We start from the raw sequence: 56,753 nt of genomic DNA, 5'->3' as shown, positions 1-56,753 counted from the left end.
ACGCAATGCTGCGTGCGATTGCCGCCGGCAAATAAACCTTGCCGTCTCCGACTTCCCGAATGGCTTCGACGAGGTCGCATGGGTCCCCGGACTTCGAGACATAGCCCTTGGCGCCGATCTCGATTGCGCGCGCAGCGAATACCGGATCGTCATTCATGCTGAACATGATGATGCGCGCGGAAGCGGTATGCGCGAGAATACGCCGCGCCAGTTCAAATCCCGAGACGGTCGGCAGGTTGATGTCGAGCACACAGACATCCGGCCGTTCGGCGATAAATACGCGCTCGCCGCTCTCCGCGTCGGAGGCCTCCAGTATCGTCATATCGGCATCGCCCGCGAACAAAGCGCGGCAACCGGAAGCCACGATAGGATGATCGTCAACGATCAGAACACGCATCGGCGTTGGTCCAAATCCTTGGGGCAACCTCTATTGCTGCATCGCATCAGACTGAATGACCGCGTCGCGCCCGCTGCGGACCGCGTTGTGCATCTCGGGTGCAATTGCTGTACGGTTCAATTAGATAGCCGGCTTTTTTGCCTGTCAACGCTCCTCTGGACAGGAATCTGCGCGGCGCGGGTCCCGGACGAATGCTATGTGGCAGAAATTATCTTTGCGAGCCCGGCTCAACGTGCTTCTCGCGCTCGTTCTCATGCTCGGTCTCGCCGTCAATATCACGCGGCTGGTGCTGGAGGCCGGGCCTCGGGTTCAGGCCGAAGACCAGAGCGTCATACGATTGGCTCGCGAATTTATCGAAACATTGGTCGTAAGTTTGAATGAAACCCCGGATCCTGATGCGCGGCTAAGTCGGACCATTCAAGACCTCAACCGGCTACGCCACGTCAGTATTACGCGGCAGGGCGATGCGGTAGAGACCAAGCCCTCAATCACCGACGATACCGGCGACGATAGCGGGTCATCTCCGGCGCCGGCGTGGTTCGTCACGCTCGTTCATCCGGAAAAGACCGCCGTGAACGTGCCGATTTCGATTCATGGCAAGCCCGGATCGCTCGTGATCACGTCGCATCCGAACGACGAAATAAACGAGATTTGGGACGGCATCGTCACCCAGCTCCAGGTCGGGTCGGCGATCGCTGTCGCGCTTTTCCTGATGACGATGATGGTGGTGAGCCGGGCACTTGCGCCAATTCAGTCGCTTTCGGAGGCGATGACGAACATCGAAGCCGGCCGCTACGACACGCGCGTGAAACCCGGCGGATCGCCCGAACTGGCGGCGATCTGCGGCAAGCTTAATCATCTTGCGGCAACCTTAGGAGACGCCGTCGAAGAGAAGCGGCGGCTCGCCGAAAGCGCCGTTTCGCTGCAGGATGCCGAGCGCAAGGAGATCGCCCGAGAGCTGCATGATGAATTTGGGCCTTATCTCTTCGCGCTACGAGCCCACGCCAGCTCGCTCATGCGGATTGCGGACGCGCGTGAGATGAACACGGACACCCTGCGAAAGCACGGCAGTGCCCTACTGGAGCAGGTAAATGCCTTGCAGCAGTTCAACCGGCGGGTCCTTGAAAGGCTACGTCCGGTCGGATTGGCGGAGTTTGGCCTGTGTGAGGCCATCGGCGCTCTCGTGCGTCTGTGGCGTGAGTCTCATCCAGGAGTAGTCGTTGAGACGGCAATCTCGCGGTCGCTTGGCGAGACCGGAGAGACAGCCGATCTGACGATCTACCGCATCGTTCAGGAGGCGCTGACGAATGTGTTCCGTCACGCAAGCGCGACCTCGGTCAACGTGACCATCGAACCCGCCGACCAGGTCGCGGGCATCAAACGCGAGTGCGCCTTGGTGCGCGTGCGCGACAATGGCAGCGGGATGAGGTCCGATCACAGGCTCGGCCTCGGCCTGACCGGAATGCGCGAGCGGGTATTGGCATTGGGTGGTGCTCTGACGGTGGCTTCGAGCGACAGTGGGGTAATTGTCGAGGCCATCGTTCCCACCAGCAAGCGCTCTTAAGCGAAGAGAGTAGGGAATACGCGCATGTATATTACGCACATGTATATAATGACTCGTGTCCAGATCGACGTTGGCCCAAACCATTGCGATGCGCCAATTCGGGAATTATTCCCGAATATATCGGGAATAAATAGCCGCCATTTTCGGACGTTTTGAAGCTAGCGTGTCTCCATCGGCACATTAATAATGTGTAATGCGCAACCGGCGGAAAAACAGCCGGGGCGGAACAGGAGGGGGCGATGCTTTGGCGATATCCGCTTGTTGTATCGATATCGATGTGCCTGTTTCCCAAGATTGAAGCGGCATACGCGCAAAGCACAACCAGCGATCCACAAGTATTGCCGCCCGTCGTGATAACTGGAACGAAGCCCAGCACCAAACCCGGACGCGAGCGCACTGCGACGCCGAGGGTTCGGTCCAAACCGACTGTCGCGGTATATCCGACCACGCCCATAGCCGGCTCCGGCATCGAATCCGACAAGGTAGCGGCGAGCGTCTACACCATCGACGCCAATCAGCTCTCGCAAACGGAATCGCTGAACATCAGCGATTCCCTCGTGAAATATGTGCCGGGCATTACTGTCAATGAAGTTAACGGCAACCCGTTCACGCCCGATATCCAGTTTCGTGGCTTCACTGCATCGCCCGTTTCGGGCACGCCGCAAGGACTTGCCGTTTACCAGAACGGCGTGCGCATCAACGAGGCATTCGGCGACACCGTCAACTGGGATCTGATTCCGACAGCCGCAATCAAGTCTGTCGATATCGTGACCAACAATCCTGCATTCGGTCTGAACGCGCTGGGCGGGGCAGTCGTTGTGCAGATGAAGGATGGCTTCAACTACCATGGGGCCGAAATCGACACGATGGGAGGCTCGTTCGGGCGCATCCAAAGCTCGGCACAATGGGGCAAACAGATCGATAATTTTGCCGTCTACGGCGCGCTCGAAGGATTGCACGAGGACGGATTTCGAAATTTCCAGACCTCCAACGTTCGGCGCTTCTATGGCGACGTCGGCGCCAAAAACGATGACGCTGAATTTCATATCAATATGGGCGTCGCCGACAATGATTTCGGCGCAGCCGCAACGACACCAGTCGAGCTGCTCCAGCAATTTTGGGGCGCCACCTACACCACGCCGCAAACTTCGACCAATAAAGTTGGTTACGTCAATTTGACCGGGAAGGTCGAGGTCTCACCAACCTGGACGGTCGAAGGCATCGGGCATGTCAGGGTCTTCAACCAGAATACCCAGGACGGCAATCCGACCGGAACCCAGCCTTGTGACGCCGATGCGACACTGCTTTGCTTCGGCGACGGCAGCACGCCGGCCAACGGCTTGAACGGAGCTCAGCTTTCCAATCCGTTCGACCCCAGCGCCACGCTTGGGGAGAACGACCGTACTTCGACGCAGACGACGACGACAGGCTTCTCGCTGCAGGCGACCAATACCGACCAATTGTTCGGGCACAACAATCACTTCGTGGTCGGAACCAGCTTCGACTATAGCGTCACCCACTTCACGGCCAGCGCGGAACTGGGCACGATCGGCCCTGACTATGTCGTCAGCGGCTCTGGAATCTTCCTTGGTCAGTCCGGCAATCCGGTTTCCGATGGCCCGGTCGACCTTCGCACCACCAATCAGTACACCGGCCTGTACGCGCTCGATACCTTCGACGTCACCAACAGGTTCTCGATCACAGGCGGCGGCCGCTTCAATGTCGCCAACATCAACTTGCAGGACCAGCTTGGCACCGCGCTGAATGGCAGCGACAATTACACCCGTTTCAATCCCGTCATCGGCGGCACCTACAAGATCACGTCGGGCTTGACGGCCTATGCCGGCTATTCCGAAGCAAATCGGGCGCCGACCCCGCTGGAGCTGGGATGCGCCGATCCAGCGCATCCCTGCATCATCGCTTCATTCCTGGTCTCCGATCCGCCCCTGAAACAGGTTGTGTCCCATACCGTGGAAGCAGGATTGCGCGACACGGAGAATCTCAGTCTCGGCACGCTGAGCTGGAAATTCGGGGCGTTTCGCACGGAGAATTCGGACGACATTCTCAACATTCCCAGTCCAGTTCTGCAGGGGTTCGGCTATTTCCAGAATGTCGGTTCGACCCGTCGCCAGGGCTTCGAGGCCGAAGCCACGCTCAAATCAGACAAGCTGCTGGTCAGCGCCAGTTATACGTTTTTGGACGCACGCTTCCTCAACGCGCTGCAGGTGGGTTCCAACAGCCCGTTTGCCGATGACAATGGCAATATCCAGATTATGCCGGGCAACCAAATCCCGGCAGTTCCCCGAAACGTGCTCAAGGCCAGGGTGGACTATTCAGTGACCGACGCGTTCAAGGTTGGAGGCGATGCGCTTTTCGTCGGCAGTCAATATTTTGTCGGCGACGGATCCAATCAGTTCATGAAGCTGCCGTCTTACGCCGTTTTCAACCTGCATGCGTCCTATCAGATCAACAAGACGTTTCAGATTTACGCGCGCGCCGACAATATTTTCAATAATCAATATGCGAGCTATGGAACGTTCTTCGAGACCGACGCAGTGCCTAACTTCACCAATGGCGGCGCGCCGTTTACGGACCCGCGTTCGCTTAGCCCGGCGCGGCCGCGCGCTTTGTATGCGGGCCTGAAGGCGACATTCTGAAGTTTTGAGCTCCCGTCTCAGCCCGCCGGCGTGTTGCGGCGGGCGAGGAAGCCGCGGGCCGGATCGTAGGCCAATATCGCGCCAAACAGAAACGCGATGGTGCAACCGACAACGACAGCCAGCGAAACCCAAGCGACCTGTTCATAAAGCGCAAAGCGAATGAGCTCGGTCGCATGCGTGAAAGGATTGAGCTCGCATACGTAATATAGCAGCGGGCTCGATTCCTTGACCCGCCACAACGGGTAGAGCGCCGAGGAAGCAAAGAACATCGGAAAGATGACGAAGTTCATGACGCCGGCAAAATTCTCAAGCTGCTTGATCAGCGATGAAATCAGCATTCCCAACGCGCCCAGCATGAAACCGCTCAGCAGCAACGCCGGCAGCAGCGCCAGATAACCCAGGGGAGGCGGCTCGATTTCCCAGAACCAGGCGATCAGCAGGAAAGCATAGGCCTGCAGCACGGAGACCAGCGTGCCTGCCAAAAGCTTTGATGTCAGCAGCCACCAGCGCGGGAACGGGCTGACCAGAAGCGTGCGCATTCCGCCGGTTTCCCGGTCATACACCATCGTCAGCGACGATTGCATGCCGTTGAAGAGCTGTATCATCGCAATCAATCCCGGCGCGATATAGACTTCGTAAAGGACATACGTCTCATAGGGCGGGATGATCGAGACGCCGAGCACCTGTCGAAATCCGGCGGCAAAAATGAAAAGCCAGACCAGCGGGCGCACAAGCGCAGAAACGAAGCGTTCACGCTGATGGATAAAGCGCAGGGCTTCACGCCAGACGATGCCCCTGAGACAGATGAAGTACTGCGCCAGCGTGAAGTTGTGTTTGTCTGTCACGTCGACGGTCGTGGTCATCTGGCTGCTTCCAGTTCGCCCTGATCGGCAACCCCTGTCAGCCGATTGAATGCTTCTCGCAAATCGGCCCCTCCGGATTGTCCGACAACATCGCTGATTGCACCACGCGCAAGCACGCTGCCTTTGTGGAGCACCACTACGTCGTCGCCTGAACGGGCTTCGTCGATGAGATGTGTCGCCCAGAGCACGCCAATTCCCTCCGTCACGGACAACTGGCGAACGTGATCGAGAATGTCGGCGCGCGCCTTGATGTCGAGGCCGACCGTCGGCTCGTCCAGCAAAAGCAGGCGGGGTTGGTGGAGCAGGGCGCGGGCAATCTCGATCCGGCGCATCTGCCCGATGGAAAGATTCCCGACGCGGTCCCGGCTCCGATCGGTCATTGCCACGCGGTCCAGGACTTGTGCGATGCGTTCGTTGGCGCGCTTGCTGGCGATGCCGTGCAGTGCAGCGTGGTACATCAGGTTCTGCCGAACCGAAATATCGATATCGAGCGCGCGCGACTGAAAAACCACGCCGAGCTTGCTCAAGGCCGCGCCCGGCTCGTTCGCAACATCGTGGCCAAAAATGCGAATTTGGCCTGATCGGATCGCATAGAGGCGCGTGATCAACGAAAATAGCGTCGACTTTCCGGCGCCATTCAACCCCAATAGAACCGTAAAGGACGACTGCCGGACGGCAAAGCTTACATCATTCAACGCGACCCGTGCACCATAGCGATGGCTGACGCGGTCGATTTCAAGCGCAGGAGTTTGAGCAAGTTCGAATGGCTTCATGACCATTCCCAAAATCCCGGCATCCATCGACGGGACCGACAGGCAAATAGTGCAGAACCCTGTGAGTCGCGCCATCGGCTGCGGTTGCAATGCGTCATGCCGGTCATTTTAGACGCGCAGACTCCGGGGTTTCGATATTGGCCGTTTAACCTACCGCATTTTTTGCAGCAAGGTCCACGACAATACGCATCACGCTGCACGCTACGACGAAATGCTAGCTTCACCGCCGAAAGTACTGCCCGCGTGCGAGCTTGACCTCGATTGTTGATCCTGACAAATTATTCGAATGATGTTGCGTAACTTCGTCATTCCATTGAACACAATAACGGATGGGCCGGTGACAAATCCTCGGGTTTACGTTTTAGCTGCCTTTGCATTGTTGGGCCTGGCCTGGTCGGGTTCGATCGGTGCTGCAAGCGCTCAGGACGCCGCGCTTGGCGAGAAGGTTTTTCTCAAGTGCAGAGCTTGTCATCAGATAGGCGAGGGCGCGAAGAACGCGGTCGGGCCAGTGTTGAACGGCGTTGTGGGCCGCAAAGCCGGTACCTATCCGGATTACTCTTACAGCGACGCCAACAAGAATTCTGGCATCACCTGGGATGAGGCGACGCTGAAGGAATATCTCAAGAATCCCCGCGCCAAGGTTCCCGGAACCAAGATGATTTTCCCCGGTTTGACGAAGGATGACGACATCGACAATGTCATCGCCTATCTCAAGCAGTTTGGGGCCGACGGCAAGAAATCCTGAACGGCAGCGCGGCTAACCGACGGGCACGGGCCAAGGCTCCAGCAAGTCCAGCCTTCGCTCCCAACGTTGGGCAGAGGTAGTGAAAGGCGCTAACGATGGTTCGTATGCGCATCTTGTTCCGGTCGGGTGCTTTTTTGGTGAGCTTGATCGTCATGGTCTCCCATGCGCGGGCTGAGGACCTCAACGATTATCCAACGTCGGCGCGTGCGGATTATGTCTTCGGGTGCATGAAAGCCAACGGGGAGACCCAGGAAATTCTGCAAAAATGTTCCTGCTCGATTGACGTGATCGCGTCGATCATTCCTTACGACCATTACGTGACCGCCGAGACAATTCTGTCGATGTCCCAGGTGACGGGGCCGGTCGGTTCTGAGTTTCGATCGACCGAGCCTGCCAGGCTTGCAATACAGGATTTCAGGCGGGCCCAGGCGGAAGCCGAGATTCGCTGCTTCTGAGCGAATTCCCTTAAGGCCGGGCCGCTACAGCATCGATTTCTCGATCGTCCATTCGTCCCTGAAGATGTGCTTGCTGGTGTCGACAGCTTCGGTTCGAAAATTGGAGGCGCCGTTGGGCTTGTAGTTAAAGCGGATGTTCGGATCTTCGGCAATTGCGATCCCGCCGTCCATCGCCACGATGAGATCGTCACCCTGCCAGATCTTGAGGTTGTCGATAAAGAACGGCGGCACGTAAAGCCGCGTCAGCTGGTCCATCTGCAGGCCGGAATTCTGCGGGTGACGCACCATGAGCTGGGCTTCCGGTGGCGCGCCGGGCTCTGAGCGGAACGTACGGAATTTCATCTGACCCAGTACCGCATTGGCAGCGTCGGCATTCGAGGCCGCCGGCGCGGAGCAACCTCCGGACGCCTTCACATAGGCCTTGACGCCGTAGAGCTTGCCGTCGCTGAGTTCGGCAACGACGCGAACATAGGAATAGCTGTTGACCCTGATGCGCGTGGAAATCGAGGTCACGCCGGCACGAGGGCCGATCGTAAACGTTCCAGCGACAGGTGCGGGATTTTCGTCGATCACGAGCGTCAGCGATTGCAGCGTGCGCTTGTCGTCATCGGCGAACTTAACCCGCATGCCGATCGGCACCAGGGCGGCATCTTCGGCGCGTCGCGGCGCATCGAGTATGACAAGGCCCGAGCCATCGAGAATGGGGCGGTTTTTAAAGAGATCGCCCTTGATGCTGTTCCAGGTGTCTTCCGAAGGCTGCTCTGTGCCGGCCGATGCGGTTTGAGCGCGCGCAGCCTGAGGCCCCGCAAAGCAGAACGCCGCAATAAGGGCAGGGACGATCACTCTGGAAAAAATCGACATGGTCGAAGTCCGTTTCCATAATGAGGCGGTGACAAATCTATCTGAAATCGGAGCAAGCGGCAAGGCGCCATGGCTAAGCGAGGGTGAACCGTCACTCCCATTCGAGCTCGCCGAACGCTGCGATAACGTTGCGCGAACCGTATTCATCGAACAGCTTCCACCGCGACCGTTCGCCTCGTCCGGCTTCCCTTGCCGCGTTGGTGAGGGGTACTCCCTGGGCAATCAGGCCGCGGATCTCCTTGGCGAGGTTATCGAGGTAGCGCTGTTCGTCTTGAACGGCACCATGCCAATCGGCAACGATCGGGCCATGTCCGGGAACAACGCGCGCGGCGGAAGCGTGCTGAAGCTCGACGAGATCGGCGAGAAAGCCCCTGATGCTGCCGTCGATGACGGGCACATGCTCGACGAACAGGAGATCGCCCGCAAACAGCGTGGAACTTTTGTTGTCGAAGACGGTCAGGTCGTTGTCGGTATGCCCGGCCGGCCAGGCTTTCAGAGTCAGCACACGCTGACCGAGATCGATCTGCATTTCCCCGTCGACGAGCAATGTCGGTGGCACGATCTTTACCTCGTCAATGAGGGCATCGCCGAGTACGGCACGAAACGACTTGAGATAATAATCGCCCCGAGCGATCAGCGCGCGCGGCAGATTCTTGTGTCCGGCAAAAATGACGCCGCCTTGCACGAACGCCGCGTTCCCAAAGATGTGATCGGGGTGGACATGCGTGTTGATGACATAGCGCACCGGTTTCGGCGTTACGCCGTGGATCGCTGCGAGCAGGCGCGCGCCTTCGCGCGTGCTGCCGCCGGTGTCGACGACTGCGACCGCATCGTCGCCAACGATGAAGCCGGCATTGGCGGCGTCGCCTTGATTGGCCTGGCTCATCATGTCGATGTTGCCGATGTGAACGTAGACGCCGGGCGCGATTTCGGAGATTGGCAGCGGCGTGAGCGGATTTTGCTGCTGTGCACTGCAACCACCCGCAATCAGGATCAAAAGCGAAATGATCCCAAGTACATCGCGGACAAAATGCGGCACCGATTTCACCGTCCCGGTGGAATGCGCAATTCGACTAATCAGGCAAGGCAGGGAAGTCCGGTGAGCGGCTGGTTTGTCGCGCATCTCAGCTTCGATTCTTATGTTAGCACTGTTGCCATATGGAGCTAAGTCGTTGGTCGTGACGTGACTTTGCCGACCCCCGTGGTCGCGAGTTCCAAGGTTCCCGGCTACGTTGCACTGCAAAGAAAGCGCAGCGACGAGCCGTCGATCTCTCCCAAATCATAACTTGCTTATGTCATGGGAGTTACCTAAACTTTTTTTGCTTCTGCCTTCACAAGCAACTGCGAATAGGGAGCGGGTTGCTGAAGGCATAAGTGGGCACTGTTCGCTGCATCTTAATTAAAACCCGCGTTGTGACTCGTTTCACAGGCTGTGACACGGTGCCGAAATAATTCATCCAGAGAGGGCGAATGATGTCCCGCGGAGAATCTTTGCGGATCCAAGGAGCGTCAGCGACCCTCTAGGCAAAAAACCCCAGGGAGGAAGCGAATGAAAAAGATCTTAGTCGCTACGACGTCGATCTTCGGCCTTATGGCTTTGCAGGGATCGGCGTCGCGCGCCGACGAGGCGCTGGACAAGCTGGCCAAGGATCCCAAACAATGGGTTATGCAGCAGGGCGATGACGCCAACACCCGATTTTCCAAGCTCAATCAGATCAACGCCTCCAACGTCAAGAAGCTGCAGGTAGCCTGGACCTTCTCAACCGGCGTGCTGCGCGGTCACGAAGGCGGGCCGCTGGTGATTGGCGACGTGATGTATGTGCACACGCCGTTTCCGAACACGGTCTATGCGCTCGATCTGAATCACGATGGCAAGATCATCTGGAAATACGAGCCCAGACAAGATCCCAATGTGATTCCGATCATGTGTTGCGACACCGTCAACCGCGGCGTCGCCTATGCCGACGGCAAGATCTTCCTGCATCAGGCCGATACGACGCTGGTCGCGCTCGACGCCAAGACGGGAGAAAAAGTCTGGTCGGTGATGGACGGCGAAGCCGGCAAGGGCCAATCCGGCACCGACGCGCCGTTCGTCTACAAGGACAAGGTTCTGATCGGCGTTTCCGGTGGCGAATTTGGCGTTCGCGGCTGGGTCAGCGCCTACAACATCAAGGACGGCAAGCTGGCCTGGCGCGGCTTCTCGGAAGGGCCGGATTCCGACACCCTGATCGATCCCGCCAAGACGACCTCGCTCGGCAAACCGGTCGGGCCTGATTCATCGATCTCCACCTGGGAGGGCGATCAATGGAAGATCGGCGGCGGCGCCACCTGGGGCTGGTATTCCTACGACCCCGAACTGAACCTCGTCTATTACGGTTCAGGCAATCCCTCGACCTGGAACCCGGTGCAACGTCCCGGTGACAACCGCTGGTCGATGTCGATCTGGGCGCGCGACCTCGACACCGGCAAGGTCAAATGGATCTACCAGATGACCCCGCACGACGAATGGGACTTCGACGGCGTCAACGAAATGATCCTCTCCGATCAGAACATTGACGGCAAAGCACGCAAACTGCTGACGCACTTTGACCGTAACGGCTTTGGCTACACGCTGGATCGGGCGACCGGCGAATTGCTGGTTGCGGAAAAGTTCGATCCTGTCGTGAACTGGGCCACCAAGGTCGACATGGACAAGTCGTCCAAGACCTATGGCCGTCCGCTGGTGGTCGACGCCTATTCGACCCAGCACGGCGGCGAAGACCACAACTCGAAGGGCATCTGCCCGGCAGCACTTGGCACCAAGGACGAACAGCCCGCGGCCTATAGCCCGGAGACGCAGCTGTTCTACGTCCCGACCAACCATGTCTGCATGGACTACGAGCCCTACAAGGTGTCCTACACCGCCGGTCAGGCCTATGTCGGTGCCGCCGTGGCGATGTATCCGCCCAAGGGCGATACCAACATGGGCAATTTCATCGCCTGGGACGGCAAGACCGGCAAGATCGTGTGGTCCAACAAGGAGCAGTTCTCCGCCTGGGGCGGCGCATTGGCAACGGCCGGCAACGTGGTGTTCTACGGCACGCTGGAAGGCTATCTGAAGGCGGTCGATGCCAAGACGGGCAAGGAACTCTACAAGTTCAAGACCCCGTCGGGCATCATCGGCAACGTCATGACCTATGAACACGGTGGCAAGCAATACGTCGGCGTTCTCTCCGGCGTCGGCGGTTGGGCGGGTATCGGTCTTGCGGCCGGTCTGCTGCAGCCTGAAAACGCCGCCGCCTGGCATGGCGCCGTCGACCAGGGCAAGTTGCCGACCAAGGACAAGACCGTCGACACCGCGGGCCTTGGCGCCGTCGGTGGCTATGCCGGCCTGGCGTCCTACACCTCGCTGGGCGGAACGTTGACGGTGTTCGCGTTGCCGACCGAATAACGGGCGGCACCAGGCGGAGCCAACGACAAATCGGCGCGCTGCAATCGTGCTGCGCGCCGATTTTGTTTCAACGTTGCATGAGGACAGTCTTACGTGAAGATCAATCGCTGGAAGTTCGCGCTCGTGGTGTTCTTGGGCGTTTCTGCAAGTAGTGCTGCATTCGCCGACGGGTCGGGTGATCCGGCCGTCGCTTCGTCCGATAACGGCAAATACGCCGACAAGGACGGCAACCCGACCTATAAAATAAGCGCAGACGGGATGGTCGACTGGTACACGTTCTCCGGCTTTCGCCGCTACCATTCGGACTGCCATGTTTGCCATGGCCCCAATGGCGAGGGATCGAGCTACGCGCCGGCGCTGGCCGAGTCATTGAAGACGCTGAGCTACACCGATTTCGTCAATGTCGTCACCAACGGCCGCAAGCATGTCGATGCCGCCAACGACAAGGTCATGCCGTCGTTTGCCACCAACGTCAATGTGATGTGCTACATCGACGACATCTACGTGTATCTGCGCGCACGCGCCAACAACGCCATCCCGGGCGGCCGGCCGCCCACGCACGAAGACAAGCCGGAGGCGGCCAAGGAGGCCGAGACCAGTTGCACAGGTATCAAATGACTTTGGAGCGCATTGAAAAACTGGAAACGCCAGGACTTCATGTCCGAGGGCGGATCATCATGGCAGCCTTGGCGGGGGTGCTGGCGTGCGGTTTTGCCGTCACGCCGTCCGTCGAAGCTTACGCCCAAGCCAACGGCGACACTGGTTCACTCGAACTCGTCGATCCCAACGTGTTTCGTGCCTGTGGCGATCCGCGCAACCTGCCGTTCTCCGACGAGAAGGGCGAGGGTTTCGAAAACAAGCTTGCCGAATTGTTTGCCGCCAAGCTCGGCAAGAAACTCAGCTACACCTACTTCCCGCAAGCGACCGGCTTCGTCCGGATGACGTTGGGCTCGTTCCGCTGCGACGTGATCATCGGATTCCCGCAAGGCGACGAACAGGCGCAGGTGACGATTCCCTATTATCGAACCACCTATGCGCTGATCTTCAAGCCCGGAAGCGGTCTTGAGGATGTGACCACGATCAGCGATCCAAAATTGAAGGACAAGCGGATCGGGATTGTCGCGAAAACACCGCCGAGCACGAATATGGCGATGAACGGGCTTTTGGCCCATGCTAAATCTTACCCGCTTTTCATCGACACCCGCGCAGACTCTTCCGCCCAGGCCATGATCGACGACCTCGCCAAGGGCGATATTGACGTCGGCATCTTGTGGGGGCCGATGGCGGGCTATTACGCCAAGCAGGCGAACCCTCCGCTGAGCGTCGTGCCGCTGCTGAAGGAAACGACGGGTCCACAAATGACCTACCGTATTGGTATGGCGGTGCGTCCGGCGGACCAGGAATGGAAGCGCACGCTCAATCGGCTGATCACGGAAAACCAGGCGGAGATCAACAAGCTCCTGATCAGTTACAACATCCCGATCCTGGACGAGTCCAACGTCCCGATCACCGCCGAGACGCTTTCGAAGCGGCCATGATCAGGGCCGCCCTCTGTTTCGCGCTTGTGGCGATCGTATTTGCCGCTGAGGCTCGAGCGGGGGAGGTGCCTGAGCCGGAAGGCTATCGCCTCGAAAATTATCGGGCGCCGACGCCCGCCACGTTGCGCGGCGCCCGCGTCGTTGGAACGGAAGAAGCCGAAAAGATCTGGCGCAGCCATTCGGCATCCTTTGTCGATGTGCTGCCGCGGCCACCGCGGCCAAAGAATCTACCTGAAGGAACGCTTTGGCGCGACAAGCCGCGATCCAATATTCCCGGCAGCATCTGGCTGCCCGACACCGGATATGGCGAACTCGCGCCCAGCATGGCCGGCTATTTCTCGCGAGGCCTCGAGAAAGCGGCCAATGGCGATCACGACAGACTGCTGGTTTTGTATTGTCTGGCGGATTGCTGGATGTCGTGGAATGCCGCCAAGCGTGCGCGCTCACTCGGCTATCCGAACGTGGCGTGGTATCCCGAAGGGACCGATGGTTGGCTTGCCGCGGGTCTGCCGCTGCAAGATGCCACGCCGGAACCGCGTCCGGATGAATAAATCAATTCGTCGCGGCTGAAGGGCGTTTTGAAAACTTCATTTAACTTATTTCTTGGGCGAGTCGTCGTTCATGGCGTTCTGGATCGCGGTTCCCAAATCGAACAGCCGTTTCTCGATCAGGACCGGCACGTCACAGACATAGGATGTCGATTTCCGCCGATCCTCGAAAATGCGAGTTTGCCACGCAAGCCGGTTGCTGAGTTCCTCGCTCTGCGCTTGATCGGTTGCCTTGTCCTGCAGGTCTCGCAATTTCTGGGCTTCCTCGCGGATGTCCCCGGCCATGGCCTTCTGCTTGCGTGAGAAGCGTTCGATCCCATTCATTACCTCATCGCGCTGTCCATTGAGTGTCGAATATAATCCGGCGAACAAGGTCTTCGCCTTTTCCTGCTTTTCCTCCTGGGTTCCGACCACGAAGTCCGCGATGAGTTTCTTGGCTTCCTCGATTGGCGTGCGGCGTGCAGCCAGACGGGCTACGAGTTCTGCTTCTTTCGCGTCAGTCGGCTTTGTTGAGTCGATCGGCTCTATCGAGGGACCGGTCCAGACGCTTGCGATCGAAATCTCGGGCACCTTCAATTGCTGGCAAGGCCAGTCCGGATAACGAGGGTCTAGCGCAAGGGCCGACTGCGGCCCATACGCGGCCGCCGCAGCCACAAGGCATAACGCAAAATCACGCATCGATAAAAACACGCCGCGTCTCCTTGTGGATTTGCAATCGCTTTCCTGCTTCGCGACCCGCCGCCACGGTAGATGGCGGGAAGGTCGCACGGGAGCAGGCCTGCCGCAGATTATTCGATATGATCTGTCGGTCGCAAATCAAATTCGGGCATTCAATGATATCGTTTACCGAAACTGCGTGGCAACGAATTCAGCTCGCGTCGCCGACGGCGCACTGCTCATCCGAAGCCGGGGAGGTTTCCGCGTGTCCCATCGTATCGCCGCAGCGCTTTGCGGCTGCATCGCGTCCGTATGGCTGGCTGTTCCCGCCTTTTCCGCTACCTTCGCCGATCCGCCGCGCATCGACCCCGCAAACTTGCCGCGGGTCGGCACGATCGATGAACGATTCCAGTCCTACAACATCGAAATGGTCGAAATCACCGGCGGAAGATTTTGGAGACCCTATCGGTCAAGGCCGGATGCCGAGCCCACGCCGCCGCACCCCGGATCGAACACGCCGGAAGGCATGGACGCTCATTTGTTCCGATATCGGCCGCCGATCGATCTAACCAATACGCGATTGCGAATGCTCGCGGCCGCCTTGGGGCCTGCCTATGTTCGGGTCAGCGGCACCTGGGCCAATACCACCTATTTTGCAGATTCGGATGAACCGCCTTCGCTTTCGCCGCCCGGCTTCAAGGCAGTTCTAAGTCGCGAGCAATGGCTGCATGTCGTCAGGTTCTCGCAATCGGTGAATGCACAGATCGTGATGTCGTTCGCCATCGGTGCGGGAAACCGCGACGCAACGGGCGTCTGGACACCAGACCAGGCGCAGCGCTTGCTCGCCTATACGCATTCGATCGGAGGAAAGATCGCGGCTGCGGAATTCATGAACGAACCAAATCTCGCGGCGATGGGCGGTGCGCCCGCAGGATATGATGCAGCCGCTTACGGACGGGATTTCAAACTGTTTTATTCGTTCATGAAACGGGCAAGTCCCGATACCATGATCCTCGGTCCCGGAGCTGTCGGCGCGACCCCGGCCGCGTCAGATTTTCTCGCTGCGTCCGGGCACGACCTGGATGCACTTTCCTACCATTACTACAAGACGGTGTCGGAGCGATGCGGCGGTAAGAGCGTGCCGGAGACGACGCTATCAGAAGATTGGCTCTCCGGGACCGATCACGTGTTGTCTTTTTATCGAGCGCTTCGCGATCGGTTCGAACCCGGCAAGCCGATCTGGCTCACGGAAACGGCGGATGCGGCTTGCGGTGGAAATCCCTGGGCCGCAACCTTTCTGGACACGTTCCGCTATCTTGATCAACTCGGGCGGCTGGCACGGGCCGGCGTTCAAGTCGTGATGCACAACACGCTGGCGGCAAGCGATTACGGGCTGATCGACGAGAAGTCGCTGCAACCCCGGCCGAACTATTGGGGCGCGTTGTTGTGGCGCCGGCTGATGGGAACGATCGTGCTGGCCTCAGCTGTATCGTTTCAATCGAGCCTGCATGTCTATGCGCATTGTCTGAGGGGCGCACCCGGTGGGGTGTCGTTACTGGTCATCAACACCGATCGCAATGCGTCACACGCGCTGGTGCTTTCGACAGCGGCGGAGCGCTACAGTCTGGGGGCAACGGGCTTGGGCGACAGCGATGTTAAGCTCAACGGCAGCACGCTTAGGCTGAATGTGGGCGATGAATTGCCGAATATCGCAAGCGAGCCAGTGGCTGCCGGCATGGTGACGTTCGATCCCGGCACAATTACGTTCCTGGCCATTCCTGTGGCAGCCAACAATGCCTGTCGTTAGATTGGCGTTGAAACGGTGCTTTGTTGGCAAAGGATGGTCGGCGTGGCATTCTCATCGTAACGAAGAAGCGTGCCCTGGGAGGAGATCATCTTGTACCGTCACGCTGTTTTTCTATGGTCGGCTGTCGTCGCCTTGCTGGGTACAGCATCCATCGCTCACGCGGCGGATTCCGAGCGTTGCCGGGAATTGGGCCACAAATTTGAAATCAGAAAACCGCAAATCACGGCGATTGAAGTGTCGTTGACGCTGTTTTCCGCCGCCGATGGCAATTGTACCGACCTCGCGACTCAATTGCTCGACCAGGGTGCGTCGCTCGACGCCCGCGACCGGATGGGTGCCCGGCCGCTCAGCCATGCCGCGAAGTCCGGCCATCTTGAAATGGTGGACCTTCTGCTCGCGCGCGGCGCGCCGATCAATGCGCGTAACCTCGCCGGTGCGACGGCGCTTTATTATGCTGCCGAAGGCGGCCATGGCTCAGTCGTGCAACGGCTGATCGAGCGCGGCGCCGACGTCAATCTGAGGGGACCGAGCGGAGTTTCTCCGGTTGCAGCAGCCGCTTATGCCGGCAGGGACTCGATTGTCAAAACGCTGCTGGCGCAAGGGGCCGATGGACGCATGCCTGACGATACTGGTAAGCCGCCGGCCGTCTATGCGGCGGCCAGTGGCCGGCTTGATATCGTCAAGCAGTTGCTGGCTGGCAATACCGACATCAACGCGCGCTATGCCAACGATCTTACCCTGCTGATGTGGGCATCGGGCCCGGATGAGGGTATCCCCGAGGCGCAAGCGATAGAGGTCGTCTCATATTTGCTGGATTCCGGTGCCCGGACCGACGACCGGGATGCGCGAGGCCGTACGCCTTTGATGATCGCAGCCGAAGGCGGCCACGCCGAAATTGCCAATTTGTTGCTCTCGCATGGCGCCGACCCGTCGCTCAAGGACAAGGCCGGGAAACGCGCCGCGGACCTTACGGTGCTGTCGTCGCTGCGTGAACGCTTGATGCCGCATTAGATCATGATCTCCGCGCAAACGCTTCGCGGTTGTCGCAAGGGAAAGCCGGTTCTCACTTGGCGCTGAGCCGGCCCTTCGGGTCCGGACCATGCTCTAAAGACGTTCAGAGACCTGACAGATATTCCGACAGCGCCGCCAGATCGTCGGGCGCCGTGGCAATCATCAAGTCGGACATGCCGGGATTGTTGCCGCGCGCACGGGTGCGGAAGTCGCCCATTGTTTTTGTCAGGTACTCTTTGCTTTGGCCAGCCAGACGGGGAATGGTGCCGTCACCTTGGAATTGATCGAGATGGCAACCCGTGCAGCCTATCGAACGGTTGGCGTTCGAAGCCCGGTCCGAAATTTCCTTTGACGCACGAGGCTGGCCCAGATCAGGCCAGGACTTTTTCGAGAAATATTCGGCGATAGCCTGCATGTCGTCGCGCTCCATGGATGAAGCGATCGGTTGCATGATGTCGCTCTTGCGGTCGCCCCGCTTGAAATCGCGCAGCTCGATATAAATGTAACCCGCTTGTTGCCCCCAAATGACGGGAATTGTCTTGTCGGCCGGTTTGCCGTCCACGCCATGGCAGCCGGCGCAAACCTGGGTCTTTTCTTCGATGCTTTGTGCGTGCAGCGACGTTGTGCTGACGACCAATACAGCCGTCAGTGCGACGGCGCCAAAAAGGTCAAAATTGAACTTGCCGGTCATTCGTTTGATTCCATCAGACCATCAAAAGAAACGGGACCGTAACCGGTCCCGCTTCGCTGTTCGATGATCGCCTCTGCGTTCAATTGAGGGTGAAGGCGATAATGTTGTTGCCGCGGTGAAAGTCAACCTGGGTATTGCCGCCCGCGCCGACCACGACATATTGCTTGCCGCCCAGCATGTAGCTGGAGGGAGGCGCATTGACACCGGCACCGGCGTGGAAGCTCCACAGTTCCTTGCCGTTGGAGGAATTGTAGGCCGCGAACTTACCGTTGCCTTCACCCGTGAAAACAAGGCCGCCAGCGGTGGCCAGAATGCCGCCGATCATCGGCTCCGGCGTCTTGACCTGCCATTTGATCTTGCCAGTGTTGTAGTTGACGGCAGTAATGTTGCCCGCCTGTTTTTCACCCGGAATCGCCTTGAAGGCGCCGCCAAGCCACAACTTGCCGTTTGGATACGGCGAGTTCTCGACTTGATAGGTCATGGGCTGATGCAGGTTGATGGCATAGGCCAACCCCTGTCCCGGATCGGTGGCGATCGGCGACCATTCGACTCCGCCATTTGCACCCGGCAGCATGCGTGCGCCTTCTTTGGTGGGAAGCACCCACATGTTCTCCTGCGGGACCATGGCCTCGGAGAAGCGGATCAGGCTGCAATCCTTGCGATCGTGAACATAGATGTGACCGGTCTTGCCGGCATGGATCACACCCGGGACAGTCTTGCCATCCTTGCCCTTCACATCCACCAGCACCGTCGGACTTACCGCATCGAGGTCCCACAGGTCGTGGGCGATATACTGAAAGTGACAAACGTATTTTCCGGTATCGAGATCGAGCGAGACCAGCGAGTCGGTATAGAGATTGTCACCGGGACGGGTTGACCCGTCGAGATCGGGCGACGGATTGCCGACGACAAAATAAATCCGGTTGGTTGCCAGATCGACGGAAGGATTCTGCCACACGCCGCCGCCAAGCTTTGCGAAGGGGTCGCCGGTTTTGGCGAGTTGATCCTTCTCGGCCTGGATGTCGCGATGCATATCGCGGCCGGTAGCGTCTTTAGTCGCCCAAACGCCGACGGAATTCTCCGGGATGGTGTTGAACGTCCAGATCAGCTTGCCGGTCTTCGCATCATAGGCCTTCAGGAAGCCCCGGATGCCATATTCGCCGCCGTTGGTTCCGATCAGAACCTTGTCCTTGATGACGGTCGGCGCCATGGTTTCGCTGTATCCGAGCTCGGGATCGGCGATGTCGGTGGTCCAAACGACGTCGCCGGTTTTTGCATTCAGCGCGACAAGCTTGGCATCAAGCGTGGCCACGTAGACGAGGTCACCGAGAACCTGGACGCCACGATTGTTGGGGCCGCAGCAGTAGGTCGTTACCAGCCCCATCTTGTGATTGTAATGCCAGAGTTGCTGGCCGGTTTTGGCGTCAAGCGCATAGACGTGGCTGAACGACGTCGTCACATACATGACGCCATCGAACACGATCGGTGACGTCTCCAGCGATTCCTTGACGTCGGTCTGGAAGATCCAGGCAACGTGCAGGTTCTTGACATTGTCCCGGTCGATCTGCTTGGCCGGATAAAAGCGCGTCTGCGCATAATTGCCGTTGGTCAGCAGAAAATCCTTGGCATTCTTGTCGGCGGCGTTGAGTTGCGCCTGAGTAACCGGCGCAACCATCGCCGTGCCCAACGTCGACTTGTTTTCCTGTTTGGTTTCCTGCGCGCTGGAAGGCCCTGCGAGGTAGCCGGACACGCCGAGCAATGCGGCGCATACAATAGAAAATCTATTCATGTTTCTCGCCCCAACCGTTGTCGTTGATATCGACCGGCATCTTAAAAGCGCACCGGTTCCATTCAAATCTGACGTCATCCGGCAAGTTTTACAAGGAGAAAACGCCAAACGCAGGCGTTTGCGAAGGCTGCTGTACGCAGAGGCGTGCGTGACAAGGCTTGGGGTCACCGGTCTCGGGCGTAAAGTCCTGTAGATTCCAGCATGTAAAACGCGGATGGCGTCGCAGCGTCTTTAGCAATTCGCGAATAGTGCGTCGCAGCAATGTTAAGGCCGCGTGCGGGTGCCGACCGTGCCAGCGGCAGTGAACACCAAAGGTTTTCATGATTTTTTTGTCCAAGGCAGCGATCTTAATTTGGTTGCGCAGGTCCCTTAATCATCGGCGAATTGGATGATTTTATCGGGCTGCTCGAATTAGCCGCAGCCGCTGTATACCAAAAGCGTATCCCATCAAGCGCGCCTTCGAAGGGGGGATTGCAAGATGTGCCGGAACATCCGCCGTAACTTTGATCGGCAAAGGCTCGCGGCGCCGGCAGAACCTTCGATCACAGCCAACGCCTGCATGGAACTAAATTTATGCAACTCGCTCGGCAGCCGCGGCGCGGGATGCTTCGTACTTTCGTGTTGACGCTTTCGTGTTTCGGGAAGATTGTTAGCAGTAGCGTCAACAAATAGGCGCGCAAAGAAATTCATTTGGGAGGGAAGCCATGAAAGGTATCGCGCTGGCCGCTGGCCTTGCGATTCTCGTTCCGTATGGTGCGTGCGCTCAAACGACCGATCAATTGGTCAAGGGCGCGACCGATACATCGAACGTCCTCAATTACGGAATGGGCTACAATCTGCAGCGGTTCAGCCCGTTGACGCAGATCAACAAAGACAACGCCAAGAATCTTGTTCCCGTCTGGAACTACAGCCTCGCTGATGACCGCAGCGAAGAGTCGCAGCCGATCGTTTATCAGGGTGTCATCTACATCACGACCAACAATGCCACGATCGCCGTCGACGTAAAGACCGGAAAGCAGGTCTGGAAGACCAAGGTCGAATATCCCGCGGAAACGCCACGCATCGTATGTTGCGGTATCATCAATCGCGGCGCGGCGATTTACGAAGGCAAGCTCTTCCGCACCACGCTCGACGCCAATGTCATCGCACTCGATGCCAAGAGCGGCAAGGAACTCTGGCGTCAGAAGGCGGCTGACATCAAGGAAGGCTATTCGATGACGGTAGCGCCGCTGGTCGCCGACGGCGTCGTCCTGACCGGCATCTCCGGAGCGGAATTCGGTACCCGCGGTTTCATCGACGGATGGGAGCCGGAAACCGGCAAGCATCTGTGGCGCACCTATTCGATTCCCACGCCCGATGAGCCCGGCGGCGACACCTGGAAGGGCGACACCTGGAAGCTTGGTGGTGGATCGACCTGGATCACCGGCTCCTACGATCCCGATCTGAATACGGTTTATTGGGGCATCGGTAATCCCGGGCCATTCAACGCTGCCGTGCGCCCGGGCGACAATCTGTATACCTGCTCGGTGCTCGCGCTGGAGCCGAAGACCGGCAAGATCAAATGGCACTACCAGTTCTCGCCGAACAATCCGTTCGATTATGACTCGGTCGCGGAAATGGTGCTCGCCGATCTCAACGTCGAGGGCAAGCCGACCAAGGTCCTGATGGACGCCAATCGCAACGGCTTCTTCTATGTGCTCGACCGGACCAACGGGAAGCTGCTCGCCGCAAATCCCTATGTGAAGGTCAATTGGGCGACCGGCATCGACATGAAGACCGGAAGACCGATCGAGACAGACGTCACCAAGGATGCACGCGAAGGAAAGAAGGTCACGGTGTTTCCTTCAATCCTCGGCGGCAAGAACTGGGAGCCGATGTCGTTCAATCCGCAGACCGGTCTTGCCTATGCCAATACCCTGGCTTTCGGCGGCCACTACAAGACGGAGCCTGCAACGTACAAGGCCGGCGAGTGGTATCTCGGCATGGATCTGACGGATCTGTGGGAGTGGGGTGACGGGCCGCGTGGTCATCTCACGGCCATCGATCCCTTGACCGGTAAGGCAAAATGGGAAGTGCCAAGCGACATCCCGCGCTTCTCGGGCGTGTTGTCGACCGCCGGCGGAGTCGTGTTCTCCGGCCAGCTGACCGGTGAGTTCGAGGCGTTCGACGCGAACGACGGCAAGAAGCTATGGCAGTTCCAGACCGGCTCGGGCATCGAGGGGCAGCCGGTGACGTGGCAGCAGGACGGCGTCCAGTATGTCGCCGTCGCCAGCGGCTATGGCGGCGTCTACTCGCTGTTCTCAGGCGATGAACGTCTCGCCAAAGTCCCGACCGGCGGGTCACTGTGGGTCTTCGCGGTAAAAACCCAATAAGTGGTTTGCGGGTGATCATGGGACGTTTCCACTGGGCGGCGGCGCATGTCGCCGCCGCTGCGATGACCGCGAGCGTGCTGACCACGGCACATCCCGCCACGGCGCAACAAGATGCCGGCGCCGATCAGGCGCTGATCGACAAAGGTAAAGCGAATTACGCGGAGAAATGTTCGCACTGCCATGGTCCCGGCATGCTCAATGCCGGGACCATCACGCCAGATCTGCGAAAATTTTCGGGCGACAAGGAGCGTTTCTTCACCACGGTGAAGCAGGGCAAGAACGGCAAGATGCCACCTTGGGGCGATCTCTTGAACGACGATCAGATAGCGAGCCTTTGGGCCTATATTTCGAGCCAGAGGAAACCATGAGGACCTGGCTTAACGCGCTCCATATAGCGGTATTTCTCGTGGCGATCTCGGTCATGCCGGCGTCTGCGGCTGAGGAGACGTTGAAGGTTTGTCTCGATGAGGATCTGCCTCCGCTGTCGATGCATCATCGCGGCATCCCCGATAGCGGATTCGATGTCGCCCTGGCGCAAGCTGTGGCGGCGCGACTCGGCCGGCCGCTCAGGATTCAATGGTTCGAGAGCAAGCTGGACGAAGATTCAAGCCCGGCGCTTGAAGCCAATGCGTTGCTTTCGGACGGCCGCTGCTCGTTTGTCGGCAGTTATGCTCTGACAAGGGATTCCCTGGTTGTGCCGGGCGTCAAGACGGCGAAGCTGCCTGATTTCGAGGGAGCCACCGGCCCCGATCATCGGCGCCGCGTAGAGCTCGGCGTGCTCGCACCGAGCCAACCCTACATCTATTCACCGTTGACGATTGTCCTTGGACCGAAAGCGCGCGACCGCCACATTGCCGATGTCGGCGATGTCGCCGGGCTTCGCATCGGAATTGAAAGCGGAAGTCTTGCCGATGCGATTTTGATGACGTTCGGTAACGGACGGCTGATCGATGATATCACTCATCTGGTCCCCGGCCGTGACGATCTGCTGGGTACGCTCGATCGCGGCGACCTGGACGCGACCCTGCTCGATCTGCGTCGGTTCGATGCCTACCGCGCAGCACATCCCGGCACCAAGCTCACCGGCTCGGGTTACTTTTATCCGATTGGCGTCAATCGCGGCTATGCCGGCCTCGCCAGCGACCCGACTCTCCTCGTCGAGGTCAACAAAGCACTCTCTGATTTGCAAGCTGCAGGAACCATAGCCAACCTTGCTGAGGCGGCGGGCCTCACTTTTCTGCCGCCACGCGAGCCGATAATCCTTGGCGACGCGTTGATGAAGGTGCTCCAGAAGTAACGAGCAGAACTGCCTGCTCTTCTCCGAGTCCTTCTCTTTTTGTTTTCGCACGTCGTAAAGACAGTTGCCGCCGCCGATTTTTCCGGCGATATGCTGTGCCTCTTCGACAATATGGTTTTCCGCGCGTTAACCTTAGTTATGGCGGAGATCGTTGGTGATATAGGTTGATACCGATCTTGCTGCAGGCCAGCCGAACATAGTTACTCGTGTGTTGAGATCGCCGTTATCGGTGACAACGAAATAAACTGATGATTCAGGTTACCGGCCAGCGATTCAGGACGCATTAATTACGAGTCGGGCGCGGTTTGCTTCTAGTTCGAGTTGTACGGGGTGGTTTGACTCTTTGTTAGATTCTTTCGCCGGAGATACGCGGGTCAAGAATGGCTTGATGAAACCAGGAAGGATCTAAAATGTCCGGCATTGTTCTCTCGGCATCGGTTCGCCAGAACCTGCTCTCGCTGCAGTCGACCGCAGCCCTCCTCGCCACCACCCAAAACGATCTCGCCACGGGCAACGCCGTCAACTCGGCGCTCGATAACCCGACCAGCTATTTCACGGCGCAGTCCCTCAACAACCGCGCCAGCGACATCAACAGCCTGCTGGACGGTATCGGCAACGGCGTGCAGGTGCTGCAGGCCGCCAACACCGGCCTGACCTCGCTGCAGAGCCTGGTCTCAAACGCCCAGTCGATTGCCAACCAGGTGCTGCAGGCGCCCACCGGCTACACCACGAAGTCCAGTGTCACCTCCACCGCCATCAGCGGCGCCACCGCCGATAACCTGCTCGGCGCCAATGTGCCGACGGCTGGTTCGGTCACCGAGGGCGCCTTCACGACCCTCAACGTCTCGGGTGCGGGTAACGCGACGGCGGCTACTGTTACGGGCGGCACCTTCGCGAATCTCGACCTCAGCGGCGCGGGAGCCAGTGTTAGCTTCAAACTGAGTGTTAACGGCGGCACTGCGCAGACCGTTACCCTCAATGCCGCAAATGTCACTGCCTTCAAGACCGCCGGTGGCACTCTCAGCGGCACCAACGGTACCAGTCCCACCGCGCTCACCGCGACGGACGTCGCCAACCTCATCAATTACCAGCTCGCAGGTAGCCCTGCCACTGGCGCGGCCACTGTCACCGGCCCGGCGTCGGTGAACGGCAGCGGTGAGCTTCAGTTCACTTCCTCCACCACCGGTACGTCCTCGTCGGTAGCCATTACCAACTACGCAACCGCTGGTACTGTGACCGACACGACCGGTCTGCCCACCACCAACACCACCAAGAATGGTACTGACGGCTCGACGACGGCTGCTGATATTACGGGTACCGGCTTCGCGGCGCTTGATCTCAGCACGACCAACACCGCCTCCTTCACGCTGAACGTTGACGGCGTTTCGAAGACCATCACTCTCGATAAGGCCGAGGTTGACACATACAACACCAACACCAGCTCTTCGCTCACCGAAACCAGCCTGACCGCAGCTAACGTCGCCGCCCTCATCAATTACCAGTTCGGTGGTGATACGGGTACCACGACCCCCACCGGTCCGGTGACCGTGAGCGGTGGTCAGCTTCAGATCGCTTCCGCCGCCAGCCCCGGTGCGTCTTCGGAGGTGTCCATCACTGGCTATACAGGCACCTTGGGCACAGGCTCGCTCGGTCTGCCCACCACCGACACCACCAATCATGGTACTGCCGCGGTTGCCGCGGACGACGAGACCTTCACTGTCGCGGTCGACGGCGCTGCGGCCAAGACCATTTCGCTCAGCAAAGCAAGTGTCGACGCATACAACACGGCCCACACCACCGGTACGCCGCTCAACGCGGCCAGCCTGAGCGCCGCTGATGTCGCCAGCCTCGTCAACTACCAGTACGACAACACCGGTGCGACCACCATCGCTTCGGTCGCGAGCGGCAAGTTGGTGTTCACTTCGAATACAACGGGTACGACCTCCAGCATCGCAGTCACCGCCGTGACCGGCACGGCCACCGCCGGCTCGACCGGCGTCACAGCGACGACGACGGCCGCCACCGGCACGGCGGGTTCGGGACTGAGCGCCGAAACGCTGACGATCGCTGCGACCAACAGCAGCACGACAGCGACCTCCATCACCTTCGGCACCGGCGCCAACCAGGTTTCGACGCTCAACCAGCTCAATACGGCGTTGGCGGCGAATGACCTGCAGGCCAGCATCGACTCCAGCAGCGGTGCGATCACCATCACGACCACCAACAACGCGGCTTCGGGCACGGTCGGTGCGGTCGGCGGTACGGCCGTGACAACATCGGGGGCAGCCTTCGCCGCCGTGGCGGCCGGCGGCGCGGCTCCGGTCGCCGATCCGAACTCGCAGGCGACCCGCGCCAGCCTGGTGGCGCAGTACAACCAGGTGATGGCGCAGATCAACACCACCGCGCAGGATTCCTCGTTCAACGGCATCAACCTGCTGAACGGCGATACCCTGGACCTGACGTTCGACGAAACCGGCGCTTCGAAGCTGTCGATCTCCGGCGTGACCTTCAACGACGCCGGCCTCGGCCTTTCGAACCTCACCGCCGGCAAAGACTTCCTGGACAGCAACTCTGCCAATGCCGTGTTGTCGACGTTGACCCAGGCCAGCACCACGCTGCGCACGGAAGCTTCTTCGCTCGGTTCGAACCTGTCGGTCGTGCAGATCCGTCAGGACTTCAACAAGAACCTGATCAACGTGCTGCAGACCGGCGCCTCGAACCTGACGCTGGCCGATCCGAACGAGGAAGCGGCCAACAGCCAGGCGCTGTCGACCCGCCAGTCGATCGCGGTCTCCGCGCTGGCGCTCGCCAACCAGTCGCAGCAGAGCGTGCTCCAGCTGCTCCGTTGATCGCGCGCGAATAGCAAAACAAAAAAGACGGCAGGGATTTTCCCTGCCGTCTTATTATTTGAAAAGCCTTCTTCGGCGGCTGATACCGTCCATTGAAGTAGAGCAGGAAAAACCATCCGGGCCGGCTTCCGCCGCTCAGCGAGAGCAGCGCTTCGCTACTGCCCAAGCGGCGCACCAGACTTTGCCCGGGCTTGGCTCCGCAGCTTTATCGCTACTAAAGGCAACATTCTGCGGATCTGTTTGAATTGGGACTTTATGCTGACGCCGCGCCGTCGATCTTACAACGAGCATCAATGGCGTGGATCACATGCTGCGCCATGCTTGGCCACCTCATGCAGCTGCCTGCTCCGGCAAGTCTACCAATCGCTGCGGTACCTATGCCGTGTCCGGCGCTTTGCCGATTGGTATGCAAATCATCGCTCCGCCGTTTCGAAGACAACGACTTGCGCGTTGCCGCGACATCGGAGGCTTCAAGCTCTTTACCAAAAGCTGGAAAGCCAAGGTGAGGGCAGAGGCGCAGCGTGTCGGCTGGTGCGCCTCGTCGGCGCTTAGGCGGCCCTGACGTCCGAAAGGAAGCGATTGACCTCGTTGGTGAGGTCTTTCGACTGCTGCGAAAGTTGCTCGGCCGCGCTCAGCACCTGGCCTGAAGCGGCCCCGGTGTCGTTGGCGGCTTGCTGGACGGTGACGATATTCGAGGTCACCTGCTGGGTGCCATTCGCCGCCTGCTGGACGTTTCGGGCAATCTCCGACGTCGCCGACCCCTGTTCCCTGATGGCGCTGGCGATCGCAATACCGATCTGATCGATCTCTGCGATAACCTCGACGACGTTCCGGATGGCGCTGACCGTCTCATCGCTCGCGGCCTGGATGGCGGCGACTTGCTCGGAGATCTCGGTAGTTGCCTTGGCCGTCTGACCAGCCAGCGACTTCACCTCAGATGCAACCACAGCGAAACCCTTACCGGCTTCGCCAGCTCGAGCCGCCTCGATCGTCGCGTTGAGCGCCAGCAGATTCGTCTGCGCGGCAATACTCTGTATCAAAGTCACGACGTCGCCGATCTTCTGGGCGCCTGCGGCAAGCGACTGCGCGGTGTCGCCGGTCCGGCGCACGTTTTCTACGGCGCGCGCCGATATTTGGGCGGATTGCGCGACTTGCCGGCCGATCTCGGCGATCGAGGAGGTTAATTCCTCAGTGGCGCTGGCAACGGTCTGCACATTCGCTGACGTCTGCTCGGATGCTCCCGCCACGACGTTGGCCTGCCGGTTGGTGTCCGCGGCTGTCGATGACATCGATCGGGCGGCCTCTTCGAGCATCACCGATGCGGATGATAGACCATTGACCAATTCACTGACCTTGGCCTCGAATGAATGGGTGAGATCGGCAAGGAGCTGCCCGCGGCGCAATTTGGTGTCGCTCTCGACGGCTTGTTCGGCCGACAGGCGATCCGCGCGGATCATATTATCCTTGAATACACGGACGGCAGCCGCCATCGCGCCTATCTCGTCATCGCGACCGCTCGCGGGTATTTCGCCAGCAACGTCGCCGCCAGCGAGACGAGTCATCGAGGCCGTTATCTCGACGATCGGCCGGCAAATCCGGCGACGAACCATAATGACCAGGCCGATACCCGCAGCGGAAACTGCGACGAGACCTGCGAGCGCGGCAAGAAAGCTGAACCTTGCGTCCCCGTAAGAGGACACCAGCTGCGTCTCCGCATTATCGTAAAAGGCGTCCCTCACGGCGATAATCGATCCGAGCCCGCGCTGCGATTCCGCATAATACGTATCGACGTCATGCGCATATTGCCCGCTGGCTGCACCCGCCTTGGCCAACTTCAACTCCTCGCCAAAGCGCTCGGCATAAGCTTCCTGCATCTGATTGAGGGCAGTCGCGACATTGGCGGGAGTGGCTGGATTACCTCGCAATGCCTGCAGCGAAACCAGGATCTGGTCGGTCTTGCCTTGTGATCGGCTGAGTTCCATTCGCTCGGCATCGGTCGCGACGCGTTTTGCGCCGACCAGATTCTTGTGGAGGCTTGCGTTAAGACCGCCCATGTCGCGCAACAACCAGGCGATATTTGCGTAAGTTGCCTGGCGGTACGCACCGCCATGCGACGGAGCCATACGGCGCACTTGCTCTTCCAGCAATGCGGTGACGAGGCCGTTCAAGGCCGAATTTTCGGATACCAATTTCTTTGCTGCGTCTCGGCGAGCCTCGACTGGCCCATCGATTGCCCGGTCGGCATCTTGGCGCAACGTGGCGAGCTGCCTTTTGACATCGTCGATCGTTGCGGCGATGGCCGTTTGGTCATCCAATCCGGCTATCGAGCCATTTCGCACGTTGTCCATTACGGTCACGGCTGCGTCGGTGGACTTGCGGTAAGTGTCGAGCGCGGTTCTCTCTTTCGCGTCGACAACGGGTGGCCCGAACAGGATATTCGTAGCAAAACCCCGCTCGGGGTTGAGATATCGTGGAATGTCTCCCACGGCCCGCACGACTTCCAAACGTCGCTGCGCGACCGCAATACTATCCATCGTCCCGTATTTGGACACAGCCACATAGGCGGAGACAGCTCCGCCCACAGCCGCGAGCGAAATGACGGAGACCGTCAACAAGGTGCCAATTTTCATGTGAGGCTAAACCTGAGCAGGGTTAAGAGGTCTAGCCAGTTTACAGAGCGTGGATTAACTCTTCGTTGACGATTTGCCGAATCAGGTCCGGTCCGGCCCTTGGATAGCCCGCGGCGTCGAGCGCGCGCTCAAGCGGCCGATCATTCTGCCTTGCGGCGGGTCACTTCCGGGAAAATCCACATGGCGACGACCATGAACGGTGCCAGCAGCATGATTGCTATTTTAGGCCCATGCATCCCGATGGAGGCTTCGTAGTAATAGCCGGCGCAGGCGACCAGCAGGACGATCACCGACAAGGCTGTTTTGATCGGAAACGGCATCGGCAGGTTCCTTACAAGGCCGAAAAGATCTGCAGTGGCGACAGCAGAGCCGCCAGAGCGGTGAACTGAACGACGCCGAGAATAGCGAGGCCGCCGCGGCTGTCACGCCATTTGTTCGGTATCGCCTGAAAGACCGACGGGACGAAAAGAAAAATCAGTCCGCCAAAAACGACAACCGATGTCCAGCGCAGTGTCTCGTGAGCAAACGAGACGACGCTGAGCAGCAGCAGGATCAGCAAGACAGCATTGATGGCGACAAGCGCGATGCCTGGCGCACCGGAGAGCGACTGAGGTCGCGCATGAAGCGGAAACATGCCGATGATCGTAAAGAAACCAAGGCAGCAGGCGGCGAAGGTCGTGCCGAACATCAGAAGTGCCAGCCCATTGGGCTCTATGCCGGCCATGGTCGCGGTTACTCCGCGGGAACGCCGCTGGTCAAGGAATCCAGCCGTGGTGTCCGTGCTGTCTTGCGCATGTTGCGCTTGATGAAGCGCGTCTCATAGCCGTTGAACAAATGACCAAGCAAACCACGATCCAGATCGGAAGTACCGAACAGCCAGTCCATGACCGGAAAGGTCAGGTTCATATTCCGCTCCATCATGATTGACTGGTCATGATGCGCCGTGTGGTGGCGACGAATGGTGTTCACGAATGGTGCATTCCGAACGAACCAGTTTTCGTCCACATGGCAGCAAAAATGCATGAATTCGTAGATCAGATACATCGACGTCGTCGTCGAGATCAGGAGCCAGCCGACGTTCGGAGAAGCGACATAGGCTGCAATGATCGCCAGCGGAATCGACATCAACGTAAACGTTGCAAGAGCGTAGGGCGGAAAGAACGTCACGCGCCAATCATGGTGGTCGGCGAACCGCATCTCCTTTTCGGTGAAGAATTGATGATGCATCAAGGTGTGACGATTGTAGATCGCACGAAACGCCTTGATTTGCGAAGGGCGATGCATCACGAACCGATGGATCCACCACTCGAAGAAATTGGCGCCAAGGAAGGTCACGGGAATGATGACAAGCTCCCATGCCCTGACATCGTGCAGGTTGGAGAGATAAATGTAGAGGGCGGTGAAGCCGATCGTATAGATGATGAATACGTGGAGCCATCCGTTGTACCAGCCGGCGACACGCTCCCGATAGGTGTCGCGGTAACGGCGCTGGCGGTCCGACATCGGTGTTGAAGCTAGTTCCATCGTCGTCTCCGGGCGCCAGAAAAACGTGACTTATCCGCTGTCATCTAATATATCACTAATCTATCATGGTCGCAATCGCTTTATAAAGGCAGCGTTCGGGGAGGGAACAGGCAATGAAGACGTTTTGCGGGGACCGTACCATTGACGGCGTCAAAGTGACGGTCGACGGACAACCTCTCGATCAAAGATTGGATATTCATCGCTACACAGCGAACGGTTTTGAATGGAGCTACGAAGGCCCCGAACCCCGGCAGCTCGCGTTGGCGATCCTTGCCGCTCATCTAAGCGATAGCGCTGAGGCCAAAGCCCTTGTCGAACCCTTTATGAAAGCCGTCGTTGCCAATTTCGGCAATGAATGGGAGATGACCACTGCCGACATCGACGCTGTGTTGACGCAGCTCGGGAAAAGCCCTAGCGCACTGAGCGGCGGCAGGTAAGGGAGATTTCCGGTGGCGCTCAGCTACAAGGCGGCGGTTCTTCACGCGCCGAAATCTCCGCTCGTAATCGAGACGATCGAAGCGGGAGAGTTGGGGGCGGGTGACGCCCTGGTCCGCATCAAGGCGGTAGGGCTTTGCCATACCGACCTTGAAGTGATCGAAGGTGCCTTGCGCAATCCGATGCCGATTATTCTGGGACATGAGGCCTCGGGTGTCGTCGAGAAGGTCGGGACGGATGTGCGCGGTGTCGCGGCTGGCGACCACGTCGTTCTCTCCTGGAATCCCCATTGTGGGCACTGTTTCTATTGTGACCGCGATCTTCCGATTCTTTGCGATGACTACCTGCGGCAAGCGCCGCTCGCGCTACAGTTTGACGGCCGCAGCCGCGCGAAGCTGGTCGACGGCCGCGAACTCAAGCATTTGATGTATCTTGGTGCACTTGCGGAATATTGCATTGTGCCGGCGCAGCAGGCGATCGTTGTTCAAAAAGAGATTCCCTTCGACCATGCCTGCCTGATCGGCTGCGGAGTCATGACCGGCGTTGGCGCGGCACTCAACGTGGCCTCGATCCACTATGGCGATCACGTGATGGTGGTTGGATGTGGCGCTGTCGGTCTGTCGGCCGTGCAGGGAGCACGGATGGCGGGCGCCGGTGCGATCATCGCTGTCGATCTCGAGGACAGCAAGCTGGAGCTGGCACGGCGTCTGGGCGCCACGCACGCCATCAACGTCGGCAAAAGCGACGCGGTCGATCTGGCGCGCAAGATGACCGGCGGCCGGGGCGTCGATGTCATCCTGGAATCGGCGGGCAGCCCGCGCGGTTTTCGGATGAGCATGGAGGCGGTGCGTCCGGGCGGGCAGGTGATCTGGCTCGGCAAAGTCGATGTCGAAAACGATGTCTCGTTCCGGTGGGGTTCGCTGATGCAGGAAAAACGTATCAGGCGCTCAAGTTACGGCGGCGCTCGTCCGCTCCGCGATTTTCCGATGCTGGCGCAGGCCGCGGTGGACGGCCGTCTGCAGCTTGAGGAATTGATAACAGCGCGAATCTCGCTGGATCAGGTCAACGAAGGCTTCGAGGCGCTCAGGCGCGGCACGGCGATCCGCAGTGTTGTGGTTTTCTGATCATTATCGTTTTCCGACGATGCCTCGTTCGACTAGGTCTCGATGGTCTTGCGCGCGAAACTTTCGATATAGTCGATGAGAAGATCGGAAGCCTTGCCGGCGGCATCAGCATCGCGCCGGGCGATCGCGTCGGCCAGATCCGCGTGCAGACGTGCGGACAGAGGCAAGTCGCCTGCTTCCCGGTAGTGCTGATACCAGAATCGCCGCGACAGGCCATGCATCAGCCCCATCGCGCGAGCCGCGAATTCGTTTCGTGCCGCCTGGCTGACGAGGTCGTTGAGCGCGCGGTCGAGGCGCATGAAGGTCATATCGTCGGCCTGATCGGACGCCAGACGCATGTCTCGGGCGATGCCGGCAAACCGGGCTGTTTCCGCAGGGGTTGCGCGCTCCGCCGCGCCGCGTGCCATCAGCCGCTCAAGCTCACGGCGGACTTCGAGCAGACGCATTTGCGTCTTGAGATTGATTTGCGAAACCAGGATGCCGCGCCGGGGCAGGATCACGACCAGCCCGTCGCGGGCAAGGCGCTGCAATGCCTCCCGGATCGGAGTGCGGCCGATGCCTAGTCGTTGCGCAAGGGATTGCTCGGATAAAATGGTTTCCGGCGGCAGCGCCAACGTGACGATCAATTCTTCGATCTGCCGATAAGCACGATCGGTCAGGGTTTCGTCATCACGCTCATCATCGGCTTTCATGGCGCCGCGATCTGAGCCGCGCGAGACCGCGTTTCGGATCTTGGGTTTGACAACCCGGGAAACGCGTGCCCGCCCGGTTCGTTTGTCCGCGGCCATCAGCCGTGATCCTCCTGGTTCCATCAGGACGATATTTCACGCATGATGAAGAGGGTCAATCGGACATCGAGGCAATCCGCCTTGGCCTACTGCGAAATGCTTTCGAGCGTTCGACCTTTTGTCTCTTCGCCAAGAACGAGAACGACAAGGGCCGCCGTGACGAACGCGCCGGCGCCGAGTGCAAAGACGCCGGACTGTCCGGCCGTCGGAAGAATGAAGCCGATCAGCGACGGCCCGATCAGCGATCCGACGCGTCCGATCGCCGACGCAAAGCCCGTGCCCGTTGCGCGTATCTGAGTCGGGTAAAGCTCCGGCGTGTAAGCATACAATGCCGACCACATTCCGAACGCACAGAACTGCATGCATAGTCCCGCGACGATCAATTGCGTCTGGTCGGCTGCGGCGCCGTAGAAGTAACAGGCGATAGCCGCCCCGAGCAGCGCTCCAATCAGCGTGATCTTGCGTCCCAGCGCCTCGATCGACCAGGCAGCGGTCAGGAAGCCCGGGACGCCTGCCAGCGAGATCAGTATTGTATAGAAGACGGATTTGGTGATCGCGAAGCCTTTGGCTTGCAGCAGCGCGCCGAGCCAGGTCGTCAAGCCATAGAAGCCCAGGAGCGCAAAGAACCACAGGCACCACAGCATGACGGTGCGGCGCGCATATCCGGGCGCGAACAGGGTGGAAAGGCCGTGCGACTGCTGTTGGTCGATCGACTGCGGCACGGGAGCCGGCAACGGAGCTCCGTTGAGGCGCTGTGAAACCTTCGCCTCGATTTCCGACATCACCGCGTCCGCGCGCGCAGCCTCGCCATGGCTTGCAAGCCAGCGCGGCGACTCCGGCACGTAGCGGCGCACGATCAAGACGAAGATGGCCGGAATTCCCTGGAGGATGAACACCCATCGCCAGTCGGCAAAGGACAAGACCGCGAAGCTCAGGATGCCGGACGCGATGAAGCCGATCGGCCAAAAGCCCTCAAGGAGCGCGATGTAGCGTCCGCGCTGGTTGGCCGGAATGATCTCGGAGACCATCGACTGCGCAACCGGAAATTCCATTCCCATCCCGAAGCCGAGCAGGACGCGGGCGGCGGCAAGCGTTTCGACCGATGATGCAAAGCCGCAAAGGATGCTGCCCAATCCCCAAAAGATCATGCTGACCTGGAAGATGCGCGTGCGTCCGAATCGGTCGGCAAGGACACCGGCGGACGCCGCGCCGATGAACATGCCGAGGAAACTCATGCTCGAAAGCAGGCCCGTCTGCGATGTCGACAGACCGAAGCTCTGGCGTATCGGTCCCAGCACGAAGGTGAGGGCGCCGAGATCCATGCTGTCGAAGAACCAGGCGGTTGCGATGATTGCGAAAATGCCTCGCTGGTAGGAGGTCATGGGAAGCCGCTCGAGACGGCCTGCGATCGTAGAAACGGTCGTGCAGGATCCCAAACTTGAAGTGGCAGGGGCCGCCAGACCCATCGTGCCGCTTGTCGACAAGCTGCTCATAAAAGCCTCCCTGGATTATTAATTTTTGTATACGTCTGAGATATTACTGATATCCGGCCGCCACGCAAACGGTTTGGGGAGGGCAGGCCGAATCGCGGGACTTGTTTCAGGAGGGGCCGATGAAACGAGCCGGCATTGCTCTCCCAGGAGATCGCGGCGTAAGCACTTCTTGCGGCAGTGGCGACCGATACATTTTCTGGATCGGCTCTATTCTCTCATACCGAGGCTATGCGCCGTGGGGCTCAAAGCAGGCGCTGTGCGTAACCCACTGCTGGGTCGAGCGGCTTCCGCAGAGCCTCCGATCGGGATCATGCGGTGGACGACGCTAAGCCTCGTGCGAGGGCCGCCTGTCAGCTCTTTGGGATGCGGTTTGACCGGAGACCGGGGCTCCGCTGAAACAGGCGTGCTCGCGCGGGTTGTCCAAAATTAAAAACCTCCGGCAGGGCATTGCCGGAGGTTTTGGAGGTTAGATGAAGAGGTCGATATCTCCATATTTCTGGTTGCCAGAAACAAACTTATTATATGAGTAACTCAACTAATTGCAACACATAAAAAGAGCCCGCGGAGGTTTTCCGCGGGCTCGATTGCAATCAGTGAAGCGATCAGAAGTTGCGCTGAACGCGAACGTTGAGGGACACCGTATCCTGGTTCTTGAACGAGTAGGTCGTTGTCGGCAGCGGAGAGCCGCCAGCCAGAACGGCCGTACCCGTGAAGCCCTGGTTCAAGTGAGTCCACATCGTTTCCGCCGAGAACGTCAGGTTCTTGACGGGAGTCCATCGGGTAACGACACCGAGCTCAGAAACCGAGAAGTTCGGATTGCAGGTTGACGTTGCCGCGTTGGCGATGCCGATGGTTGCATAGTAATTAGCGCAGTAGTTGGCCTGCGCAGTTGCATCATACCGCACCCAACCCATGCCGCCGAACAAGCTGCTCGACCAGTATGGATCCCAGTTGTGGTTGAACGCACCGCGAACACCATACGACGTCGTCAGATGGATCGATCCGTCACCGCCAGACGCGGCCGGAAGATAGACACCGTCCGTGGTTGCACCGAAGCCGATGCTGCCAGCAGGTCCGAACTGACCTGGAACACCACCGAACATCAGGAAGTTCGGAGAGCTTGCGCTGGTGGAGATTACGTTCTTCGTATCACCCTTTGCCCAAGTGGCGTCGAACTTGATGTCGTCGCCCGGACCGGTCGGGATGTTCTTGATCTGCAATGCCGCCATCACCGAACCACCGTATTTGGTCTCAGGATGACCGCTGAGCTGCGACAAAGCCGTCGCCGCAACCGTGTTGGCAGGCGTCAAGCCAGCCCCGGCAAGCGTGTTGTACGAACCGTCAACTTCATGCAAAGCGCCCGACAACTGGAAGAGGCCCCAGGCCTGATCGACCTTGATGTTGCCGACGACGTCCGGCATGTGCACGCCGGCATAAGCGTTGCCGCCTACGCCTACCGCACTCAGCGGGGTCGAAAGATTATAGACCGCGGTACGGTTGAACGATTCCGGATCATCGAGACCGATGCTGGCCGACACGCCGTTGCCGAATTGCGCGGTGTACTGGATGTTGTTCACGCCGGTGACGGTGTCATTGCCACCGATCAGGAACGACGTGTTGTTGCCCGGATAACCATTCCAGGGCGTCGAATAGGCCGAGGAAGATTTACCGAAGGTGAATCCGGCGAACTGGATGAAGACGTATTCAACGGCGACATAGCCACCGCCGGGCGTCATCAGGAGTGACGAGGTGTTGTTGCCGAGGTTCGAAGCCAGGGACGACGGGTTGAAGGTGTTGGTCCCGAGGGTGTCGAACTGGAAGTCGCCTTGGGCGAAGGTGCGGACCACGCCGTATTCAGACGCAGTGCGGGTGTCAACCGTCAAAGCAAAACGCGAACGAGAGGCGTAGCTATCGCGATAGCGATCGCCGTTGCCCAGATCGCCGCTCCACGCCGGCTGGTCGTAAATGCTGCCGTTGAACGTGGTGTCAATGCGCAGATAACCACCGATCTTGATGCAGGTGTCGGTGCCGGGAATGTAGTAGAATCCCGCACCATACAGGGAGCAGACCCTCACGTATTCGACCGCTTTGGCCTTTACGGGAAGATCAGCTGCCTGTGCCCCGGTCATGGCGAGCAAACCCGCCGCTGAGCCGAGGACAAGGCTCTTAACTGTCTTCATGTTAAACCTCCAAGTTGCTTCGTCAAAAAGGGCCGCGTCCTTAGCCCCCGCTACTCTTCAAGCGCCCACGACAGCGCCTCAAGCCAAGGACGGTAGAAGAATCTGCCCCGCCCCACGGCGTAGGTTTGATGTAAAAGTCAGGTGAGTACAATAATTGAGTTACGCAGCTATCTATTTAGGCGGGCTGTAGTGGTTTCTCTGCAACACTTTTTTGACCAGACCGCCCTGCAATTTCGGGGGCCTCACATCCGCAAAACGTGAGTTTTCTAGGCTGCCCGCTTCCTAGATGATCGCGCCGATTCTCAAGGAGCTCGACACGATGCCTCCACGGCGTACTACCCTTCCCACCAGATCGAGGATTCCAAATGAGACGGACCCGCCGGCGGCGGCCGGCCGTCGACCGCGGGATCGTGAGCTGGTTCGGACCCTGGTATGGAATATTTTATCGATCAACAGCCACATGGAGGATATTCGCTACTTCTGGGCTGGCGTGATGCGGATCAGTGGTCCGCAATGGCTCATTGTGATGGCCGTCCACGATCTTGATCGCGGCAATGGTGTTTCGGTCAGAGAAGTGTCGGCCAAACTCCATGTCGACCCATCGTTTGTAACGACGCAGACCAAGCAGCTTGAAAAGGATGGCTTCATGCGACGAAAGCCATCGTCTGAAGATGCTCGTGTGGTTTTGCTGTCGCTTTCCGACAAGACCTACAAAGGACTCGCGAACCTGTCGACACAGCAGGAGGGCGTTGAAGATTTCGTATTTAGTGATTTGAGTGAACCGGAGCTGGTCAGATTTACTGAAACGCTCACGATGCTCCGACTTCGATTGGAAAAGGCCTCCCTTAGACTGGCGGCGGAAGTTTAAAAGGTATTAATTTTCGGCTCATTGCTCCCGTCGGAAGCTTGGGTACCCCAGTCAAAACAGCAGACAATCTTACGTCGAGCCGATGGGCGTGGCTGGTGCCCGCGTCACCGAATCCACCGCGTTCTTCTGGAATTTTCGGGTTGCCTTGTTGCGGTGCAAAAAAGCCATTTGGTGCCCGCGCGGCGGAATATTGCATAGACAACGTTGGCTGGGGGCCTTGATCAACGGCTCCTTTCCGGCTGTAGAGCTTTTCAATCCGGCCTGAGCTATGCAAAAGTGTTGCCAGGAGTCGCGACGGATTGTCGCGAAAAAAGTGCTTTCGCTGCACGCACGAAAGGGCGACCTTCACAAAGATCGTTACGGTGATCTCCATTTCGCTGATGGATGCGAATAGTCGGCGAGGTGGTGACAAGAGTCCGCGACGAAGCGGATACAAAAACAAAAAAAGTCTTCCAGGGAAAAATGTGAGGCAGCTGTTCTGACCTCATAGCAGCGCTCGGCGAAACCGATGACGACCTCCGTCATCAGGGTGGAGGAGGGGGACATCATGGTCCGACGTATTGCTCTACGTGACGACCTTTTCGTTGAAGGGCCGCCGCCGCGCCTCGTCTGCGGCAAATGCTTTGAAACGGGTGAGATTTCTTATCCGCTGCGAGCGGATGCAAGAGATCGGGTCGAGGTCGATGGCGCCGGTACGCTTCTTAATTTCACCCGCGTGCTGCGTGGCATTCCCGGCTTGAATACGTCGTTCGCGATCGGATTGATCAAGCTTGACGCTGGTCCCGTGCTGACGGCCCCGCTTGTCGACTGGGAAAATGCCGATCTTCGCAGTGGCGCGCGCGTCTCGATGGTCATCGGCGAGATCAAGCGCGATGCAAGCGGAAACGTGTTTGTCGGTCCGAAATTCCGTCCTGCCGAGTCAGTCGGGACATAGCCAACGTTTACGTTGGTCCGATCACTGACGGACAAGGCTTCCGTCAAGATCGAGTCGGTCGGCTGACCGACGGGCAACGACATGAAACCTTGTCAGTCGTTTTGAGGCTGCTCTGGCGCAAGGCGAATATTCGCGCCGCCGGCTATCCGGATCATTGAATTCGGCTAAAAGCATTCAGCCAAAGCAACCGACGATTTTCCCCCTCGGAGACAAGAGATGAACAAGCCAGCCTCCGGCCAAACGCGCCGGGACGTTTTGCGGTGGAGTGCCGCGGCCGCTGCTGTTGCGGGCCTTGCAGATCGTCTGAACTGGACGACGAAGGCGTCCGCGGCCGACGCCGTTGAGATCGTGATGGATGGGCATGTGCACGTCACCAATCGGATTTATTGGGAAGGTATCGATCCGTGGACCCCGACAAAATACGGGTGGGACTTTGCGCGTGCGCGAGCAGCGGGTGTCAACTGCATCATCGATAACATCGGGCCATACGGCTACTGGAACTACAACTACACCCCGAAGCAGGCCCTTCGTCTGATCGACACGCTGCTGCGGTTTTCCGAAGCGCATGCCGACAAGATGGCCATCGCGCTCAGTCCGGCTGACGCCCGACGCATTGTCGGCAGCGGACGCATGGCAGTCTTCATCGGCTGCGAGTCGGGATTCGACCATGAAGGCGATCCGGACGTGCTCGACGCCTTCTACCGGCTGGGTTTGCGGACCGTCCAGTTCGCGACGCAAACCGGCTTTAACGCGTTCAGCGACAGCGCGCTCGCGGCTGTTCAGGGCGGCGAAAAGCCTGACCATTTTGGCGGCATCAACGAGCACGGCCGCAAGCTCGTCAGGCAGATGAACGAGCTCGGTATCCTCATCGATATTGCCCACGGCACCGAAGCGGTTCAGGCACAGCTGATAGAGAATAGCCGGGCACCGGTGGTCGCCAGCCATGAAACCGTGAAGGCTGTTTCGGGCGCTGGACTCTCCGACGAGGTGCTCAAGGCGCTTGCCAACAAGGGCGGCCTGATTGGAATTCATGGTGCGGCGGCTGTGGTCGGAAAACGCTATCGACAGTGGATGGCAAGCAATCCCGCCGGCGCCGCCAATTCCGGCAAGGCGGTATTCGGCATGGTCGGATACCAGCCGTCCTTCACGCGGCCGCCCGGCGACCATGGCGAGTTCATCGAACGCATGGACCGGGAGTTTCGTGAGCGCTGGCTTGCGCTGGCAGATTGGAAAGAAGACCCGACGGCGTTGTCTTCGCTGCCGACGGCGGATGAGTGGGCTGAGCATGTCGACTACGTCATCAAGCTGGTTGGCGCAGATCACGTCGCAATCGGCCTGGACATGGTCGCCGGCCGAAGCTCCGTTCCGGCCGATCCGACCGGCTACCCTGATCTGATTGCGGCCCTGCACCGGATCACAACGCCGGAGAACGTCCGCAAGATCGCCGGAGAAAACTGGATGCGCGTGCTGGGACAGGCCAAGGCGAGCTGACCGAGGCGAACTGACAAGGCGACCTGACGCCTTGTCAGCGGGAGGACCGTCAGCGAAGCAACGGGCGCTTTTTGCTGTCATAAACGGACTGACATTGCTATCTGCGAAGCGCGCCAGGAAAGCACGCTGGAAAAAGAAGACGCAACGGGGAGGCACTATGACGATTACATCAACACCAATTGCCGCGCCCGGCGTCGGCTCCGGCGTCCGCTCCGGCGTCTCTTGGGACGAAAAGAAAGTCCTGGCGGCGACTTTGGTGGGCACCACCATCGAATGGTATGACTTCTTCGTCTACGCCCAGGCTGCCGGACTCGTCTTTGGCCCGCTGTTCTTCGGGCCGATGATCCAGAACAATCCGCTGCTCGCCCAGGTCGTGTCGTTTGCGACCATTGGGCTCTCGTTTCTGTTCCGGCCGCTCGGCGCGATCGTCTGCGGATACATGGGAGACCGCTTCGGACGCCGTGGCGTCCTGGTCATGACGCTGGTCCTGATGGGGGCGGCAACGGCGCTGGTTGGCGTCCTGCCGACTTATGCGCAGATCGGCGCTTGGGCGCCGGCCCTTCTGATCCTGCTGAGGATTCTGCAAGGTTTTTCGGCCGGAGGCGAGTGGGGTGGGGCGGCCCTGATGGCGGTAGAATACGCGCCGGTTGGCAAGCGCAGCCTGTTCGGCTCGTTCCCGCAGATCGGTACACCCCTGGGCATGATTTTGGCGACGGGGGCGCTGTGGGGCCTGACAACCGCGCTTGGAAGGCAGGCCATGGTCGAATGGGGATGGCGGATCCCGTTCCTGTTCTCGATCGTGCTGATTGTCGTCGGCGCGGTGGTCCGGCGCACCGTCGAGGAATCGCCGGTGTTCAGGGCGATGCAGCAACGCCACAAGGAGTCCTCGGCTCCGCTGCGAGAACTCTTCCGCGAGCAAAGCAAAGACATCCTGCGCATGGCCCTGACTTTCATGGCCAACAACGCGGCCGGCTACATCCTGATCGCCTTCATGATCAGTTATGGCCTGAACACGCTAAAGCTCCCGACCGACCAGATCCTGCTGGTGAGCACGCTGGCTGCCTTTGGCTGGTTTGCTTTCACCCTGCTGGGGGGCTTGATGGGCGACTGGATAGGCCGCGTGCGCACATTCCAGATCGGCTACGGCATCATGATTGTTTGGGCAGTCCCGATGTGGTTACTGATCGATACGAAGAGCGTGGCGCTGTTCTTTGTCGCGGCGCTCGGCCTGACGATCGGGTTGGGCCTCTCCTATGGGCCGCAGGCGGCGTTGTACGCCGAACTATTCCGAGCCAAGGTCCGTTACTCCGGTGTCTCCATCTCTTACGCGCTCGGCGCTATCCTGGGTGGTGCTTTTGCCCCGGCGATCGCGCAATGGATTATCGGAACCTACGGCGAATCCTGGCGGGTGGGGGTGTATATCATGGTGCTCTCGGTGATCTCGCTGGTTGCCGTTTCCACCATCAGGGATCCGAAGGGCGTCGACCTGAACGTGCATTAGATCATGATCCGATCAGATTGAATCGGATCACGATCTCATCTCTTTGTTTGAGCCTGATGTCAGCGCAAACGCTTCGCGGTTGTTGCTAAGGGCCGGCAGCCGACCGTCGTCCCTCGATCACTCGTCTGCACCAGCAAGCAGTGTCGGTGACATTAGCGCAGTGAGAGGGGCCGAGCGAATTCTTAGCTGCGTCCACTTTCGCGCGGGCCGGCCATATGGCGTCAACAAAGGAGCCGCCCGAATTGCGGACGGCTCTAGTCGCCTCTTGGCGTCGGGAGGAAGCCAAGCTCGTGTACCGCCGTTACCTTGTTCGCGGCCATACAAGCGACTCATACGCCTGTGCGGGCGATTCGGCTGTGATCCAGATAACACAGCCGCTTATTTTGAAGGCAGGCTCGAGAGTGACGGACCTCACTCGAAACCGACTCGTCGGACACGTCGCTGGTTAGGGAACTGCGAGAGCATGTCGAAATCGAAAACTTGCTGTCATCTCTGAGACTGCAACGACGCCTGCAGATATCATCGACACGCAACGGTCGGCGCTTCGAACTGATTGTTGTGGGTTTCATCGCATTCGAGATAGTGATGACCTTCTATCGGATATTCGTGGCTCATGAACCATCGCGTGAGGCTCAAATCGCGAATGGGCGCTACTGCCGAAACCTCGTTCAGATGCCTGCCGCAAAGTCCCCGAACGCTGATGCCTTGCAGCGGTGGTATCCCGATTCCGAAACCGCGTTTTGACTTCGGACAGAGCTGCAGTTTAAGTAGCGCCGCGTCCGTGCCGGAGGCGGGGGGATGACGCAGAAGTTCCATATTGTCGTGACCAATTGCTTTGGAACGTTCCAGTGCCCCAAAGCGGGAAAGGACCCTGTATGACCGCCTATTTCCAGCGCCAGCTGGCGGATTACGTGGAATACCACCGTGATCCGTGGAACTGCGCAATGCATGTGCTTGGGATCATTTTGCTGTTCCTGGGGGCCATTTTGCCGCTCTCGATGTGGCCGATTTCACTATTCGGCGCCCAAATCACCGTGGCGACCCTTATGGCTCTCCCCGTCCTGATCTACTGGCTCGTCCTCGACACGGCACTGGGACTGGCGATTGTCGGCGTCGCCGTTCTGCTGCTGGCGGCCGCGGCGATGATCGCGGATCACGCAAGCGTCACCGGCGTATGGATCACGACCGCGATTCTGATCGTCACCGGCGTGGCGTCGCAAATCGTCGGGCACCAGGTATTCGAACGCCGGCAGCCGGCACTGGTGGACAATCCGTCGCACCTGCTGCTCGGGCCGATATTCGTGATGGCGAAGCTGTTCATCGCGCTCGGATTGCGGCACGATCTTGCCGCAATCATCGGACCGGCGGCGCCGCTCAGCGCGTCGCTCCACCCAGGCGACCGCCGAAGCGAGCCGCACGCGCATTCATGACATTCGCACTCGTTACCGGTGGCAGCGGCTTCATCGGGCAGCATCTGGTATCGGAGCTTGTCGCTCGGGGTCGACAGGTGCGCGTTATCGATGTCCTTTTGCCCACCCGTGTGTTGCCGGCGGTGGACTATGTCGAAGGCTCTGTGCTCGACAAGGGGCGGGTGCATGCCGCGATGGCCGGCGTCGAAGAGGTGTATCACCTGGCCGGCCTGCCAGGCATGTGGAAGCGGGACAGAGCGGATTTTCACGCGGTCAATTTCATTGGCACCGAGAACGTCCTGGCTGCGGCGCGCCAGCATGGCGTCGCCCGATTTATGCACTGCTCGACCGAGTCGATCCTTTTTGGCGCGTCTCAACCGGCCGATAGCGCCGCGGAAGATGCCTCGTTGACGGTCGATGGAATGCCGGGGCCGTACACGCGTTCGAAAATGCTTGCCGACAAATTGGCGTTGCAGGCTGCCGCATCCGGTTTTCCGGTGGTCGTTGGCTGCCCGACGATGCCGATCGGCCCGCACGATCACAATTTGACGCCGCCGACCGCCATGCTTCAACATTTTCTCGGCGATGGGCGTTTTCAGCTGTATCTTGATTTCATCGTGAACCTTGTCGACGTGCGCGACGTTGCGCTCGGCCTTATCCTTGCCATGGAAAAGGGGCGGGTCGGGCATCGCTACCTTCTCGGCGGCGACTGTGTTCGGCTCGGCCAAATCCTGGCGCTGATGGCGGCGACCAGTGGCCGCCGCAAGCTGTTCGTTCCGGTTCCCGGCCGGCTCGCGGAACTGGCGGCCTGGGTGCTAGAGTTCAAGGCTGATTATGTGACCGGCCGCGTCCCTTCGGCGACGGTCGAAGGCGTCCGGATCGCCCGGCGGGCGACGGCGCTTCCAATTGACAAGGCCAGGCGCGAGCTCGGCTATACTCCGCGTCCCGTCGAGCCCGTCTTGCGCGAGACCATCGCGCATATGATGGGCGTACCCGTTGGTAGGATTTTGAAGCATGCCTAGTCGTCCCGGCGAAATCTATGACGCGGTCTTGAGCGGCTGGATCGTCACCTGGCCCACAAAATTGCTGGCGTTGATCTGGCTGGCATGGGTTGTCAGCTGGATCGTCGCGTCAGTCTGGTCCGGGCGAACCAAGACGTACGTGCCAACCCTGGATTCGTGGGTCTATCGCCTGCCCATTCTGCTGGGTGCGATTCTGTTGTCGCCGTGGACGGCGGGAGCGCTCGGGGAGAAGGCACTCTACGATCTCGGCAACGCCGGCACTTATGTGCTGGCCGTCGTGGTGTTGATCGGCATCTCATTTACCTGGTGGGCACGCATCCATCTCGGACGCTACTGGTCCAACGCCATCACGCACAAGGAAGATCATCGCATTATCGATACCGGGCCTTATGGGATGGTGCGTCACCCGATCTACACCGGTCTGATCCTCGCGATCCTGGCGACGGGCGTTGCCGTCGGGACGTGGACATCGCTGATTGGCGCGCTCCTGATCTCGTTCGGCGAATGGCAGAAGGCGCGCATGGAGGAGGGTTTCCTCACCGCTGAGCTCGGTGCGGAGATCTACGGCCCCTATTGCCGCCGCGTGCCGATGATCGTGCCGTTTCTTCGCTTCTAGCCGACCGGTTTAAAACCGGCGCCGAACCGCCTCAGCGTCTTGAAGAAATCGGTTCGGAAACGGCGCTCAGCGGCGGCACCAGATGGCGGGGTATGATCACGCGCTGGCCGGCCGCCAGCGGCGCAGTGTCCGGCATCTGATTGATCTGGGTCAGCGACCACAGCGGCAGACCGTACTGTGACGCCAGCGTTTGCAACGTATCGCCGGCGCGGGCGGCTATCGCCGTGCCGCTGTCCCACAGTTCAATCTGCTCCTTCGGCGGGACGACATAGCGAAGGGGGAGTGTCTCGCCTTCCACTTTGGCAGGCGTCGCGGCGAGCTGTACGATCTTGGCAACCAGCTGCTGATGGACCGCATCCATCTTGTCGATGGTGATGTGCGAGACCTCGTCATGCTCTGCCAGGTCATAGCTGGCGTAATGGCCGGGAAAGCCCGGCGCCGGCTTGATGTCGCCGCCACCCAGAACGTCTTTCGACAGAAAGATATTGATGAACCGCTCGACATTGAGCGGGACGCTGGGACTCATATGAGCCGGGTCGATCGTGACGACGAGGCTGACCGGAATGCCCTCGGCCTGAAGCGTTTCCGAGAACAGCAGCGCGCAACGGCCGCCCATCGAGTGGCCGATGAGAATGATCGGAGCGGGGTCTCGCCGGTAGTCGTCGATCGCAGTTGAGGCGATCAGGCTGCAGATGGTGAATTCGTAGACGTCAGCCGTGATACCGGCCTGCTGGATCTTCTCCGTCAACCTGTCCATGCCGCGCGAAAAAATAGGTCCGAGTGCACCCCGGAATAGATAAGCGCGCCCGCGGGGCACGACCGGCGGTGGTGGTTCGGCCGCTCGCGGCGTCGCGGCAGGGCGCATGCCAGGCGCGCTGCCTTTCGCCTGCACGGCCGCCCGATTGTCGGAGGCTTGTGCCGTGATTTGCTTCGTCGCGACAATCGCGCCGGCGACCGCGAGGTGCGTCGTGCCGCCTAGGGCAAGCATCGCCGTGGTCAGGAAGGCGGCAAGTCGCCAGGAACAAATCTGTCTGGTCTTCACTATCCGCACATTCGTTGCTGCTGGGTCGACAACGCAGAGGCGCGCTATCTGTCGCGTGTCAGCGTGGCATCGCTGACGAATGGGCGGAATTTGAGGCGTTGCCAGGCGCCGGGCCCGGCATTTTCGGTAACGCGATCAGTTGGCTGCGGCGGTTGCGCGCTTCGTGGGCGAGCCTTGCGGGGCCGTGCCGGCTACCGGCTGCTGCGGCTTCTTCTCTGTGGGCAACCGGCTCGGGCCGCTGCGTACTGCAGCGTCGATCTCGGCGATCACCTTTTGCTGCATGAGCTCGTTTTTGTCGATCGTCAGGTGGGAGATGCCAGGCACCCTCTCGACGTCAACATTTTCAAGCGTCCCGCGGAAGTCCTTGGTCCTTTGGACGGGGGTGCCGGCGCCATTGGCCACGTAGAAATTGATGTAACGTCCGACACGGCCGGTGAGACTGGTATGGAAAACCGAGTCGAGGCCGATCGCCAGTTTGACCGGAACGCCCTGCCGATCCAGCCGTGCCACAATATCAGGCAGCACTGTTGCTCCGGAGGAGTGTCCGACCAGAATGATGGTGTTCACGCGCCCGCTTTTATATTCAGCGGCGGCCTCGTCCGCGATCGAGGCCCATAGCATGTGATTGTGAACGGTAGCGGTGATGCCCTGCTGCTGCAGCCGGTTCGCGATCTGGTCCATGCCAAGCGAGAAAATATTGAGGACGCCGCGGACTAGAAAAACATGGGCGCTGGGCGCAGCGGGCGCTGCATGGGCCGCGCCTGGATTGATCGGCAGGCCGAACAGCAGCATCGCGATCGCTGCGGCTCTCAGCGAGCCCAACCGAAGGCCGGAGGGGAAGGAAAGCCTGCCGAAAAACACCATGCTACCGCTATGTGACTTCATCAGGTTCCTCGCCAAGGCGTGCCGACCGCAATGCTGGCCGAGGTATAATCTCCGCATTCGCATCCGCAACAGAAGACGTTGTTAGCAGGTCTCTTTTCCCGCGGTGCGCGGCTCTATTGCAACACGGCCGACACGTTCTTGAAGCGCCTTTGCCTGCGGTGCAGGCAGTGTCGAGTTCCGGGAGAACGGTTGAGACACCGCGCGACGATGATCGTCGCGGCAGATGTCTCGCCGAGCCCATCGATCCCGCTGGAAGAAAAAAGCCGCCCGGGCGCGACGCCGAGCGGCTTTCTCATACGGCTGCCGGTCCCGTTCCGGTTCCGCCGCATCTGGCACAAGGCTCGCTCACCATGGTTAACGAATGGTTAATAGCGCGCTGGAGTGGCGTCCGTGCCCACAGTTTTTGATCGAGTTTTCTCGGGTTCCGGCGAATTCAAAAACAGATGCCGAGGATTCTGGCGCGGCAGGATTGAGCAGGGGTTTTTCTTTTGGCCACTGACGGCGTTCTCTTGCCCGCAGCTACTCGCCGAGGCTCATATTCGCCCGCGATTTCCATCGCCCAATACGTGCGACGAGAGGTCGTGCTCGTTGCGCTGGCGACGCCGACGCGAGAGGCGTTGTGAAGCAAGAGATTCTTGCGATGTTCCGCTGAGTCAATCCACTGACCGAGCGTTTTTTCGAAACTGTCATAGCCATACGCAATGTTTTCCGCCGCGCGACCTGCGCCCGCCGGCGAGATCCGCGAACTGAACGATCCGAGCACGCCGTGATCGAGTGCGTCTCTCGCAGCCATCGCCTTGGCCTGTTCGAGCGCAATCCGGTTGAGCGTCGCATCGATGGCGACACGTCCTTCGCCGTGCTTCAGGCGAAAGTCCGAAATCATCTCGGCGGGGGACGATTGAGCGGCACTCAGGCTCCCAAAAAGTAGAACCAACGAGAGTAAAATGACTGCAGGTGGTTTCATTTACTGTCTGTCTTCGCGATCCCTGGGCTCGGTTCCATGTGTAACTCTTTCTCTCATTACGGCATCGATCGCAAGGCGCGTGTCTGCTGCGGCGATGGTCCTCGCAATCATCGATGCAAAATTTTCGGTGCAGTGCTGGTTGAGAACCTTGAAGGATAGGGATTCGCGGCAATACCATCGTGAGTGAGTCCAAGACGGCTAACCGTCTGGCTGACGACCGCAACGTCGGTCAACATGGGGACGACGATGCCGATTGATCGGTTCACGGTTCGTAATTTCAGGATGATGTCCGGCCTGGTTTTCTGTTTCGCCATGGTGCCGGCGACAAGCCACGCGTTCACCCAGGACGACCAGCGCCGGCTTTGCACCGGCGATGTCTTCCGGCTCTGTGCATCGGAAATTCCGAATGTCGAGCGAATTACAGCCTGCATGCGCAGACAACGGGCCAGCCTGAGTGACGGCTGCCGCAGCGTTTTCGGCAAGCCAGTCGAGCAATCGGCCTCGGCGAAGTAAGCCTGTCGGCGCTGCTGCGCAGATAACGATGAGCATCAAGCAGAAAAGATTATCTCAAGCAGGTGTCGTAGTTAGCACCTAGACATGAACCGCGGTGCGAACCCGGCCTGCGTTTCCGAACACCCGCAGGTAACGTTCGACTTCAGAGGATATGCCGGTCGCTTTTTCCGGATTGTCCGAGAGTTTCACCGCCGGCCGGCCGTCAACCGACGTCACCTTGCAGACGATCGAGATTGGATCGAGATTGGTGGAATTGTCCGGCGCACACCCGACGAAATCGTTGGTCAGGTTGGTGCCCCAGCCGAAGCTGATCCGGACGCGGCCTGCGAAATGATGGTAGGTCTCTTCGATCGATCCGACATCCATGCCGTCAGAGAAAACCAGAAGCTTCTCCTTGGGATCGCGGCCCTTTTGCTTCCACCACTTGATGATTTCCTCGCCGGCCGTAATCGGCGGCGCGCTGTCCGGTCGAAAGCCGGTCCAGTCCGCCACCCAGTCCGGCGCATCTCTCAGGAAGGGTGTGGTGCCGAAAGCGTCAGGCAGCGCAATGAGCAGATTGCCGGCATAGGTATGGCGCCATTGATCGAGGACACGATAGGGCGCCCAGCGAAGCTCGGTATCGTCGTTCGCCAGGGCAGCCGCGACCATCGGCAATTCATGCGCATTGGTGCCGATCGCTTCCAGATCATTATCCATTGCTAACAAGACATTGGAGGTGCCTGTGAAGGAAGATCCGAGGCCTTCCTTGACGGCCTCGACACACCAACGCTGCCACAGGAAACCATGACGGCGCCGCGTCCCGAAATCGGAAAGGCGCAAACCTTCCAGCTTGCGTAGACGCTCGACCTTGGCCCAGAGCTTGGCCTTGGCGCGGGCGTAGAGGACGTCGAGGACGAACCGTCCCTGTCCTTTGGTCACCTGGCGCGAACGCAACTCATTGAGAATGGCGAGCGCCGGTATTTCCCACATGGTGGTATGCGTCCACGGCCCGTGGAAATGCAATTCGTACTGGCCATCGACCTTGCGCAGCTCGTATTCGGGAAGGCGGAAGTTGGCGAGCCAGTTGATGAAATCCGGCGAGAACATCTGGGTCTTGCCGTAGAATGTGTTGCCGGCGAGCCAGATCAATTCTTTCTTGCTGAAGCGGATGCTCCGGGCATGATCGAGCTGGGCGCGAAGCTCGCCTTCATCGATCACTTCGGCGAGGCGGACATGCCGGCTGCGATTGATGACCGAAAAGGTCGTGTGCGTGTCCGGATAGAATTCCCGGATCATCTGGAGCATCAACAGTTTGTAGAAATCGGTATCGAGCAGGCTGCGCACGATCGGATCGAGCCGCCAGCCGTGATTATAGGTCCGGGTCGCAATATCTGTAACTGTCATGTCCGAACTCTACCCTGCCGAAAACCCTGCAACCAGAGGGTTTCGATCGATCCAGCCAGCCCGTCAGTGCAATGCACCCCCGTCTGACCCGGCCGACGGCCGCAGCCACATCGGCCCAGGCAGCTTGTCCGGGGGCAAATTGCTGCCGGAGGTAGGACCGGGTGGCGCTGCTCAGCAAGCTGCGGTGATAAGGCCGCGTACTTTGTTCAGTTTGAAGAGCAGTCAAGCAGCTGCGATGTCCTGGACTAGTCCGCAAGGCCGAACACCAGCGCGATAGTCCCCACCAGAATGAGACTGACAGCCCAGGTCACATCCAGATTGAACCAGCTCCGCGATACGAATTTGAGACCGAGATAGCGGTAGACCAGCCACGCCGAACATCCGCCGGCAGCGATCATCGCCAAGGTGTGGGCGACGGAGACTAACACTGCCATACCAAGATTGGCGTGGATGAGTGCCCCTGCCACCTGGTGGCTTTTGTCGAGGTCGGGCCGGCAAAGCCCGAGATAGATCGGCACCAGCATCAATCCGGCACCATGAGCGATCGCCACGGCAAAGGACCAAAGCCCCAATTGCGTTGGTCGTATTCGCGCCAGTGCCCGTGGATGCCGCTGGTTGACAAGGCGGAAGATACCGAACCCGATGACAAGGAAGCTCGCGCCGATCTGTATCTGACGCTGCCATTCGACGAAGGCGACCAGCAGCGCGAAGGGAAGAATGACCAAAAGAACGGCCAGTAAATGACCGACCGATAGCGGCCAGAGGGCCGCGAAGAGGGCGCGCGAATTCCTCTCCATCAATCCAGCCGAGACGGCGAGCGGCCAGCCCATCCCCGGATTTAACCCGTGATAGAGGCCACTCGCGATGACAGCCAGCCACAGCCCGGCAGGTGTCCAATCTACCGCGTTCAAATTCAAGCCGATGGATAACAGAATGAATCCGTCGAGCAATCGCCGCCCTCCAGCCGGATCTGGTGTGCGCGGTATCCGTCGGGGAAGTTTACGCAATAATCTTTTGACAGTTCTAGACCGCCGTTCGGACCCGCATTGGCCATGACCTCGGCAGCCGGTATTCCCTTGGGATAGAATTGGTCGTCCCAAGTCGAGTAGAGCGAGTTGGTCCAGTACACTCGTTTGCCGTCGCGGCTGATCTCTACCATCTGCGGACCGCCTGCATACGTCTTGCCACTCGGGTGAGGCGTGCGTCGTGCAATGCCGCCGATGTGCACCGAACCCGCAAGCTTCGGCTTTCTCGGATCGGAGACGTCGTATTGACGCATCTCGCCGGTACCCCAGCAGGAGACGTAGAGGAATTTGTCATCCATCGACAAGTCAATGTCAGTGACCAGCGGAGGCACCGCCCCAAACCCCTGCAGGAGCGGCGGTAACTGTTCCTTGGGTGCCGGCTCGGCTGGGATCGTCGCCGTCTTTTCGATGTGGAACTTGCCGCCCTCGCGCCACCAGGTCCAGATCGAGCCTTCGAGGTTCGTGGTATCGACCACAACACCCACGAAGCCGAACTCGCGGACGGGATCGTGAGCGGGCCGCACTTCCAGTGCCATTTGGTGGTTGGCACCGAGATCGATCGTCTGAACGTTACGCCGGGCCCGCAGATCCCAGAAGTGGATCCGATGGCCATATTTGTTCGAGAGAAGATCCTCCGGTACGACCCCGTTCTCGAATTGCGGCGGCAACCCCCACTCGCTCGTCACCATGTAGTCGCGTGGCAGATTCCACCAGAAGTCATAGTGCAGGTTCTGCGGACCGCGATCGATCTCCCAGCGTCCGAGGACGTCGAATGTCTCGCAGTCCATGATGAAGACGCCGGGCGGCCCATCGGTACCATCCTTGCCGCCGCCCCCGAGGGTGCTGACGTAAATGCCGTCCGGGCCGCAGTGAACTGTATGGGGCCGCGAGTAACCGGTCTTTTTGAAGATTTCCTCAGGCTCGACAATTTTGTGAATCTTTGCCTGGGTGGGATCAGGTTTTGTATCCACGATATAAATTCGAGAAGACCGTATGCCCGGGATGATGAGGTAGCGTCGATCGACGAACGCGTGCCCAGCGAGCGGCGACAATGCTGACGAACAGGCATTCCAACCGAAATGGTGAAACTCGTCTCCCTTGTTAGGCATCGTCACCGTGTGGACGACCTGACTGTAGGTTGGCGATCCCGGCTTTACGTCAATCACCGCCAGCGCGTCAGGCTTTGAGAAATCTGGGCTGAGCAGCAAGGTATAGGCGAAGCTCTCTCGCGGAGCTTCCATGGCCAGCTTCGGCGATGCGTGAAACGTGGGGTCGGGCCTCATCGACATCGTACTGCCTCCCTGTTTGTGTGGACGTGCACCAACTGGTCTAGCGGCATGCAGCAGAGCTAACCCGGCTCGTTGAGTTCTCTTGCGAGCGCCGCCGGCTAGGTTCGACTGTCGTCACAATATACACCAATGCTGCGCGGTGAAAGGAACGATGCAGGATCCAATCCCCGAACGGCTGGCGCCTTCTCGTGAGCCTGGCGCGGGCAGGTCGGCAAGCGGCCGAGAAGGCCGCGCTCAATGCGCCGCCGATAACCAGGGAAACGCTCGCGCCACTCGACGCCAGGGAACGCGAGACGCTGCTGGCATGGCACAGCAAGCTGCGGTGGCGTATTCCTGTAACAAGCGCCGTCAGGGAGCTACAACGACGGCTCGTTCTGTTTTCGCCGACTCTTTCCAGATGACGAGCAGCGCAACGAACAGGATTCCCGTGACAGCGGTGCTAAGCGACAGTCCGAGCAAGTTTCGACCGGAGAGCAGATCGCCGACCGCGGTTCCTGCCGCTCGGATCGCCACCACCGTCAGCCAATAAAACGGCAGCAGCAGCAGCGGTCCGCGTCGTCCGATCAGGAACAACACGGCCACGATCGGCGAGAGCAGCATCGCTGCTCCGGCGTCATCGAGCCGCATGTTGTGGGAGCAGAAGTCTCCGATCACGGTTCCCAATGTACCGGCGATGAACATGCAGACCCAGTAGCCCAAGTCGGCGCGAAGCACGTCATCGGTCTTGTTCGCAAGCCAACGCCATGCGAATTGCCAGCTTAGCCATAGCGCGGCAACGAGGAGTATGGTCAGCGCCGCCATCACCCAGATTCTGGGCAGTTTCAAATCGCCGGCGGCGAAATCCGCAAAGTTCGTCGCGGCCGTTCTCACGATGATGATGGCGAGCCAATAATAGCTTTGGTGCCGCATCCGGTCGAAGCGCTCGGCTGTTATCACGATGGCCAGTGCAGCCGCGAGAAACGGCAGGCCCGCGACATGGCCGAGGCCCAGGTTGCGCGCAAACAGGTCGCCCATATTGGCGCCGAAGATGCTCGCAACGCACAGCGCGCTCCAGTATCGCGCGCCCAGCGCCGGCAGATGGTTCGGCTGCATCAGGATATCCTCTGCTATCGGCTTGATTAAACGGGAGTCGCGTGCGGCTTGCCCGGGTGCGCTCCGGCGCGTTGCGGAAGCAACGCCACGCACGCGATGATGACGGCGGCGAGGATGGCCGACGCATAGAACCTGCTGAATGCGAGACCGCCGTCGTTCAGCGGTTTGTCGAGCAGGTCCCCGAGCGTGGCGCCCAACGGCCGGGTCAGGATGAAGGCGGCCCAGAACAGCAGCGTTCGCGAGATGCCGGTAAAGAAATAGGCCGCCGCGATCAGCGCGAGCCCGGTGGCGAACACCAGCGCGCCGCCGTCGTAGCCGAGCCCATTGCTGTCGGCCATCCAGTCGCCGAGCGCGGTGCCGAGCGTCTGTGAGAACAGGATCGCAACCCAGTAGAACATCTCGATGCCAGGCGTCGAAACCGTGTTGACCGAGATCGATCCTGCCGACCAATACCAGATGGCCAGCGACAGCATCAGCAGGACGAACAGCAACGAAGCGCCGCCGGGATAACCGATGCCGAGCGAGCGGTCGGCGAAGTCGGCCATGGTGGTGCCCGCCGTCGTGGTGGCGACCACGACGAGCCAGTACAGAAACGGATGAAATTTCTTCGCGGAGATCTGTGCTGTGACCGCAACCACGAAGATGCCGATGAAGATGAAACTGCTGACGGCATAGCCGAGATTCATGGACATCGAGACGGCGTCTCCACCGGTTTCGCCAAGCGTCGTTGCAAGTATCTTGATGATCCAGAAGATCAGCGTGACTTCCGGAACCTTGCTTCGCTCGATATTCTGATCCATGCGTTTTCCTTCGAACGTTTGTTCGTGCGCGCTACTTCGCGCTTTTGCCTTGAGCTTCGGTGGCCCGCCGGAGTCGATTGAGATTGTCGAGAGAGGACAACGCGGCTTGCGGCTTGGCGGCCGCGAGCGAAAGCACCAGCGCTTCCAGGCCGACCAGCGTCGCACCGTGCAGCGCCACCTGGCCGGGACGCCCGCGCGGAATCGCCACGCAGACATCGGCCAGTTTCGCCAGCGGCGTATCGTCGGCTTCGGTGACCAGAACGGTCGGCAGACCCAGCGCCTTGGCCTCCGCGAACACCGCTTTCACTTCGCGGTAGAGACGGCCATAGGCGAGGATAAGCAACGCGTCTCCTTTGCCCAGGTCGAGCAGTTGATCGGCCAGCATCGAGCCGGTCGCATTTATCGTCCGGCTGCGGCGGCCGTTTCGCGCCAGCAAAATGGAAACATATGTCGCGAGAGCAGAGGAGGGACCAATTCCGAACACGGCGATCCGGTTGGCGGCATCAAGCACGCGAACACTCGCAGCAATCTGGGCGCGGCATTTTTCCGAACGCAGGATGTCCAGGCCGTCGGCATGGGCCTGCAATATGCCGTCCAGCGCTTGTCCCGTCGCCTTCTCCAGATCAACCAACGTACGCCGCATGTCGTCGGCCGGCGTCGAGACTGGTCCTGCATTCAGAATGGCGCCCTTGAGGTCCGCCAGGCTGGCGAAGCCAAGGGTCTGAATGGTGCGCAGTACGGTCGCGTCTGACGTGCCGATGCGGGCGCCGAGCGCGGCCGCGGAACTGGCCAAAACGATCTGCCGGTTTTCATCGATGAATTTCGCAACGCGGAGGCCGGTGGCGCCAAGCTGCTGGTTGGTTCGCCGCAGCCTATGATCAAGCTCATTTTGAAAATCGATGGCGGCTTCGACAGTCAAGGGTGGCTCCGGCGCTCGAACGACACCCGTGAAGTAGCAAAAGCTGCTCGACAGGAGGAGATGTAGCATATACTACATGATGGCTGTTTCAAGTGGGTTTGTGTAGTCGATGGCCACGGGCTGCATACGTCTGGTGCGTTTGGGGATGTGCGCCGGTTTTGTGCTGGCGTTGCTGACGCGAGCGGCTGTCGCCGGACCGCCTTATGTTTCCGACGACCCCGAACCGACCGATTACAAGCACTTCGAGATCTACACGTTCAACAACGGGACTACGACGCGCGACGGCACGACAGGCGAGAGCGGAATCGACTTCAACTACGGCGCGGCGCCGGACCTGCAACTGACAGCAACGTTGCCCGCCGGCTTTGACCTGCCGGCCGGCGGCGGCACGAATGTCGGCTTGAGCAATATCGAGCTCGCCGCCAAGTACCGCTTTCTGCATCAGGATGGGTTCGGGCTCGACGTCAGCGTGTTCCCGCGCATCTTCCTCCCGAGCGGCTCGAATAGCGTTGGTGACAACCGCGCGTCATTGCTTCTGCCAATTTGGGTTCAGAAGGACTGGAGCGGCGGATGGTCGGCGTTCGGCGGCGGCGGATGCACGGTCAGCGAGTTTCGCGCGGTGGATTTTTGCCAGGCGGGCGCGGTTCTCACTTATCAAATTCTGCCCAAGCTTCAGATTGGTGCCGAACTCTTTCACCAGACCGCGGATTCGAACGGTACGCCCGCGACGACGAGCGTCGGCATCGGATGGCGCTATGATCTGAACGACAATTATCACTTGCTTGGTTATGTCAGGCGCGGAATCGAGAATACCAACGAGACCGATCAATATTCCTGGTACGCCTCCGTGCTGTTCACATTTTGAGTTGACGAAGTCGTGCGTACGCTTGCGTGCGACAGGATCAGAAGGGACGTTGAATGAGTTTCGAATCCTGGCAAGTATGGGCAGTCCTGTCTGCGGTGTTCGCGGCACTCACGGCCATCTTCGCGAAAATCGGCGTGGAAAACATCAACTCCGATCTCGCGACATTCATTCGCACGGTCGTGGTGCTTTTCAGTTTCCTGGTGTTGCTGCTTGCCACTGGCCAGTTCGCGCAGTCGGGGCCGATCTCAGGCCGGACGTGGACATTCCTGATCCTTTCAGGTCTCGGAACGGGAGCATCCTGGCTGTGCTATTTCCGCGCCCTGAAGCTGGGCCCGGCATCGCTGGTCGCACCGGTCGACAAGCTCAGCGTGGTGCTGGTCGCGATTTTTGGCGTACTGGTTTTAGGTGAACGGCCTTCGCCCGCCGGATGGCTCGGGATCGCCATGATCGGCGCCGGCGCCGCGCTCATCGCGTCCGGCACCTAGCAAAACGCGCTGGTCGCGTTGCAGTTTCTTCGCATCGCGATTTCGGCAGCGTCACCCGCCCCGAAAAGTCGGCCAATTGGCTGGAATGGTCCTTGCTTGAGCTATCTTCGGCTGCAATTGATAGGGTCTCGTCCATTTCGATCATGAGAAAGATGAATGAGCCAACTCATTGTCCACGCCGGCGACTTCACGTTTCAGGCGCGCTTTGAAGAGCAGCTGGCGCCCAAAACCTGCGCCGCGTTCCGCAAGGCGATGCCGTTCGAAAGCCAGGCGATTCACGTGCGCTGGAGCGGCGAGGCGGTCTGGATGCCGCTTGGCGATCTGGACTTCGGCGTCTCCTACGAGAACCACACCAGCTATCCCGCGCCCGGCCAGATCATTCTTTATCCCGGCGGGATCAGCGAGACCGAAATTCTTCTGGCCTATGGCGGCGTGCACTTCGCCAGCAAGATGGGCCAGCTCGCCGGCAACCATTTCATTACGCTGACTTCGGATCTCGAGAACCTGGCTACATTCGGCAAGACCGTGCTGTGGACGGGCGCGCAGAAGATCCGTTTCGAGGAAGTCTAGGTGGCCGGCTGATCGAGAATTTCCGCCCGCGCGATTCCGCGAAAATTGAAAATACGCGGGATTGCGACCACTTGGTGATCCCGAAAGCTTTTGCTACAGGCTGATCCAGCTAATATGGGTTTCGCGAAGTTGCTTGAGCTGCTTCGCGGCGCTGTTTTCTTCCGTGAGCAGAGAAGCGAGTTAATGGCGGATTTATCGAAGCGTTCTCCCGCCCTGCGGGTTGCGATTGTTGGGCTTGGACCGATCGGGATCAAGGTCGCCGAGGCGTTGGACCGTGGTATCGACGGCTTGGTGCTTTCAGCGGTGTCGGTGCAACATCCGGACAAGCACCGCGACTGGCTCGCCAAGCTCTCACGGCCGCCCGCTATCCTGCCGATCGATGGGCTTGCTGAAGTCGCCGATATCGTCATCGAATGTGCGCCCAGCAAGCTCGTCCGCTCGATCGTCGCGCCGTTCGTGAAAAGCGGCAAGACAGCCGTCGTGCTCAGCGCGGGCGCGCTGCTCGAAAACGATGACCTCATCGACCTCGCCAGGCAAAACGGCGGTCAGATCGTGGTGCCGACGGGTGCGTTGATCGGCCTCGATGCCGTCACCGCCGCGGC

General features: G+C 59.5%; 53 protein-coding genes and 1 pseudogene (2 of these 54 only partly in view). 29 read left to right on the top strand and 25 right to left on the bottom strand.

Translation table 11 applies throughout. The features are described from left to right. On the bottom strand, window positions 1-397 hold the 5' portion of the coding sequence (locus BLV09_RS14585) for a response regulator transcription factor (protein WP_146687822.1). 224 nt of this gene lie to the left of the window's left edge; only the first 397 of its 621 coding nucleotides appear in the window; it begins with the start codon at window positions 395-397; the stop codon falls past the left edge of the window. A 196-nt stretch (window positions 398-593) separates the two neighbouring features. Between BLV09_RS14585 and BLV09_RS14580 the strand changes: the two genes are divergently transcribed. Together BLV09_RS14580 and BLV09_RS14575 are read left to right on the top strand one after the other, a co-directional pair. Beyond that, window positions 594-1,961, top strand: a complete 1,368-nt coding sequence (locus BLV09_RS14580; RefSeq protein WP_146687821.1) for a histidine kinase — start codon at window positions 594-596, stop codon at window positions 1,959-1,961. 239 nt (window positions 1,962-2,200) lie between these two features. After that, a complete protein-coding gene (locus BLV09_RS14575; protein WP_146687820.1) occupies window positions 2,201-4,618 on the top strand; it encodes a TonB-dependent receptor in 2,418 nt (805 codons plus the stop codon). A gap of 17 nt (window positions 4,619-4,635) precedes the next feature. On the opposite strand, the gene BLV09_RS14570 is transcribed toward BLV09_RS14575, so the two are convergent. Beyond that, entirely contained in the window at window positions 4,636-5,481 is an 846-nt protein-coding gene (locus BLV09_RS14570) for an ABC transporter permease (protein ID WP_100380402.1), read from the bottom strand. Then, a complete protein-coding gene (locus BLV09_RS14565; RefSeq protein ID WP_244549090.1) occupies window positions 5,478-6,254 on the bottom strand; it encodes an ABC transporter ATP-binding protein in 777 nt (258 codons plus the stop codon). Before BLV09_RS14565 ends, BLV09_RS14570 begins: the two co-directional genes overlap by 4 nt. A gap of 337 nt (window positions 6,255-6,591) precedes the next feature. Here BLV09_RS14565 and BLV09_RS14560 point away from each other — a divergent pair, with 337 nt between their 5' ends. Next, a complete protein-coding gene (locus BLV09_RS14560; RefSeq protein ID WP_433994395.1) occupies window positions 6,592-6,999 on the top strand; it encodes a c-type cytochrome in 408 nt (135 codons plus the stop codon). 104 nt (window positions 7,000-7,103) lie between these two features. Then, window positions 7,104-7,454, top strand: a complete 351-nt coding sequence (locus BLV09_RS14555) for a hypothetical protein (RefSeq protein WP_100380404.1) — start codon at window positions 7,104-7,106, stop codon at window positions 7,452-7,454. Window positions 7,455-7,478: 24 nt separating this feature from the next. Here the strand turns inward: BLV09_RS14555 and BLV09_RS14550 are convergent, their stop codons facing one another. Both BLV09_RS14550 and BLV09_RS14545 read right to left on the bottom strand, forming a co-directional pair. Next, complete coding sequence (locus BLV09_RS14550; RefSeq protein WP_146687819.1) at window positions 7,479-8,315, bottom strand: quinoprotein dehydrogenase-associated SoxYZ-like carrier; 837 nt, start codon at window positions 8,313-8,315, stop codon at window positions 7,479-7,481. Between the two features lie 91 nt (window positions 8,316-8,406). After that, on the bottom strand, window positions 8,407-9,354 hold the full coding sequence (locus BLV09_RS14545) for a quinoprotein relay system zinc metallohydrolase 2 (RefSeq protein WP_244549089.1): 948 nt from the start codon (window positions 9,352-9,354) through the stop codon (window positions 8,407-8,409). A gap of 510 nt (window positions 9,355-9,864) precedes the next feature. On the opposite strand from BLV09_RS14545, the gene BLV09_RS14540 reads away from it, so the two are divergent. The 4 genes from BLV09_RS14540 (at window position 9,865) to BLV09_RS14525 (ending at window position 13,834) form a co-directional block, all read left to right on the top strand. Further along, the gene (locus BLV09_RS14540) at window positions 9,865-11,745 is read left to right on the top strand and encodes a methanol/ethanol family PQQ-dependent dehydrogenase (protein ID WP_146687817.1); all 1,881 of its coding nucleotides are present in this window, start codon (window positions 9,865-9,867) and stop codon (window positions 11,743-11,745) included. Window positions 11,746-11,844: 99 nt separating this feature from the next. Next, window positions 11,845-12,363, top strand: coding sequence for a c-type cytochrome, methanol metabolism-related (locus tag BLV09_RS14535; protein ID WP_244549157.1), 519 nt, complete (start codon window positions 11,845-11,847; stop codon window positions 12,361-12,363). 59 nt (window positions 12,364-12,422) lie between these two features. Then, window positions 12,423-13,283: a substrate-binding domain-containing protein gene (locus BLV09_RS14530; protein WP_146687816.1), complete on the top strand. Its 861-nt coding sequence runs from the start codon at window positions 12,423-12,425 to the stop codon at window positions 13,281-13,283. After that, the gene (locus tag BLV09_RS14525; RefSeq protein ID WP_146687815.1) at window positions 13,280-13,834 is read left to right on the top strand and encodes a PQQ-dependent catabolism-associated CXXCW motif protein; all 555 of its coding nucleotides are present in this window, start codon (window positions 13,280-13,282) and stop codon (window positions 13,832-13,834) included. The genes BLV09_RS14530 and BLV09_RS14525 overlap by 4 nt, the downstream gene beginning before the upstream one ends. A 45-nt stretch (window positions 13,835-13,879) precedes the next feature. On the opposite strand, the gene BLV09_RS14520 is transcribed toward BLV09_RS14525, so the two are convergent. Continuing rightward, the gene (locus BLV09_RS14520) at window positions 13,880-14,521 is read right to left on the bottom strand and encodes a hypothetical protein (protein WP_349536756.1); all 642 of its coding nucleotides are present in this window, start codon (window positions 14,519-14,521) and stop codon (window positions 13,880-13,882) included. Between the two features lie 232 nt (window positions 14,522-14,753). On the opposite strand from BLV09_RS14520, the gene BLV09_RS14515 reads away from it, so the two are divergent. Both BLV09_RS14515 and BLV09_RS14510 read left to right on the top strand, forming a co-directional pair. Next, entirely contained in the window at window positions 14,754-16,295 is a 1,542-nt protein-coding gene (locus BLV09_RS14515; RefSeq protein WP_244549088.1) for a hypothetical protein, read from the top strand. Between the two features lie 90 nt (window positions 16,296-16,385). After that, the gene (locus BLV09_RS14510) at window positions 16,386-17,306 is read left to right on the top strand and encodes an ankyrin repeat domain-containing protein (protein WP_167558727.1); all 921 of its coding nucleotides are present in this window, start codon (window positions 16,386-16,388) and stop codon (window positions 17,304-17,306) included. 103 nt (window positions 17,307-17,409) lie between these two features. On the opposite strand, the gene BLV09_RS14505 is transcribed toward BLV09_RS14510, so the two are convergent. Next, window positions 17,410-17,997 (bottom strand): c-type cytochrome, encoded by a 588-nt coding sequence (locus BLV09_RS14505; protein ID WP_146687813.1) that lies wholly within the window; start codon window positions 17,995-17,997, stop codon window positions 17,410-17,412. 79 nt (window positions 17,998-18,076) lie between these two features. Further along, complete coding sequence (locus BLV09_RS14500; protein WP_146687812.1) at window positions 18,077-19,786, bottom strand: pyrroloquinoline quinone-dependent dehydrogenase; 1,710 nt, start codon at window positions 19,784-19,786, stop codon at window positions 18,077-18,079. 704 nt (window positions 19,787-20,490) lie between these two features. Between BLV09_RS14500 and BLV09_RS14495 the strand changes: the two genes are divergently transcribed. From BLV09_RS14495 to BLV09_RS14480, 4 genes are all read left to right on the top strand, one after another. Next, window positions 20,491-22,158, top strand: coding sequence for a methanol/ethanol family PQQ-dependent dehydrogenase (locus BLV09_RS14495; protein ID WP_100380413.1), 1,668 nt, complete (start codon window positions 20,491-20,493; stop codon window positions 22,156-22,158). Window positions 22,159-22,175: 17 nt separating this feature from the next. Then, complete coding sequence (locus BLV09_RS14490) at window positions 22,176-22,526, top strand: c-type cytochrome (RefSeq protein ID WP_146687811.1); 351 nt, start codon at window positions 22,176-22,178, stop codon at window positions 22,524-22,526. Further along, window positions 22,523-23,455: a substrate-binding periplasmic protein gene (locus tag BLV09_RS14485; RefSeq protein ID WP_146687810.1), complete on the top strand. Its 933-nt coding sequence runs from the start codon at window positions 22,523-22,525 to the stop codon at window positions 23,453-23,455. Before BLV09_RS14490 ends, BLV09_RS14485 begins: the two co-directional genes overlap by 4 nt. Before the next feature lie 410 nt (window positions 23,456-23,865). Next, a complete protein-coding gene (locus tag BLV09_RS14480) occupies window positions 23,866-26,304 on the top strand; it encodes a flagellin (RefSeq protein WP_146687809.1) in 2,439 nt (812 codons plus the stop codon). Window positions 26,305-26,852: 548 nt separating this feature from the next. Here BLV09_RS14480 and BLV09_RS14475 read toward each other — a convergent pair. From BLV09_RS14475 to BLV09_RS14460, 4 genes are all read right to left on the bottom strand, one after another. Next, window positions 26,853-28,934 carry a methyl-accepting chemotaxis protein gene (locus BLV09_RS14475; RefSeq protein ID WP_146687808.1) on the bottom strand — a complete coding sequence of 694 codons (2,082 nt, stop codon included), beginning with the start codon at window positions 28,932-28,934 and terminating at the stop codon, window positions 26,853-26,855. Window positions 28,935-29,074: 140 nt separating this feature from the next. Beyond that, the gene (locus tag BLV09_RS14470; protein WP_100380418.1) at window positions 29,075-29,254 is read right to left on the bottom strand and encodes a hypothetical protein; all 180 of its coding nucleotides are present in this window, start codon (window positions 29,252-29,254) and stop codon (window positions 29,075-29,077) included. Between the two features lie 11 nt (window positions 29,255-29,265). After that, window positions 29,266-29,658: a hypothetical protein gene (locus BLV09_RS14465; protein WP_146687807.1), complete on the bottom strand. Its 393-nt coding sequence runs from the start codon at window positions 29,656-29,658 to the stop codon at window positions 29,266-29,268. A gap of 8 nt (window positions 29,659-29,666) precedes the next feature. Next, window positions 29,667-30,458 (bottom strand): sterol desaturase family protein, encoded by a 792-nt coding sequence (locus tag BLV09_RS14460; RefSeq protein ID WP_146687806.1) that lies wholly within the window; start codon window positions 30,456-30,458, stop codon window positions 29,667-29,669. Window positions 30,459-30,571: 113 nt separating this feature from the next. On the opposite strand from BLV09_RS14460, the gene BLV09_RS14455 reads away from it, so the two are divergent. Together BLV09_RS14455 and BLV09_RS14450 are read left to right on the top strand one after the other, a co-directional pair. Beyond that, on the top strand, window positions 30,572-30,895 hold the full coding sequence (locus tag BLV09_RS14455; RefSeq protein ID WP_146687805.1) for a DUF6166 domain-containing protein: 324 nt from the start codon (window positions 30,572-30,574) through the stop codon (window positions 30,893-30,895). A 12-nt stretch (window positions 30,896-30,907) separates the two neighbouring features. Further along, complete coding sequence (locus BLV09_RS14450) at window positions 30,908-32,017, top strand: Zn-dependent alcohol dehydrogenase (protein WP_146687804.1); 1,110 nt, start codon at window positions 30,908-30,910, stop codon at window positions 32,015-32,017. Between the two features lie 32 nt (window positions 32,018-32,049). Here the strand turns inward: BLV09_RS14450 and BLV09_RS14445 are convergent, their stop codons facing one another. The 3 genes from BLV09_RS14445 to BLV09_RS14435 all read right to left on the bottom strand — a co-directional run bounded on the left by BLV09_RS14445 (window position 32,050) and on the right by BLV09_RS14435 (window position 36,478). Next, complete coding sequence (locus tag BLV09_RS14445; protein ID WP_244549087.1) at window positions 32,050-32,709, bottom strand: GntR family transcriptional regulator; 660 nt, start codon at window positions 32,707-32,709, stop codon at window positions 32,050-32,052. A 182-nt stretch (window positions 32,710-32,891) separates the two neighbouring features. After that, window positions 32,892-34,187 carry an MFS transporter gene (locus BLV09_RS14440; protein WP_244549086.1) on the bottom strand — a complete coding sequence of 432 codons (1,296 nt, stop codon included), beginning with the start codon at window positions 34,185-34,187 and terminating at the stop codon, window positions 32,892-32,894. Between the two features lie 713 nt (window positions 34,188-34,900). Continuing rightward, window positions 34,901-36,478: a porin gene (locus tag BLV09_RS14435; protein WP_100380426.1), complete on the bottom strand. Its 1,578-nt coding sequence runs from the start codon at window positions 36,476-36,478 to the stop codon at window positions 34,901-34,903. Window positions 36,479-36,764: 286 nt separating this feature from the next. Between BLV09_RS14435 and BLV09_RS14430 the strand changes: the two genes are divergently transcribed. Beyond that, entirely contained in the window at window positions 36,765-37,346 is a 582-nt protein-coding gene (locus BLV09_RS14430; RefSeq protein WP_244549085.1) for a MarR family winged helix-turn-helix transcriptional regulator, read from the top strand. Here the strand turns inward: BLV09_RS14430 and BLV09_RS14425 are convergent. Then, window positions 37,324-37,719, bottom strand: coding sequence for a hypothetical protein (locus BLV09_RS14425; protein WP_146687801.1), 396 nt, complete (start codon window positions 37,717-37,719; stop codon window positions 37,324-37,326). The genes BLV09_RS14430 and BLV09_RS14425 overlap by 23 nt on opposite strands. A gap of 174 nt (window positions 37,720-37,893) precedes the next feature. Here BLV09_RS14425 and BLV09_RS14420 point away from each other — a divergent pair, with 174 nt between their 5' ends. The 6 genes from BLV09_RS14420 to BLV09_RS14390 all read left to right on the top strand — a co-directional run bounded on the left by BLV09_RS14420 (window position 37,894) and on the right by BLV09_RS14390 (window position 44,319). Beyond that, window positions 37,894-38,280 carry a Zn-ribbon domain-containing OB-fold protein gene (locus tag BLV09_RS14420; protein ID WP_167558726.1) on the top strand — a complete coding sequence of 129 codons (387 nt, stop codon included), beginning with the start codon at window positions 37,894-37,896 and terminating at the stop codon, window positions 38,278-38,280. 216 nt (window positions 38,281-38,496) lie between these two features. Continuing rightward, window positions 38,497-39,771: a dipeptidase gene (locus BLV09_RS14415; protein WP_146687800.1), complete on the top strand. Its 1,275-nt coding sequence runs from the start codon at window positions 38,497-38,499 to the stop codon at window positions 39,769-39,771. Window positions 39,772-39,928: 157 nt separating this feature from the next. After that, window positions 39,929-41,272: an MFS transporter gene (locus BLV09_RS14410; RefSeq protein WP_146687799.1), complete on the top strand. Its 1,344-nt coding sequence runs from the start codon at window positions 39,929-39,931 to the stop codon at window positions 41,270-41,272. An 875-nt stretch (window positions 41,273-42,147) separates the two neighbouring features. Next, complete coding sequence (locus BLV09_RS14400) at window positions 42,148-42,702, top strand: Mpo1-like protein (protein WP_146687798.1); 555 nt, start codon at window positions 42,148-42,150, stop codon at window positions 42,700-42,702. Beyond that, window positions 42,699-43,703 (top strand): NAD-dependent epimerase/dehydratase family protein, encoded by a 1,005-nt coding sequence (locus BLV09_RS14395; protein WP_146687797.1) that lies wholly within the window; start codon window positions 42,699-42,701, stop codon window positions 43,701-43,703. Before BLV09_RS14400 ends, BLV09_RS14395 begins: the two co-directional genes overlap by 4 nt. Further along, window positions 43,696-44,319, top strand: a complete 624-nt coding sequence (locus BLV09_RS14390; protein WP_146687796.1) for a methyltransferase family protein — start codon at window positions 43,696-43,698, stop codon at window positions 44,317-44,319. Before BLV09_RS14395 ends, BLV09_RS14390 begins: the two co-directional genes overlap by 8 nt. 31 nt (window positions 44,320-44,350) lie before the next feature. Here the strand turns inward: BLV09_RS14390 and BLV09_RS14385 are convergent, their stop codons facing one another. From BLV09_RS14385 to BLV09_RS14375, 3 genes are all read right to left on the bottom strand, one after another. Further along, complete coding sequence (locus BLV09_RS14385) at window positions 44,351-45,361, bottom strand: LysM peptidoglycan-binding domain-containing protein (protein ID WP_244549084.1); 1,011 nt, start codon at window positions 45,359-45,361, stop codon at window positions 44,351-44,353. Window positions 45,362-45,496: 135 nt separating this feature from the next. Next, a complete protein-coding gene (locus BLV09_RS14380; protein ID WP_349536755.1) occupies window positions 45,497-46,153 on the bottom strand; it encodes a hypothetical protein in 657 nt (218 codons plus the stop codon). Window positions 46,154-46,679: 526 nt separating this feature from the next. Then, on the bottom strand, window positions 46,680-47,129 hold the full coding sequence (locus BLV09_RS14375) for a CAP domain-containing protein (protein WP_433994394.1): 450 nt from the start codon (window positions 47,127-47,129) through the stop codon (window positions 46,680-46,682). Window positions 47,130-47,522: 393 nt separating this feature from the next. Here BLV09_RS14375 and BLV09_RS14370 point away from each other — a divergent pair, with 393 nt between their 5' ends. Next, the gene (locus BLV09_RS14370; RefSeq protein ID WP_349537019.1) at window positions 47,523-47,723 is read left to right on the top strand and encodes a hypothetical protein; all 201 of its coding nucleotides are present in this window, start codon (window positions 47,523-47,525) and stop codon (window positions 47,721-47,723) included. A gap of 78 nt (window positions 47,724-47,801) precedes the next feature. Here BLV09_RS14370 and pncB read toward each other — a convergent pair whose 3' ends face one another. The 3 genes from pncB to BLV09_RS14355 form a co-directional block, all read right to left on the bottom strand. Further along, complete coding sequence (gene pncB / locus BLV09_RS14365; RefSeq protein WP_100380437.1) at window positions 47,802-49,106, bottom strand: nicotinate phosphoribosyltransferase; 1,305 nt, start codon at window positions 49,104-49,106, stop codon at window positions 47,802-47,804. A 245-nt stretch (window positions 49,107-49,351) separates the two neighbouring features. Beyond that, window positions 49,352-49,936, bottom strand: a complete 585-nt coding sequence (locus tag BLV09_RS14360; protein WP_433994423.1) for a hypothetical protein — start codon at window positions 49,934-49,936, stop codon at window positions 49,352-49,354. Between the two features lie 83 nt (window positions 49,937-50,019). Beyond that, window positions 50,020-51,420, bottom strand: coding sequence for a selenium-binding protein SBP56-related protein (locus BLV09_RS14355; protein WP_146687794.1), 1,401 nt, complete (start codon window positions 51,418-51,420; stop codon window positions 50,020-50,022). Window positions 51,421-51,590: 170 nt separating this feature from the next. Here BLV09_RS14355 and BLV09_RS38775 point away from each other — a divergent pair. After that, window positions 51,591-51,743: pseudogene (locus BLV09_RS38775) on the top strand (MarR family transcriptional regulator); the annotation flags it as partial. Between the two features lie 25 nt (window positions 51,744-51,768). On the opposite strand, the gene BLV09_RS14345 reads toward BLV09_RS38775, so the two are convergent. The 3 genes from BLV09_RS14345 to BLV09_RS14335 are packed head-to-tail and all read right to left on the bottom strand — an operon-like array spanning window position 51,769 to window position 54,231. Continuing rightward, window positions 51,769-52,512: a hypothetical protein gene (locus BLV09_RS14345; protein WP_146687793.1), complete on the bottom strand. Its 744-nt coding sequence runs from the start codon at window positions 52,510-52,512 to the stop codon at window positions 51,769-51,771. A 26-nt stretch (window positions 52,513-52,538) separates the two neighbouring features. Beyond that, on the bottom strand, window positions 52,539-53,312 hold the full coding sequence (locus BLV09_RS14340; RefSeq protein ID WP_146687792.1) for a COG4705 family protein: 774 nt from the start codon (window positions 53,310-53,312) through the stop codon (window positions 52,539-52,541). Between the two features lie 31 nt (window positions 53,313-53,343). After that, a complete protein-coding gene (locus tag BLV09_RS14335; RefSeq protein ID WP_167558725.1) occupies window positions 53,344-54,231 on the bottom strand; it encodes a MurR/RpiR family transcriptional regulator in 888 nt (295 codons plus the stop codon). A gap of 109 nt (window positions 54,232-54,340) precedes the next feature. Here BLV09_RS14335 and BLV09_RS14330 point away from each other — a divergent pair, with 109 nt between their 5' ends. The 4 genes from BLV09_RS14330 to BLV09_RS14315 form a co-directional block, all read left to right on the top strand. After that, window positions 54,341-55,096: a transporter gene (locus tag BLV09_RS14330; protein WP_146687790.1), complete on the top strand. Its 756-nt coding sequence runs from the start codon at window positions 54,341-54,343 to the stop codon at window positions 55,094-55,096. 53 nt (window positions 55,097-55,149) lie between these two features. Further along, entirely contained in the window at window positions 55,150-55,581 is a 432-nt protein-coding gene (locus tag BLV09_RS14325) for an EamA family transporter (protein ID WP_100380442.1), read from the top strand. 156 nt (window positions 55,582-55,737) lie between these two features. Then, on the top strand, window positions 55,738-56,151 hold the full coding sequence (locus tag BLV09_RS14320; RefSeq protein WP_146687789.1) for a DUF3830 family protein: 414 nt from the start codon (window positions 55,738-55,740) through the stop codon (window positions 56,149-56,151). 183 nt (window positions 56,152-56,334) lie between these two features. Further along, on the top strand, window positions 56,335-56,753 hold the 5' portion of the coding sequence (locus tag BLV09_RS14315) for an aspartate dehydrogenase (protein ID WP_146687788.1). The gene runs 409 nt beyond the window's last position; only the first 419 of its 828 coding nucleotides appear in the window; it begins with the start codon at window positions 56,335-56,337; its stop codon lies off the right edge, out of view.

It is taken from the genome of Bradyrhizobium canariense (genome assembly GCF_900105125.1).
Classification (GTDB): Bacteria; Pseudomonadota; Alphaproteobacteria; order Rhizobiales; family Xanthobacteraceae; genus Bradyrhizobium; species Bradyrhizobium canariense_A.
This window is presented reverse-complemented; position numbering and strand designations above follow the sequence as displayed.

Bases quoted from the DNA above. Each gene is read 5' to 3' on its own strand.
- BLV09_RS14410 (WP_146687799.1), top strand. From the start codon at position 39,929: ATGACGATTACATCAACACCAATTGCCGCGCCCGGCGTCGGCTCCGGC.
- BLV09_RS14565 (WP_244549090.1), bottom strand. From the start codon at position 6,254: ATGAAGCCATTCGAACTTGCTCAAACTCCTGCGCTTGAAATCGACCGC.
- BLV09_RS14325 (WP_100380442.1), top strand. From the start codon at position 55,150: ATGAGTTTCGAATCCTGGCAAGTATGGGCAGTCCTGTCTGCGGTGTTC.
- BLV09_RS14475 (WP_146687808.1), bottom strand. From the start codon at position 28,934: ATGAAAATTGGCACCTTGTTGACGGTCTCCGTCATTTCGCTCGCGGCT.
- BLV09_RS14445 (WP_244549087.1), bottom strand. From the start codon at position 32,709: ATGAAAGCCGATGATGAGCGTGATGACGAAACCCTGACCGATCGTGCT.
- BLV09_RS14580 (WP_146687821.1), top strand. From the start codon at position 594: ATGTGGCAGAAATTATCTTTGCGAGCCCGGCTCAACGTGCTTCTCGCG.
- BLV09_RS14390 (WP_146687796.1), top strand. From the start codon at position 43,696: ATGCCTAGTCGTCCCGGCGAAATCTATGACGCGGTCTTGAGCGGCTGG.
- BLV09_RS14530 (WP_146687816.1), top strand. From the start codon at position 12,423: ATGGCAGCCTTGGCGGGGGTGCTGGCGTGCGGTTTTGCCGTCACGCCG.
- BLV09_RS14455 (WP_146687805.1), top strand. From the start codon at position 30,572: ATGAAGACGTTTTGCGGGGACCGTACCATTGACGGCGTCAAAGTGACG.
- BLV09_RS14490 (WP_146687811.1), top strand. From the start codon at position 22,176: ATGGGACGTTTCCACTGGGCGGCGGCGCATGTCGCCGCCGCTGCGATG.
- BLV09_RS14470 (WP_100380418.1), bottom strand. From the start codon at position 29,254: ATGCCGTTTCCGATCAAAACAGCCTTGTCGGTGATCGTCCTGCTGGTC.
- BLV09_RS14400 (WP_146687798.1), top strand. From the start codon at position 42,148: ATGACCGCCTATTTCCAGCGCCAGCTGGCGGATTACGTGGAATACCAC.
- BLV09_RS14495 (WP_100380413.1), top strand. From the start codon at position 20,491: ATGAAAGGTATCGCGCTGGCCGCTGGCCTTGCGATTCTCGTTCCGTAT.
- BLV09_RS14375 (WP_433994394.1), bottom strand. From the start codon at position 47,129: ATGATTTCGGACTTTCGCCTGAAGCACGGCGAAGGACGTGTCGCCATC.
- BLV09_RS14355 (WP_146687794.1), bottom strand. From the start codon at position 51,420: ATGTCGATGAGGCCCGACCCCACGTTTCACGCATCGCCGAAGCTGGCC.
- BLV09_RS14460 (WP_146687806.1), bottom strand. From the start codon at position 30,458: ATGGAACTAGCTTCAACACCGATGTCGGACCGCCAGCGCCGTTACCGC.
- BLV09_RS14525 (WP_146687815.1), top strand. From the start codon at position 13,280: ATGATCAGGGCCGCCCTCTGTTTCGCGCTTGTGGCGATCGTATTTGCC.
- BLV09_RS14320 (WP_146687789.1), top strand. From the start codon at position 55,738: ATGAGCCAACTCATTGTCCACGCCGGCGACTTCACGTTTCAGGCGCGC.
- BLV09_RS14380 (WP_349536755.1), bottom strand. From the start codon at position 46,153: ATGCTGCTGTTCGGCCTGCCGATCAATCCAGGCGCGGCCCATGCAGCG.
- BLV09_RS14570 (WP_100380402.1), bottom strand. From the start codon at position 5,481: ATGACCACGACCGTCGACGTGACAGACAAACACAACTTCACGCTGGCG.
- BLV09_RS14555 (WP_100380404.1), top strand. From the start codon at position 7,104: ATGCGCATCTTGTTCCGGTCGGGTGCTTTTTTGGTGAGCTTGATCGTC.
- BLV09_RS14575 (WP_146687820.1), top strand. From the start codon at position 2,201: ATGCTTTGGCGATATCCGCTTGTTGTATCGATATCGATGTGCCTGTTT.
- BLV09_RS14505 (WP_146687813.1), bottom strand. From the start codon at position 17,997: ATGACCGGCAAGTTCAATTTTGACCTTTTTGGCGCCGTCGCACTGACG.
- BLV09_RS14430 (WP_244549085.1), top strand. From the start codon at position 36,765: ATGATCGCGCCGATTCTCAAGGAGCTCGACACGATGCCTCCACGGCGT.
- BLV09_RS14415 (WP_146687800.1), top strand. From the start codon at position 38,497: ATGAACAAGCCAGCCTCCGGCCAAACGCGCCGGGACGTTTTGCGGTGG.
- BLV09_RS14340 (WP_146687792.1), bottom strand. From the start codon at position 53,312: ATGGATCAGAATATCGAGCGAAGCAAGGTTCCGGAAGTCACGCTGATC.
- BLV09_RS14330 (WP_146687790.1), top strand. From the start codon at position 54,341: ATGGCCACGGGCTGCATACGTCTGGTGCGTTTGGGGATGTGCGCCGGT.
- BLV09_RS14345 (WP_146687793.1), bottom strand. From the start codon at position 52,512: ATGCAGCCGAACCATCTGCCGGCGCTGGGCGCGCGATACTGGAGCGCG.
- BLV09_RS14465 (WP_146687807.1), bottom strand. From the start codon at position 29,658: ATGGCCGGCATAGAGCCCAATGGGCTGGCACTTCTGATGTTCGGCACG.
- BLV09_RS14540 (WP_146687817.1), top strand. From the start codon at position 9,865: ATGAAAAAGATCTTAGTCGCTACGACGTCGATCTTCGGCCTTATGGCT.
- BLV09_RS14500 (WP_146687812.1), bottom strand. From the start codon at position 19,786: ATGAATAGATTTTCTATTGTATGCGCCGCATTGCTCGGCGTGTCCGGC.
- BLV09_RS14395 (WP_146687797.1), top strand. From the start codon at position 42,699: ATGACATTCGCACTCGTTACCGGTGGCAGCGGCTTCATCGGGCAGCAT.
- BLV09_RS14435 (WP_100380426.1), bottom strand. From the start codon at position 36,478: ATGAAGACAGTTAAGAGCCTTGTCCTCGGCTCAGCGGCGGGTTTGCTC.
- BLV09_RS14425 (WP_146687801.1), bottom strand. From the start codon at position 37,719: ATGGAGATCACCGTAACGATCTTTGTGAAGGTCGCCCTTTCGTGCGTG.
- BLV09_RS14485 (WP_146687810.1), top strand. From the start codon at position 22,523: ATGAGGACCTGGCTTAACGCGCTCCATATAGCGGTATTTCTCGTGGCG.
- BLV09_RS14370 (WP_349537019.1), top strand. From the start codon at position 47,523: ATGGTGCCGGCGACAAGCCACGCGTTCACCCAGGACGACCAGCGCCGG.
- BLV09_RS14480 (WP_146687809.1), top strand. From the start codon at position 23,866: ATGTCCGGCATTGTTCTCTCGGCATCGGTTCGCCAGAACCTGCTCTCG.
- BLV09_RS14420 (WP_167558726.1), top strand. From the start codon at position 37,894: ATGGTCCGACGTATTGCTCTACGTGACGACCTTTTCGTTGAAGGGCCG.
- pncB (WP_100380437.1), bottom strand. From the start codon at position 49,106: ATGACAGTTACAGATATTGCGACCCGGACCTATAATCACGGCTGGCGG.
- BLV09_RS14360 (WP_433994423.1), bottom strand. From the start codon at position 49,936: ATGGGCTGGCCGCTCGCCGTCTCGGCTGGATTGATGGAGAGGAATTCG.
- BLV09_RS14440 (WP_244549086.1), bottom strand. From the start codon at position 34,187: ATGACCTCCTACCAGCGAGGCATTTTCGCAATCATCGCAACCGCCTGG.
- BLV09_RS14550 (WP_146687819.1), bottom strand. From the start codon at position 8,315: ATGTCGATTTTTTCCAGAGTGATCGTCCCTGCCCTTATTGCGGCGTTC.